Origin of the sequence: Winogradskyella sp. (assembly GCF_003712105.1) — a bacterium.
Taxonomy (GTDB): Bacteria; Bacteroidota; Bacteroidia; order Flavobacteriales; family Flavobacteriaceae; genus Winogradskyella.
Genome location: NZ_RHLG01000002.1, coordinates 461,372 through 519,042 on the forward strand (window position 1 = coordinate 461,372; position 57,671 = coordinate 519,042).

Consider the following 57,671-nt stretch of genomic DNA (forward strand, 5'->3'; position numbering starts at 1 on the left):
AGTATTTACTCGGTGCTTGTGGCGCTACGATGTAATTTTCTTCAGGATTTAAATCTTTAAAATATTTCAAAAAATAACGACTTAAATAACCCATACCATGAAACACTAGCCACACATTTTTGGTCTGCTCAGTTAAGTGGTTTAGAGTAGCGTAAGAATTTTTTGCAACGAAAGTGATTTCTTTTTCTTCCAGATTCATTTTTACTAGTACTTTCAGTATTTTTGTTTTCCGATCTAAAAGTAGTCATTACTATGCAGATATCTAAAGAAGTTTTACTTCAAAAAGCTAATGAAGCTAGCAAAAATACCTTGATGGAAACTCTAGACATAGAGATTGTTGATTTTACTGAAGATACTCTTACTGCGCGCATGCCAGTAACGCCAAGAGTTCATCAGCCAGATGGTGTTTTGCATGGTGGTGCTACTGCTGCTTTAGCAGAAAGTGTTGGTAGTTTTGCATCGCATATTTTTACAGATAGAGATAACTTTTTTGTGCGTGGATTAGAGATTACTGCTAATCATTTAAAGAGTGTAAAAGAAGGTTATATTTTTGCTAGAGCTTCTTTTTTACATCGCGGTCGAACCACACAATTATTAGATATCAGAATTACCGACGACGCGGAGAATTTGATTTCTATTTGTCGATTATCTACAATTACATTACCAAAAACAAAGTAAATGGATGAGGTCTCTTTTTTTGAAGCTCTAGAGCATCAATATGCCTCAAAATTACCTTTTGTGGTATATAGTCGACCAATAAATTCTATTATTAAATGTTGGTTGCAACATGATGATACTTTGCATACCACCAAAGATTTTGAAGATAGCGGTTTTGTATTTGCACCTTTTGATTTAGATGAAGCAGCTATTGTTTTTCCAGAAGCTAAATGCGAAAACCATGCGCTCGAAATTCAAAATTTAGAGATTGAAGATAGTTTTACAAATTCCTCAGTATCTAAGTCTTATGGAAAAGATATTCATATTGATTTAGTCTCAAAAGGTATCGACAGTATAAAAAAAGGTGAGTTAGAGAAAGTGGTGTTATCGCGATCCGAAAACCGTAAGGTAACAAAGCATCCGCTAACTATTTTTAAAACGCTTTTTAATACCTACAAAAATGCGCTGGTGTATTGCTGGTATCATCCTAAAGTAGGTTTGTGGTTAGGTGCTACACCAGAATTATTATTTAAAGTTGAAGGACAACAACTCACATCTATATCACTTGCTGGTACTCAACCTTATAATCCAGAAGGACACCCAAATTGGACAGCTAAAGAATTAGAAGAGCAACAAATTGTAACTGATTTTTTGGTTAAAGAGTTAGAATCGTATACAAATAATACAAAAGTATCCGAAGTAGAAACGATAAGAGCTGGAAATCTTTGGCATTTAAAAAGTAGATTGGTGAGCAGGATTAATAGTCAATCTGAATTAAAATCGATTATTAACATATTACATCCAACGCCTGCGGTTTGTGGATTTCCTAAAGCTAAAGCCAAAGCATTTATTTTGCAACATGAAGACTATAATCGTGAATTCTACACTGGGTTTTTAGGCGAACTGAATCTTAAGGTGCATAAGTCTAGGAATGCCAATCGTAGAAATGTTGAAAACAACGCTTATAATTTTACTACGACGCAATCAAATTTCTATGTTAATCTGCGCTGTATGCAGATAATTGATAATACGGCTAAGATTTATATTGGTGGCGGAATTACTAAAGATTCGGTTGCTGATAACGAATGGAGAGAGACTCAGAATAAGGCCAAAACAATGGGTAATATATTGTAAACTTTCACTCTTAAATTTCGTATTTTTGTGTGCTGATGAAATATTCAAAAATTCCCTTAGCACAGACCGTTGTTACATTATGCAAAGCGCATAATATAAAGCAAATTATAATCTCTCCAGGAAGTAGAAATGCACCACTAACTATTGGGTTTACCCATGATGATTTTTTTAAATGCTATAGTATTGTTGATGAGCGTTGTGCAGCTTTTTTTGCGATGGGAATTGCACAACAAACCCAAGAGCCAACCGCGGTAGTTTGTACATCTGGTAGTGCACTTTTAAATTATTACCCGGCAGTTTCTGAGGCGTTTTATAGTCGTATTCCTTTAGTCGTGTTATCGGCCGATCGCCCAAAACATTTGGTAGACATTGGCGATGGACAAACCATAAAACAGAAGAATGTTTATGGCGAACATGTGGTCTATAGTGCCAATTTGAAACTCGATTTAAGAGCACATAACCAAGTGCAAGGCACTGAAGAGATTCCATTGTTTAAATCAATGGAAAACAAAGTGGAGAAGTTTTTAGGCTTGCAGCAAGATATTCAATCTAGTAATGAGCAAGAAATTCACAATGCTTTATCAAGTGCTGTCGAGAATTCTGGTCCAGTACATATCAATATCCCATTTGATGAACCTCTTTATGAAACTACGGATGAGTTGGCAATTCATCCCAAACCTTATACTACTATAAATTCTAAGTCTCAAGTTGACGAGAATGACATTAATACCTTATCAGAGATTTGGAATGCTTCTTCAAGGAAGATGATTTTAGTTGGTGTTTTACAACCCAATAGTATTGAGCACAAATGGCTTGATGAATTAGCTAAAGATGACAGTGTTATTATTTTAACGGAAACTACATCTAACTTGCATCATGAGAGTAATTTTCCTGAAATAGATAAGCTCATTGCCCCTTTAAATAGAAAAGAATTTGAAAGTCTACAACCGGAAGTGTTATTAACTTTTGGTGGATTAGTAGTCTCTAAAAAAGTAAAACGTTTTTTGAGAGATTACAGACCTAAACATCATTGGCATGTTAATGCGCATATTGCTAACGATACATTTTTCATTTTAGAAAAACATCTCAAGTGTTCTCCAAATTCGTTTTTTGAGGTTTTTTCTGAGAAGATTACACCTGTAGCATCTCACTATCAACCGTATTGGTTAGATGTTAGAACTAGACGTCGCAAACTGCATGACGATTATCTTAAAACCATTCCGTTTTCTGATTTTACAGTTTTCGATGCGCTACTAAAATCAATTCCTGAAAACAGTCGATTACAAATAGGCAATAGTTCAGCAATTAGATACACACAGTTATTTCAACTTAGAGATGATATCAAAGTGTTTTGTAATCGCGGTACAAGTGGTATAGATGGTAGCACAAGTACTGCCATTGGTGCAGCTGTAGCTTCAAAAGAGCGTGTCACTTTTATTACTGGTGATTTGAGTTTCTTCTACGATAGTAATGCACTTTGGAATAATTTTATCCCGAGTAATTTCAGAATTATCATAGTAAATAACAATGGTGGTGGTATTTTTAGAATATTACCTGGACATAAAAATACACCCAATTTTGATGAGTTTTTCGAAACTGAACATCAACTAACAGCTAAACAACTAGCTGAAATGTATGGGTTTGATTATTCTACTGCTAATGATAGTGGTACCTTACGGAACGCGTTAAAGTCATTTTATATAGATGGAAGAGGTCCAAAAATCCTTGAGGTTTTCACTCCGGCAAAACGCAATGATGAGGTGCTTTTAGAGTATTTCAACTTTATTAAGTAATGAGGTGTGACTTTTTCGTTTTTAGGGTGTCAAAAATATGCTTACCTTTAGTAAGTAATTATATTGCTAGAGACTTGTAAGTCAAAGCTTTAAATTTTAATAAAACATCTCGATTATCGAGTAATCTATAACTTTAAAATTCTAATTAAAATGAGTAAAAGAGACGAATTAATTGCAAAATATGCAGCTGATTTAAAAGACAAATGTGGTGTTAATCCTGATATGGATTTATTAACTAAAGTCACTGTTGGTTTAGGGCCATCAATTTATAAAGCTGATGCTTCAACAGTATCTGGTTCGGATGAGAAAGAGTTAGCAACAGTAAAGAATAGCTTTTTAATCAAAAAATTAGGTTTAAGTGAAAGTGATGATTTAGATGGTGCTATTGCATCTGTTATTAATACTTATGGTCAATCTAACCGTAACAAGTATAGAGCGGTAATCTACTACATGTTAACAAAGCATTTTAACAAAGAGTCTGCTTATTAGACTATGATTAACTAATACCCTAAGCGCTAGCATTTGTTTGTTAGCGCTTTTTCTTTTGATTTAATTTAGAATACGGATAATAAGAATACCTTTGCGCCATGATAAAACTTGGAGAATACAATACACTTACGATTTTAAGAGATACAGAACCTGGTTTATTTTTAGGTGATGCTAACGACAATGAAATTTTATTGCCAAATCGATATGTACCAGAGGAATTTGAAATAGGAGACACCTTAAATGTATTTGCTTATTTAGATAATGAAGAACGACCTGTAGCAACAACCGATAAACCGTATATTGAGAAAGGTAATTTTGCATTATTACGTTGTAATCAAGTCAATAAATACGGTGCTTTTTTAGATTGGGGTTTAGTGAAAGAACTTTTTTGCCCTTTTAAAGAACAGGCATTTAAAATGAAGGCTGGCGGCTGGTATTTGGTACATTGTTATCTCGATGAAGAAACAGAACGACTTGTAGCGTCTAGTAAAACAAATCGGTTTTTAGACAATAAAGAATTAACAGTACAGCGTTACGAAGAAGTTGACTTAATTGTGTCTCATCCATCAGACTATGGAATGAATGTTATTGTCAACAATACGCATTTAGGATTAGTTTTTAAAGATGACATCTATAAAGACATAAGTGTAGGTGATAAGCTTAAAGGTGTTGTAAAAAAGATAAGACCTGGAAATAAATTAGATATTTCTCTGAGTCAATTAGGGTATAGAAATATTGAACCAAGTGCAGAGACAGTACTTCAACTGTTAGAAGACAATAGTGGCTTTTTACCGTTTAACGATAAATCTTCACCTGAAGCAATTAAAGAAGAATTTCAGATGAGTAAGAAGAGTTTTAAAAAAGCTATTGGTTCGTTGTATAAATCTCGTCAAATTGAAATAAAAGAAGATGGCATTTACCTTAGGTAATGCTATTTAATATGTCTTTAGTCCAGTTAATAGCTTCATCCAAATCCTTAAAAATCCTTCGGTTAGATTCAAAGAAATGATTTTCTATTTCGAACACACCTTTACCAAATAAAGAGTTACAAACTACCGCATAAGCCTTGAGGTTAGGGAATGCTTCATTAAAGTGATGGGCATCATTAAGATTTATGGAGTATGCATTTTCTCTATTAGCAATGTATCCAAATGGTTGGCCCTTAAAATGAGATTTTATGGCTATTCCAATCTCATAAAAATTGTCGTAACTAATATCAATACCTTCATTAAAATGGGTAATTACATATTGGTCAGAAAGAAAAACACTTCCTAATTTAAAATTAAGAAGTGTATAATCACTATTATTAATCTCTATCTTATTATTCACTTCAAAAAAATGATAAGGCTGCAAATATACTATGCTTGCATAATAAAAACCAAATAAAATTTAGCCTCAAATCATTATTATTTATTCCTTATTTTTGCTCTTAAAATAATGAAGAAAATGAGTCATATAGATTGGAAAATTGCCAAATCTTATGAAGATATAACTTATAGCAAATGCAACGGAGTTGCTAGGATTGCATTTAATAGACCTAATGTACGAAACGCCTTTCGTCCAAAAACTACTTCAGAGCTTTACGATGCATTTTACGATGCAAACGAAGATGTAAATATAGGTGTTGTGCTGCTCAGCGCTGAAGGTCCATCTACTAAAGATGGTATTTGGAGTTTTTGCTCTGGTGGAGATCAATCCGCACGCGGTCATCAAGGCTATGTCGGTGACGATGGTTACCATCGTTTAAATATTCTTGAAGTACAGCGCCTCATTCGTTTTATGCCAAAAGCAGTAATCGCTGTTGTGCCAGGTTGGGCAGTTGGTGGAGGACATAGTTTGCATGTGGTATGCGATTTAACCTTAGCAAGTAAAGAACATGCTATTTTTAAGCAAACAGATGCAGATGTTACAAGTTTTGATGGTGGTTATGGATCTGCTTATTTGGCAAAAATGGTTGGTCAGAAAAAAGCCAGAGAGATTTTCTTCTTAGGACGAAATTATTCTGCTCAAGAAGCCTTTGAAATGGGTATGGTTAATGCTGTTATTCCACATTCTGAATTAGAAGAAACTGCTTACCAATGGGCGCAAGAAATATTAGCAAAATCACCAACATCAATTAAAATGTTGAAGTTTGCTATGAATCTAACTGATGACGGTATGGTAGGGCAGCAAGTATTTGCTGGCGAAGCTACTAGATTGGCATATATGACAGATGAAGCAAAAGAAGGTAGAGATGCGTTTTTAGAAAAGCGCAAGCCCAATTTTCCTAAAAAATGGATTCCGTAATTTCTGATTTAGGTTTATGAAAAAACTAAAACCATGGCTTTCTGCAATGCGATTACGAACATTGCCATTGTCTGTTTCGGGTATTATTATTGGCACTTGTTTATCAGCATATAATGGTAGATTTAATATCTGGGTTTTCATTTTAGCCGTGCTAACAACTGTAAGTTTACAGATCCTTTCAAATTTAGCTAATGATTATGGTGATGGAGTAAAAGGCACGGATAATGAAGATAGAGTAGGACCTACAAGAGCAATACAAAGTGGCGAAATTTCTCCTGAAGAAATGTTCGAAGCTATCAAGAAAAATATACTTATTGTTATTGCCTTAACGATATCTTTAATATACGTTGCTTTCGGACATACTAATTTTCTTTATGCCTTACTGATTATTTTTTTAGGTGGTTTATCAATTTACGCCGCAATAAATTATACTATGGGAGATTCGCCATACGGTTACAGAGCTTTAGGCGATGTTTTTGTATTTATCTTTTTTGGTTTTGTGAGTGTTTTGGGAACGTATTTGCTTAATGTTAAAACTATTGATCATCTGGTATTTTTACCTGCTATTGCTTTAGGTCTATTAAGTGTTGCAGTTCTTAATTTAAATAATATGCGAGATAGAGAAACTGATGCTAAAGTGGGTAAAATAACTGTTGCGGTTAAGCTTGGAAAACAAGGTTCAAAAAATTACCATTATTTTTTGGTCATTGGCGCTATGATTACAGCTTTGGTATTTAGTGTTCTATATTATGTAGAGCCATATAATTTTATGTTCCTAATAAGTTTTATTCCATTAATTAGTCATCTTAAAAAGATAAAAAAAGCAAACTTGCCTGATGATTTTGACAGTCAGCTTAAGGTATTGGCATTAACGACTTTTGTATTTTCTATTTTATTAGGTGTTGGATATTTATTGTATTAATACATTAAAAAGATGAGATATTTTTATTCCATATTGTGTTGTGTTTATATGTTTGGTGTTAATGCTCAAGTAGACCAATCACAAACAGGTGCATGGTACATGTACTTTTATAATTTAGACTTTAAAGAAAGTAGGTTTGGTATTCAAGGCGATTTTCAATATCGTGATTGGCAAGGGCTAGGAGATTTAGAGCAATTATTGTTGCGCTCTGGATTCACCTATAGACCAAAAAACTCAAATGTTAAGTTCACTTTAGGGTATGCTCATATTACTTCTGGTGTTTTTGGTGATAGTGATGATACATCTTCAGAAAGTCGTATATACCAAGAAGCATTGATTCCTCAAAAAATAGGAGGAAGATTCTACCTTACCCATCGCTTTCGTTATGAACAACGTTTCGTGGAAGATCAAGATTTTAGAACACGGTATAGATACAATTTGTTTTTAAATGTGCCATTGAACAAAAAGGAACTAGTTAAGAAAGCTATTTATCTAGCCTTGTATAACGAGCTATTTGTCAATGGGCAAAAAGATATCGGTAATAACCAAACCGTGGAGTTCTTTGATAGAAACCGTACCTATTTAGGTTTGGGTTATGTATTGAACCCTAAAATTAGGTTTCAGTTTGGTTGGATGAACCAAAAGACAGATGCTATAGGCAAAGGGCAATTGCAATTTAGCATGCATCACAACTTGTAGTTAACGCACTTTACTTCGCATTACGAATTTGTGAAGTAACTTCGGAAAAAACCGTTTTAAGTATATACCAAGAACTTCCTTTTTACCTATATAAGCTTCAAACTTTTCTTTTTGTATGGCCTTTAGCATTCGCTCTACAAAAACCGAAGTGTCTAATCCATTTTGTGTGGCCTCATCCATGGCATTTAAATTTGTGCCATCACCAGTAAGCGCATTTATAGATACATCTGTATTTACAAAACCAGGACAAATTAATGTGACCTTGATATTGTCTTTTTCATGTTCCATTCGCAGCACATCAAAAAAGCCATGAAGGGCATGTTTCGCGCCACAGTAACCAGAACGATAAGGTGAACCAAATTTTCCCATCAAACTCGTGATTGTGACATAGTGTCCAGACTTTTGATCGATGAAATAAGGCAATACAGATTTGGATAGAGCTACAGTGCCAAGGTAATCAATATCCATTAGCTTTTTATCGACTGAAATATCTGTATCCTTTATTAATGAACGTTGACTTATGCCGCCATTATTAATTAAAATGTCAATTCTACCAAATAATGAAATTGCTTTTTCTGCAACTGATGCCATGGTGTTATAATCTGCTAAATCAAAAGGTAAAACAGCAATATTTTCAGGAGTTGTACATTGATTTTTAACCTGTTCAAGTTCCTTTTCTCTGCGGGATGATACTATGAGCTTACAATTGTACTTGGAAAAATGCAAAGCTGTAGCTTTGCCAATTCCGCTCGATGCACCAGTTATCCAAATGACTTTATTTTCAAGAGTCATACTTTGTTATTTTTAGTTAGCCATTCTTCTCGTAAATCATCACTTATTTTACCAGTGCCGTCGTGTTTCCAACCTGGCGGTTTTATGAGATATAATAGTCTGTTTTTCAAAGATTTTCTTCCAGATAAAGCATCTCGAAACATATATATCCATTCTAAGAAAGCAATTTTTATGGGGTTAAACGTCTTAATGTTTTTGACTAATCCATAGGTTACTTTTTCGGTTTCTAATTCTGGTTGGAATGTACCGAATAGCTTATCCCAAATGATCAAGATACCAGCATGATTCCTGTCAAGGTAAATAGGATTATTACCATGATGTACGCGATGGTGAGACGGTGTGTTAAAAATTGCTTCGAACCATTTTGGCATTTTGTCAATAGCTTCAGTATGTATCCAAAATTGATACAATAAGCTTATTGACATTTGTAACAATATCATTGCTGGATGAAACCCCAATAAGGGTAACCATAACCAAAATATAAAGGTGTAAAAGCCGCCAGACCAAGTTTGCCTGAGTGCTGTACTTAAATTATAATGCTGTGATGAATGATGAATAACATGTGATGCCCAGAACAAACGACACTCGTGAGATATGCGATGAAACCAGTAGTAAGAGATATCATCTGCAAAAAACAATAAAACAAATGACCACCACACCACTGGGATTTCAAATAACCTATAATTATTATAAAGCCAAAAAAATACTAATAGCACTAAAGCTTTGCTTAAAAAACCGAGAAATACATTGCCTAATCCCATAGCTATTGATGCGAATGCATCTTTAGCTTCATAGCCTTTAATGTGTTTTAGTTTATCACGTGTAGTAACGTACAATTCCAAAAGCATTGCAAGTACAAAAAATGGGATAGCGTATAATATGATGTTGGGGAAATCTGGCATTTTGATAGTTATGTTCAGCCTAAAATTACGAATTTATTTAAGTATTTTTGATGCAATTATGCAAGCCACTTATCAACGTTATATTTTAAACTTTAAAAGACCTAGCGGAACCTCTCGTGGAGTTATGACAACCAAGGAAACTTGGTTTATTCGCTTGGAACAGGATGATAAAGTTGGAATTGGAGAATGTGGCATTTTACGGGGACTTTCTATTGATGATAGACCTGATTATGAAGATAAACTTAAATGGGCTTGTGAAAACATTAATTTAGGTCTAAGAAAACTGGTCAGTGAGCTTGTCGAACTGCCAAGTATTCAATTTGGTTTAGAAATGGCATTCAAGTCTTTAAACTCAACTGATAAGTTTGAGTTATTTCCTTCTGAATTCACCAAAGGTAAATCTGACATAGAGATTAATGGTTTGGTTTGGATGGGGAACGAAGCCTTTATGCGCAAGCAAGTAAAGGAGAAGATAGCGTCAGGATTTTCGTGTATTAAGGTTAAGATTGGCGCAATAGATTTTCAGACCGAATTAGATATCCTAAAATCTATTCGTAAGGAGTTTTCTGTTTCAGATATTGAACTACGTGTTGATGCTAACGGTGCTTTTAGTCCTGATGATGCTTTAGAAAAATTAAAACGACTATCTGAGTACCAGTTACATTCCATAGAACAACCTATTAAACCTAAGCAATTTGAAACTATGGCTTCACTTTGTGAGCTTTCACCTATAGATATTGCTCTAGATGAAGAACTTATTGGTGTATTTAGTGTAACAAATAAGGCGCAAACTATACAAACCATAAAACCACAATATATCATCTTAAAACCAAGTTTAATTGGTGGTTTTAAAGGCAGTAAAGAATGGATAAAAGCTGCTGAAGAACAAGGTGTTAAGTGGTGGATTACGAGTGCTTTAGAAAGTAATGTAGGTCTAAATGCTATTGCGCAATGGACTTATACATTAAATAATACAATGCCGCAAGGATTAGGAACTGGAAGCTTATTTACTAACAATTTTGATTCGCCATTAATTGTAAAAAATGGTACTTTGCGATACGATACTAACTTAAACTGGAATTTTAATTTATAACTATGGACTATATACAACAAGCCTATAAGGGACTCCATGAATGGTGGAGATATTTGTTAGGAAGCATTATTGTTTTTATTGCATGGCAAATTATTGGTGCTATACCATTAATGATATTTTTAGGAATAGAAGTTGCTAAGGGTGCGTCATTAAGTGCTTTATCTAGCATACCTGATATGGTGGCATTATTAGGGAGTAACCTATTTTTATTCTTAATGCTAGTCTCATTTGCTGTTGGATTAATTGGGGTGATTTTTACTTCTAAAGTTCTACATAAGCAATCATTTAAAGATTTAACAACGACGCGTCAAAAAATAGATTGGGGAAGATTTTGGTTTATATTCATATTGTGGGGTGTGTTTTCATCAGGTATGGTCTTAGTAGATTACTATTTATCTCCTGAAGATTACGTATTTAATTTTGACGCTAAAAAGTTTGCCATTCTGGCGACAATTGCCATTTTGCTATTGCCATTACAAACTAGTTTTGAAGAATATTTCTTTAGAGGTTACTTAATGCAAGGTTTTGGTGTAGTATTTAAAAACAGATGGTTGCCATTGATAATTACATCTGTTGGTTTTGGCTTATTACATATTTTTAATCCTGAAGTTGATACATTGGGTTATTCTATTATGATATTTTATATAGGTACCGGATTTGTTTTGGGTATAATGACCTTAATGGATGAAGGCTTAGAATTAGCTTTAGGTTTCCATGCTGCAAACAATTTGTTTACCGCACTTTTGGTGACGGCAGATTGGACGGCATTGCAAACAGATTCTATATTAAGAGATATATCAGACCCAACGCAAACAAGTTTAGCTGAAATTGCTGTCCCTGTACTTGTGATCTACCCGGTTCTATTATTTATTCTATCAAAGAAATATGGTTGGACCAATTGGAAAGATAAATTATTTGGAGACGTAGCTCCACCACCAAAAGAGGACTACAAAATCTTAGACTAAATGGTACCACATTATAGCAAGGTTCATAACCGTTTTAAACTTAACGGACACCATTTTAATAGAGAGGCGCTAAAAGAAGTTGCGTATAGCTTAATTAAAGAAGGCGTACCCTATGAGCAGGTTACCGGAGATTTTATTGCAGATTGGCTAAATGATGATGATACAATAACTGTAAAAACCTCAGGGTCTACTGGTGCGCCAAAATCAATTCAAATATCTAAACAAGCGATGGTAAATTCTGCCATTGCCACTGGAGATTTTTTTATGTTACAACCCGGTAATACTGCTTTAAACTGTTTACCTACTGATTATATAGCAGGTAAAATGATGCTGGTTAGAGCGATGCTACTAGGATTAGAAATTGATTGTGTTGAACCAAGTTCTCAGCCTATATTTGACTACGACAAAGACTATGATTTTTGTGCAATGGTGCCATTGCAGTTGGGCAATACTTTAGATTATACCAGTAAGATTAAAAATATTATTGTTGGTGGTTCTAAAATACCAAGTCAATTAATTAACCGAATAAAAACAGCTTCATCTCAGTTTTATGAAACCTATGGTATGACAGAAACTGTCACTCATGTGGCTTTAAAACGGTTAGAGTCTAAAAAGCAAAAAGGGGATTCTAAATTTAACGCATTACCTAATGTTGAGTTTTCTCAAGACGATAGACAATGTTTAGTTATTAATGCACCTAATGTATCAGATAAGCCTATTGTTACTAATGATATTGTTGAATTAGATGGCAACACTAATTTTGAATGGTTAGGCCGTTTTGATAATGTTATCAATTCTGGTGGTGTAAAATTATTTCCTGAGCAAATCGAAGCAAAATTAGAATCAATCATAGGTCATCGTTTTATATTTGCGTCTCAACCCGATGATGCGTTAGGTGAAAAATTAATTCTTATTGTTGAAGCAAAGTCAATTGATACAAAGGAAATTATCAATAAAATTAAGGCTGTTAAAACACTGTCTAAATACGAAATTCCGAAAGCCATTTATAGCTTAGATAAGTTTGCTGAAACGGTTAATGGAAAAATTCAGCGTCAGAAAACGGTTAATTCTGCTTTGGCTTAGTTAACTCATTTAAACCTTTACTTCACTCATTCTAGATTTCATCTAAGTCGTATTGCATTTAGTTTTATGGAAACTTTAAAATGCAGAAACGATGAAAAAACCAACCCAATTAGTTGTTTTGCTGTTAATTACAATGCAACTGCACAGCCAAAAGGCTGTTGAAACAGAGTCTGTAACACATGAAGATTTAATTCCATTTGTTATAGAGAACTTCGAGGAAGATGGCGAACCACAAAACATCACCTTTCTGCTTAAAACTCACGCCAGTAACTTTTCAGAAGAGGATAAATTTATTCTAAAGCAGACGTTTAAATTTTTGTCTAAGCGATTGTCTAAAGATGATTATATAAGCATTGCTACTTATAATCATTACAACGGTATAGCTCTTAGTAAAGCGTCTCCTGATAATCTAAAGAAGCTACTTCATGTCATTGAATATCCAAAAGCTAGTATTAAAGCATTTGGTGATGATGGTATTGAGTTAGCATATAAACATGCTAAGGAAAATTACGAAGAAGATTATGAGAATAAAGTCATCATGGTCAGGCTTCCGGAGCGTCAAACAACACAACCTGTTGCTTTAGTTGCTCAAAATGTAAATACAAAACAAAATGGGAATGGCGCCGCTGTAGTGCTATCAGCATTAGCATTGCTCCCAGAAATTATTTCAGTAATTAAAAACTAATTTAAAAAATCAGCTCATGAAAAATCTATTTCAAATTTTTACAATTTTGTTTGTTGCTATAGGTCTCAACGCGCAAACTTCACCTAAAGTTAAAATTGGTAAGAACAAAGAATTAAAACTGAGTAAACTTCAAGTTAATGCCGAGCTTTCTGGTCAGTATGCAAAAGTGACGTATGACATGACATTTTATAACGGACTAAACCGAATTTTGGAAGGAGAGTTAGCTTTTCCATTAGGACAAGGACAAACCGTTTCTCATTTATCTATGGATTTAAATGGTCATCTACGTGATGCTGTTGTTGTCGAAAAAGAATTAGGACGAGTGGCCTACGAAAATACGATTGAACAACGCATTGACCCTGCACTTTTAGAACAAACTAAAGGAAACAACTATAAAGTTAGAGTGTATCCGATTCCAGCTAATGGTTACAAACGTATCGTCATAAGCTATGAGCAAAATTTACAATCTGAGAATAATAATTATTTATTAGAGTTACCGTTTGACTTTAAATCTCGTTTGGAAAGTTTTGAGCTAAATGTAGTTCAGAATTCAAAAACTCAAATGCCAATAGTTCATGGTTTTTTAGAAAATAGATTAAATTTTAAAAAATCTAAAGGAAAATTAATTGCCAAATTTAAGCAAGACAATACTAGCGTTAAAAAGAGTTTAAATCTAACTATTCCCATAGAAACAGAAAGTACAGTATTAGTAAAGGATGATTTTTTCTACTTTAATCAATTCATTCCTACTAAACCTAGAATAAAGAAGAAACCAGAGTCTTTAACGCTTCTGTGGGATGCGTCTTATTCGATGCTGTACAAGAACAAAACGAAAGAAATTGAACTTTTAGATGCTTATTTTAAGGAGCTGAATAATGTGTCTATTGATTTTGTTGTATTCAGTAATGCCATTATAAAAAAACAATCTTTTATTGTGAAAAATGGAAATTGGAATGCGCTTAAAAATAGCATAGAAGCTGTTGTTTATGACGGTGGAACATCGTACAGTAATTTGCCAGTTGTAAAAACAGAAGAAGTTATTTTGATTTCTGATGGTATGTTTAATTTGGGTGAACTATCCACTAAAAATATTAAAAGATTATATGCTATTAATTCTGTAAAATCAGCAAATCATCAAATTCTTGAAAAAGAGGCTAATAATCTTGGCGGAAGCTATATTAATTTAGTTATAGAGTCAAAGGATAATGCAATTCACAAACTTCTGCACGAACCATTACAATTTTTAGGCGTAAATGGGAATAACAGAGTTTATGAAGTCTATCCTAAATCTGGAACAATCATTAATGGAAATTTTTCAATTGCTGGGAAACACTTCAATTCTAGTACTATTGAATTGCTATTTGGTTACAATGGAGAAATAACAAATTCTATTTTTATAGATATTGAAAACGGAATTCAATCTAAGATTGCAAAACGACTTTGGTCTAAGCAAAAATTGAAATCTCTTTTAAACAATCAGGAAGAGAACAAAAATTTAATTATTGAGCATTGCCAACAAAATCATTTGATTTCGCCTTACACGTCTATGATTGTCTTAGATAGAGTAGAGGATTATGTTAGATATAAGATTGAACCACCAAAAGAATTATTGACACAATACAATAGATTGGTTAGAAACAGTAAGCAACAAGAAGTAGCTAGAAATAATAGAATTAATCAACGAAAGGAAGATTTAAAAAAAGAATATGAAAATGTCATTGCATGGCATAATAAGGATTTTTCTACAAAACCAAAAGTTGTAAAACACCCAGAGACAAAGCCAATAGAAACTGCGACTAACACGACAAGAAATGCAAGTTCTTCTGCTATAAATACACCTAATTTTGATGCGACTAAACCAAGTATTTCTGGAATTGTAATAGCAGAAAGTGATGGACTTCCTTTGCCTGGAGTTAACATTTATATTAGTGGGACTTCAAGAGGAACTCTAACGGATTTTGATGGTAGATATCAAATTAATGCCAATATTGGTGATACTGTAATTTTTGCTTTTTTGGGTATGGAAACCCAAGAACTTCATCTTTCAAATTTAAATACAACTAACATCACGATGAAAGACGATACGGCTTCTTTAGATGAAGTTGTTATAACAGCTTATGCAACAACTTCTAAGGCAAAATCGACTGTGTCTTCTGTTAGCGTATCATCTGAAAATATAGAGAATAGACCAAATGCAGGTTTTGTCCAAACACTTTCTGGTCAAGTCCCTGGGTTGAATATAACAACTGCTATTGGTCAACCAGCCGGAAATAGCTTGGTACAATTACGCGGTGTAGGTTCAATTAGTGGTAATACTGAACCATTGTTTGTTGTAGATGGTGTTCCTTTATCAGAGAATGATATCAGAAACTTAGAACCGCAGAATATTGAAAAGATTTCAGTCTTAAAAGATGCAGGTGCAACAGCAATTTATGGTAATCGTGGTGCAAATGGTGTTATAGTGATTAGCACAAAAGAAGGCGCTGAAAATAATTTAGAAGCTATTACTGAATTAGAGCAAAAAATTGAAGAACAAACAAAACTAAAATCCTGGCAAAAAAATGCACCTTATTTAGCACTGCTTAATGAGCAAACCAATATTGATATTGCATATGAATTATACCTGGAGTTAAGATTAAAATATCATAATATGCCATCATTTTTTATTGATGTTGCAGAATATTTTGAAACAAAAAACAATAAAGAATATGCTTTGCGAATTGTCTCTAATTTAATAGAAATAGAAATCGATAATCACGAATTAATAAGAGCTTTAGCATATAAGTTAGAAGCTTACAAAGAGTTTAACCTAGCGGTATATGTTTATGAGGAAGTACTTAATTTAAGACCAGAAGAACCACAATCTTATAGAGATTTGGCTTTAGCTTATGAAGCAGTTGGAGATTACAAAAAAGCTTATAAAATGTTTAATACAATTATAGATGGAGATTTACTAGAAAAAGACCAAAGAAGCAGATTTAATGGTATTGAAAAAATTGCATACATAGAATTGAGCAGATTAGTACATACTAAATCTGAATTAAGAGAATATCGAGATGAATTTGCCAAAATTGATACAGATATAAGAGTTGTCATTGATTGGAATCATAATAATACGGACTTAGATTTACATATCAAGAACCCAATTGGAGACGAGTTATATTATGGCAGAAAAACATCAAAATTAGGCGGTATGATATCTGATGATTTTACAGATGGTTACGGACCTGAAACTTTCAAGCTTAAGAAGGCGGCTAAAGGTAAATATGAAATTAGTGTTGTTTACTTCTCGGATGATGTGCAAAAAATTATTGGCCCTACAAGTCTTAAGGTCACTGTTTTTAGAAACTACGGAAAACCTAATGAAATAAAAGAAGTCAAAGTTTACAGACTAACTGATAAAGAAGGGAATATTGAAGCTAAAACATTAATCATTTAAGAGTAATAAAAAAGCCCGAAGCAATTGCTCGGGCTTTTTTATTTATATAAATCTAGACTAGTTTCCGGCCGAAAGATTTTTCATTTCGTCTTCTATCATCTGATAGAATTGGTCTATTTTAGGTAAAACTACAATACGTGTACGTCTATTTTTAGCTCTATTTTCTGCAGTATCATTTTCTACTAGAGGTACATATGAGCTACGACCAGCTGCAATAAGTTGTTGTGAGTTAACACCCAAACTTTCTAAAACTCTAACTACTGATGTGGCGCGCTTTACACTTAAGTCCCAATTATCTAATAATGGAGGCTTACTATAGGATACGTTGTCAGTATGCGATTCTACCATAGCTTCAAAGTCTGGCTTACTGTTAATTACTTTTGCAACTTTTCCTAAAATCTCGTTGGCTCTGTCAGTTACATTATAGCTTCCGCTCTTGAATAATAATTTGTCAGCTATAGAAATAAACACAACACCTTTTTCTACATTAACTTCAATGTCCGGATCATCAATACCAACTTCTTTTTTTAAGCTTGTTACTATGGCTAACGTTACACTGTCTTTTCTGTTTAAAGCATCTTGCAATCGTGTAATTTTTAAATCACGTTCTTTAAGTGATTCTAATGATTTTTCAAGGTTTTCTGCACCTTTGCTTGTAAGTTCAGTTAAATCCTGAGAGCTTTTTATAAGTGCTTCGTTACTACGACGTAAATCTGCTAGTTGCTCTCTAAGACCTTCTAAGCGTGCTGTTGCAGCAGCTTGATCAGACAGACACGCATTAAGCTTAACTGTGGCTGTATTCAGTAAATCTTGAGTTTCTTTTTGTTTTTCTTGTAGTGCTAAATAGTCTTTCTTCGATACACATGCCGTCAGCATTAAAGTAGCACAAATACTAAATAAAATCGTTTTCTTCATCTTTCAAATAGGGTTTTTATTTTAGAATGAGACAAAATTATAGAAAAGCAATTCTAATAGTAGATGGATTAACAAAAATTTTAACAGACTTATAAACAGTCGTACGTTTTATTGTTTTTGATGAAATATTCCCAGACAATAGATTTCTTATCATAATAGGTAGATGCTTGATTAAGCAGCTTACGCTTTTTCAATAATCTAGGTAAAGCTCCATAAAAACTGATGTGTGCTTTAAGTATTGCAAAAAGAAATTTTGGTTTTAGCTGTATTAAAAACCGAAGTGCTGCAATACCATCAAGAATAAGCCTTGAAAACAAAATACCAAATAGATTTTTATCGCAGTTTTTGGTTAGTGTATATAAACTATTTCTGAAGTTGAGATAGGTTTTTTGAGCACTGGTGTTTTTCAAGGTTGCGCCACCTACATGATATACTGTGGATTGCCCAGTATATATAGTTTTGTATCCACTATTGTAAGCTCTCCAGCATAAATCTATTTCTTCCATGTGGGCAAAATAGCTCTCGTCAAATCCATTTAAAACTTTAAAGGTGTCGTTTTTAATAAAGAAACATGCTCCCGAAGCCCAAAAAATTGATTTGGTGTCATTGTATTGGCCTTTGTCTTCTTCTAGGGTTTCAAAAATGCGACCACGGCAATACGGATAACCGTATTTATCTATGAAACCTCCTGCAGCTCCAGCATATTCAAAATGTGATTTTTGCTTGTAGTCTAATAGTTTGGGTTGAATAATATCCGCACCACCATTAAAGGCTTCTACAACAGGATTTAGCCAATCTTTAGTGACTTCAATATCACTATTAAGTAAACATAACAAGGGCTCAGTTACATGTTTTAAGGCATCGTTATATCCTTTTGCATAACCACCATTTTCAGTATTTTGAATAACTTCAATAGAAGGATAATATTCATTTAAAAATACTACCGAGTTATCAGTTGACGCATTATCAGCTACATATATTTTGGCATCTTGAGAATGACCTACTATAGTAGGTAGAAATTGCTCTAGAAGCGATTTTCCATTCCAGTTTAAAATAACAATTGCTATGTCTTTGGTTGAGAAAGCCATTAAGAGTAATTAGGTATATCTTTTAAAAACGAATACTGTTTAGCTTCATAATCCATTTGACAATAATAATGATTAATTCCATTGGTTACCATTAAATATGTAGCATTTAAGCTTATGTTGTAGCGCGCAATCTGGTCAAACGTATCTTGGTTTATAGTGATGTGATGTGCTTTGCATTCAACAATCAAAAAAATAGAACCATCAGGATTAAAAATTACAATATCATAGCGTTTTTTTAAACCATTGACGGTAAGTTCTTTCTCCACATTGATCAATGATTTGGGATATTTTTTGTGGTCAATTAAGTAATGAATACAATGTTGACGAACCCATTCTTCAGGTTGAAGAATCACAAATTTTTTGCGGATAATATCAAAAATAGAAACTTTATTTTCTGTACTTTTGAAACGGTAGTCGAACTTTGGAAAATTAAGGTCTTGCACTACACAAAAGTAATTGTCAATAACTAAATACCAAATTCCAACTTAATTCTTTTTTGGAAGAAGCCAAGCAAATAGTTACAGCCATACAAAATGGTGATATTAAACCCATTTACTTTTTAATGGGTGAAGAAGCCTATTATATTGATAAAATATCTGAATATATAGAGGATAATTTGTTAGATGAAGCTGAAAAAGGTTTTAATCAGATGGTGCTTTATGGTCGAGACATAGCCATAGAAGACATTGTTAGTAATGCCAAACGTTATCCTATGATGGCAGAACGACAGGTTGTTATCATTAAGGAAGCTCAAGATTTAAGCCGTACCATAGAGAAGTTAGTGGATTACGTTAATAATCCTCAGCCAACAACTGTTTTGGTTATTAATTATAAGTACAAAAAGCTTGATAAACGTAAAGCGCTCTATAAAGCCATTAATAAAACAGGTATATTATTTGAGAGCAAAAAACTGTACGATAATCAAGTACCGGATTGGATTAGGCGTGTGCTCTCAGGCCAAGGTTATAAGATTACTCCAAAAGCAGCTCAAATGCTCGTGGAGTTTTTAGGCACTGACTTGTCTAAAATTGAAAATGAACTTAACAAGCTAAAAATAGTATTACCCAAAGGTGCTCAAATTACACCAGAAGCTATTGAAGAAAATATTGGTATTAGTAAGGATTTCAACAATTTTGAACTTCGTAAAGCAGTAGGCGAGCGTAATTTATCTAAGGCATTTAGAATTGCTAAATATTTTGGAGAAAACCCTAAAGATAACCCAATGGTGGTGACAGTATCCTTATTATTTAATTTCTTTTCGCAGTTATTACAGTATCATGGTTTGAGTGATAAATCACCAAGAAGTGTGGCTTCTGCATTAAAAATTAATCCATACTTTGTTAATGAGTACAATGCTGCTGCACGGAATTTCCCGATGAAGAATGTTAGTAGAGTAGTAGCTTTATTGCGTGATTTTGATGTAAAAGGAAAAGGTGTTGGTGCTAATGCAATACCTCAAGGTGACTTATTAAAAGAGTTACTCGTAAAAATTTTTACTCGATAATCGAGATTTAATAGCTTTGAAACTTTTTTGAAATACTACTGACTGAAGTTTATGGCAATTGCTTGGTCTAGCATGTACATTATATTACGGCTCAAACACGTACTTTTCTTTTAAGGTATTGTTGTGATGTTCCGTATGATGAGACGTCCACATCAATAATTCTCTTACCGGCATTTTTCCCATTAATGGATGTGGTAATATCAGATTGTCTAAATTTTTATCAGATAACTTTCGTGTCTTATAGGCTAGTTTTTTTTGCTCTTGTTGCATACGACTTAGTAAGTATGCTTTATCCTTAATACCCGGCACTTTCATATTCTGAGAGCCTTTGTAGGTTTTACCTTGAGCCGCTTTAAGTCGCTCTTCGTAACGCTGAACTACCGTGTCATAATCTCTGACTTCACGATTAGACTTGCCAAATTTGTATCTCAGAAGAAATTTGGGCATGCTTAAAGCTTTATTAATTGCCTTTAAGGTTTGTAATAAGTGTAAGGTGTGTTGACCCGTAGACCATTTAGATTCAGGGGCTATTTCCCAATGCTCATCTGGTTGGTTTTGTACCCATTCTATGTAGTCTGAATGCTTAGAGTCTATTAAATCTGCAATGGTATCTCTTTCCATTTAAAGTCCGATATTTTATAAAAAGATATAAAATATCTGATAAATGGCAACATTGACTAATTATCGGAAGTGTCTTCTTCGATATCTTCAGTATTGTCTTTTACAGGTTTATCTTTTTTGAAGATTGGTATGAGATACGAAATATTGTATCCAAAACCTGCACCAACTCTACCGCTATCGAAAGTTCTGTTAAAACCAGGTATGTATAGATTTTCGTATAAATCAGGACTGGTTTCAGAAACTAAAATTTTGAACTGAACGTTAAGCCCCATAAACAGATTATTAAATACTTCTGCTTTTATACCAAGTATAAGTTCACCCCAAATGGCCGACAAACCATCAAATTCTTGAGGTGTATTAACGGTAACTTGTTCATCGAAATATTGGTTGAAAAAATTGTCAATAGAATAGCTATTCAAGGTCTGAGAAAATGTACTCGCACCAACTCTAAATCCGGCAAATATCATATTTTCCATATCTAGCCAATTGCGATACATATTAAAATCCACACCAGCCTTAAAATAGCTGCCTTTTGCTGTAGAGTTAACAACATCATTATCTAGTGTGCGCTCTTCATTACCTAATTCACCGGCTAAGTATATACGTTGAGTAAGTCTATAATCGGCATTGATTTCAAACCCTTGATAATCGTCATCAATAAATGAACGCACTAGTTTTGATACATCTACACCAAATCGTAATCCATATTTTTGTTTAATAGCTGTAGAATCTTGTTGAGACTCTTGACTTTCTTGCGCCAGTAATGACGACGAACAAGCTAATACTATAATGAAACTTTTAATGAAATATTTGTACATGTGTTGCGTCTTCGTTTTCTACTGTAATTGATCCTTCTGTTGTACCGTTAAATGCAATACTGATGATCCATTCATCCGTATCACTTCCATCTCCATTTGTGGTAACTTGTAATCCATTAAAGATACTTTTAAAACCACATGCTCTTGAAACATATACAAATTCTGGAGTATAAGTTATGTCTATGATGTCGATGTTTGAATCTGTACCTGTATCACCATCTAGCCTTAAGTTGGTATCTCTTTCAAAAAAGTAACGCGTAGAACCTGCTACACCTTCATCTCCAATAATCAATGGTAATTCTATGGAATTTGCGTTTGAATTGAATATAAGTGTAGTACTATCTGCAGCCTCAGGTAAAGTAATTGTACCCATGTCATCTGTAACTAAGTCCGCTGCATACACAGAAAGTCTTGTTACACTTTTCACAGTTTCTGTATCTGTGGCGTCAAAAAATTCTATGAGTAATCTAGGAGTGGTTGGTGTACCTTCTGCACAAATGTCATCGCGCTCACAAGTTTGTAATGTAATAAAACCCAATACAATTAATATTGAAGTGTGGATTCGATATACAATTTTTGATTTATTCATGTGTGATGTTGATGCGTTTATTTGTTAAGTTGATAATTACGTAACGCATTAAGCATGTTAGTTATTTTTTCAATTTTAGTTCTGGCTAATATATAATCATTCTTTGATATGAAACCTAAATTTTCACCAATTATTAATTGATTTAAAACTTCCATTGCCGAACTAAAGGAAATTGTAGTAAAACGCGCCTTGTCTTTATATGTCATTCTTGAAGTTCCTTCTGCTAGATTTGAAGAGATAGAAATTGTTGCTCTTCTAAGTTGACTGGTTAACCCAAATTTTTCTTCTTTAGGAAAAGTATCAGTTAAACTATATATTAATTTGACCAGTTCGAGTGACTCTTGCCAAACCTCTAACTTTTCAAAGGAGTATGTTTTCATCTTCAACAAATCAACAAATCAACGAATTAGCATTTTTCGAATAAAACAACCGTTTCAATATGCGCAGTATGCGGAAATTGGTCAACCAAGCTTAAGTTTTTTATTTCATAACCAGCTTGCATTAATTGCTCCGTGTCTCTGGCTTGTGTTGCTGGGTTACAAGATACGTAAACCAAACGTTCTGCTCCGAGGTTTATTATTTTTTTAAGCGTCTTTGGTGCAATTCCTGCTCTTGCTGGGTCCAGAATAATTGTTCTAATTTGGTTTTTATATTCTGGATGCTCATTTAAAAATTTGCCAACATCAGCTGCGTAGAATTTTAACCCTTCAATATTATTACGTTTTGCATTTGCTTTGGCATCTTCTATTGCTGAAGCTACAATATCTACACCTACAATTTGAGCGTTTTCACTTTTAGAAGCTAAAATCTGTCCTATTGTACCTGTACCGCAAAAAAGGTCTAGGACCACAGTATTATCAATGGCCTTTTTATTTTCTATGGCGTATTCAATAACCTTAGAGTATAATTTTTCTGCAGATTTAGGATTTGTCTGAAAGAAGCTTTTCATGCTTATTTCAAAATTAAGGCCTAAAAGTTCTTCAACAATCTTATCATCGCCATATACAAGGCTGATTTCTCCTGTAGTTGCAATAGTTCGGTCTCCAATCTCATCGTTTGTAGTATGTAATAGGCCAGCTACACGTTCACCAAACAATTCGATTAAATGATTAGAAAATTTTTCTAAATTAAACTTTGGTAAGTCGTAAGATGTGGTTACTAAATTGAATAATAAACGATTGGTTTTATAGGATTTACGTACAACAAAGTACCTGAAAAAACCTTCTTTTCTTGGAGCGTGCCAAGGTAAAAGCCCTGTTTTTTCACAATATTGTCGTATGAGTTTTAAGTTATCTTCAACTTGTTCATCAAATAAACCTGAATCGTTATTCAGATTCTCTCCACACCACCAAGTACCTCTTTTTTTAAACCCAAGGGTAAATTCATCTACATCAGTTTTTAATTCTCTGTTGTATCCAATAGCAGAGAATCCATACTCCATTTTATTTCTGTAATGAAATGTATTTGGTGAAGACACAAATTCATCAAACTTGGTTTCAATATCTTTTACCTTACCGATGCGTTTAAATAATTCAAGCGTACTTTGCTTTTTGTAATTATGCTGAAGTTTTATGGGTAACTTAATGTAAGGTGCGCCTGGAATATCTTGGTAAGGCATATCAACTTCGTCATCAGAAGATTTAAGTACTTCAAACAACTTACATTCAGCATAGGTCTTACTAGATTTTTTTACTTGAGCTTTGACCAATTGCCCTGGCAATGTATTTGGAACAAATACAACAAACTCACCATGCTCATTGCGTATACGAGCAATACCTTTGCCACCAAAAGCATAATCCTCGATTAACAGTTCTAAGATCTGTCCTCGCTTTACAAATTTATTACGCTCTCTTCTTGGCATGGCTTAAAATTAGAGTGCAAATATAATGGCATTTTATAATTCTTAATCCATAATTTTAGTTTCAATTAGATGGTTTTTAATTTTAAAGAAGATAAGATTGAACCTTTTATACACTTTTACGTCATTGTAATAGAAAACAAAACTAAATGCCTAAAAAATCAATTCATCATGATACCTATTTAATTGAAAGATTGCAATCTGGAGATACTAGTGTATTAAATGACTTGGTGAAGACATGGCATAAATTATTTTGTGAAAAATCGTTTTGGATAGTAAAGGATAAAGACGTTGCTAAAGATATTGCACAAGAAAGTTGGATTACCATTATTAATAAAATTAACACCCTAGAAAACCCCAAATACTTTAAGTCTTGGGTTTACAGGATAGTGATTAATAAATCCACAGACTATCTGCGACAAGTATCTAATAAACAACTAATTAATCGTGAATTGGATACTAATATTGAAAAGGAAGATAACTCCAATAGAGAACGATTAAAACAAGATTTATTAAAAGCTATCAAGGATTTGTCTTACGAGCAAACCTTGGTTATACAACTTTATTATTCTCAAGACTACAATTTAAAAGAGATAAGTGAGATCCTTGATGTTTCGCTAGGTACTGTTAAATCAAGGTTGTTTCACGCAAGAGAAAAATTAAAAACAATTTTAAAAGCAAAACATTATGAAGACTAAAATGAGTGAAATAGATGAATTAATTAAAGAAACTTTGAGTGAAGAAGAAGCAAAGTTTTATGACGAATTAGAAGAGCAAAACCTTATTAATATGATATTTGGCATTTTTAAAGGGAAAAATAGCTGGATAAATATCGTTACAAGTATTGTACAAGTACTTTGGTTTGCGCTATTTATATACTGTGCTATTCAATTCTTTAATGCGGAAGAAACTAATGAATTAATTAGATGGGGACTATACGGGGTTTTAAGTATTATGGCTTCAAGCTTATTAAAATTATTCTCATGGATGCAAATGGATAAGAAAGCGCTTATTAGAGAAATTAAGAGGTTAGAAATACAAGTGTCTTCATTATCAAACAAAATTTCAGAATAGTTTTTTAACCCATAGAATATTTAGTAATTTGCAAACTCTTAGGGATGATTTCTTTCCCACGCTGAATTTTCGAATCTCACAATACTTCAGTGAGAGCACTATCGAAAGGATAAAGGTAGAACAGGAACTCGCTAAGCGAGATTTAGCATGTCAAAATTCTCAGCTTAGCATAAATGTTTAATTTTTAAAATATTTTTTAAAATGGCTGTTTTAGACCAATTAACATCGCAAGATGCGATACATTTAGAAGACAAGTACGGTGCACACAACTATCATCCACTTCCAGTGGTTTTAAGTAGAGGAGAAGGTGTGCATGTTTGGGATGTAGAGGGAAAACAATATTATGATTTTCTTTCAGCTTATTCTGCTGTAAATCAAGGGCATTGTCACCCTAAAATTGTTGGCGCTATGGTAAACCAAGCCCAAACACTAACGTTAACCTCAAGAGCATTTTATAATGACATGCTTGGACGTTTCGAAAAATTTGCAACAGAAACCTTTAAATTCGATAAGCTTTTGCCTATGAATACTGGAGCTGAAGCCGTTGAAACTGCTTTAAAACTATGTAGAAAATGGGCCTATGAAGTTAAAGGAATTGATGAAAATGAAGCACAACTAATTGTTTGCGAAAATAATTTTCATGGGCGTACAACAACGATTATATCATTTTCAAATGATCCTGTTGCACGCAAAAATTTTGGACCATATACAGATGGTTTTATTAAAATTGAATACGATAATCTTAATGCTCTAGAAGCCGCTTTAAAGAACAATGCTAATGTTGCTGGTTTTTTAGTAGAACCAATCCAAGGAGAGGCTGGTGTTTATGTACCAAGCGAAGGTTATTTAAAAGCAGCTAAGGCACTGTGTGAAGCGCATAATGTTTTGTTTATAGCTGACGAAGTACAAACTGGTATAGCGCGCACTGGCCGTTTATTGGCTACTTGTGGAAATTGCTCATGTGAAGACAAACATTGTTCTGGCACTCCAGATGTAAAACCAGATATATTAATTCTTGGGAAAGCACTATCAGGTGGCGCATACCCTGTATCTGCTGTGTTGGCAAATGACAATATTATGAATGTTATTAAGCCTGGTAATCATGGTAGTACATTTGGTGGAAATCCTGTTGCTGCTGCTATTGGTATTGCTGCACTCGAGGTCATAAAAGATGAAGAACTTGCAAAAAATGCTGAAGAACTTGGTAAGGTGTTCCGAAAAGAGTTATCAAAATATATTGAAAGTAGTACAATCGTAAATGCTGTACGTGGTAAAGGACTTTTGAATGCTATTTTAATTAATGATACTGAAGATAGTGACACGGCTTGGAATATATGTTTGCGACTAAGAGATAATGGTCTTTTAGCAAAACCAACGCATGGTAATATTATCAGGTTTGCACCACCATTAGTAATGAATAAGGAGCAATTACTAGATTGTATCTCTATTATTATTAATACGCTAAAGGAATTTGAAAATTAAGGTGCTAACTCCGTAAATGGGTAAGCAGGTATATTTCTTAGAATCCAATATAAAAATACTACTACAACAATAGCATAGGTAAAATAAGGCTTATGACTAAGATTGTAGTAGTATTTTTGATTATACCTTTTTGTTATATAGGCATATAGTTTAGACAGCAAAAGAATCGCAATTATAACAATAACTATATTATGCATTAATGCTTCTCCAATTCTTAGATGAAGTAAATCGTGAGTGGCACGTTGGCTACCACATCCTGGGCAATGCAAACCTGTAATACTGTGAAAAGGACAGCGTGGAAATAGGCCTTCACCTTTAGCTACTTCAGGATCGTTTAAGTAGTAATACTTGACTAAAAAAAATATGGGTATCGCAAGTAGGAGATACCCATATTTTAGATATTTATATTTAATAAAATTCTTAATATCCGCCAGAATTCATAGCGGCAATAATAGCTGCTCCATAAAATAACATCATTAGAGCTATAAGTACAAAACCACCGATGAGTCCAATAAGCCCCCAAAGTTTTGCATTTTTAGAATCACTAATTGCACCTTGATAATTGCCACCTTCCCATTTAGCATTTACTTGAGCAGCATATATTATACTCACTACTCCCGTAACATTACAACAAAGAAAAGTTGTAATAATCGCTAGAACTAAATAATTATTTGGTCTTGGCGGTAAATCCTTAGGCGGAAATGATTGTTGATCTTGATTTTCGTACATATTTTAGTAATATAAGTTAGTGTATCTTAAGTATGAGATTATTGTCCCATCATTTCTTGCATGCGACGTTGCATTTCTTGTTGGTCTTGTAACGTTTCCCATCCAAAGTAAGATATAATCCAAATTATGTAGATTACCATTAAAATACTTAAAACAACTCCAATTATGCCCATAATTTTTCCAGCCTTAACATTGCCAAAGCCAGTATAATTTTCTGGTGCAGCTTGATATACTTTGGTAGCTTTATTACCAAGTACTATTGCTACTATTCCAAAAATTAATCCAGGTACGCCGTAGCAGCAGCATCCAATGATTGATAAAATCCCCATTACTAGTACAAGGGTTCCGTTAGGTAGTTGTTGTTGTTCCATATTATAGTTGATTAAAAAGTTTTAATTAAAAAGCTTATTACAATAATACTAATATTTAAGATAAAAAGCCCTAATAAAATTTTATGACCTTTTGCAAACTTAAACTTTAAATGCAAACCAAGGAATCCAAACATAAAGATTAGAGTGTAAATCGCAGGATACATATAAAAAGCTGCAACAAACTCACCTTGAAGGATTAAGTTTAATGAGCGTTGTATACCACAACCCATACAGTCTACACCAAAAGATTGTTTCCACATGCATGGTAACATATAATCTTCTAATTGTAATAAGAATAGTCTCACAGCTCAAAAATATATAATGTTTACAGAAAAGACTAAATTTCTTATGCCAAAAACAAAATTTTGCTTTGCTTCAGTAACCACTATGTTATTCCATAAAATTTATTTTATTCAGTTGAGAAGAAATTCTGAATGAAAAAATTCATGTAATTTTGAAAGATGAATTTACCCCGAATTTTTACTTCGACAAGGCTCAGTAACCGGCTTTAGAAGTTAAACCAATAATTATTATTGTTTAATGAGAAATTTATCAAGACTAATAAATATTATTTGCATTGTAATTGGAGGTATAATAGCCATATACGCCAATGCTGAAGAGCAACAAAACACCTATGTTTTAATTGTAGGTATTGTACTCTTAATGTTTGGTATATATCGTACTTCGCGAAACGTGCCAAGTAAATTTGAAAACCAAAAAGAAGAGTCTTTTATTCAATCTGACACTTCGACACCGCTCAGTGACCAATCTTCTACATCACAACACAATGATATAGACCATGAAGATTAAAATTGGTGATAAGGTAGAAACTATTGATGACGCCATCACTGGCATAGTTGTTTCTATTAAATTACCTTTAATTACAGTAGAGACTGAAGATGGTTTTTCGTTTGATTTTAATGAGAATGAACTCATTGTGCTGAATTCTACTGATTCAATCGAACTTGAAAATATTTCTAGAAAAAGTATTGCAGAGAACATTAAATCTAAAGAAGAATCAAAATCAAAGAGATCTTTAAAAGTCTCCTCCAAGAAAAGACATCAAGCCACATTTGTAATCGATTTACATATCCATCAATTAACAGATTCTACAAAAGGCATGTCTAACTATGATATGCTGAATCTTCAGCTTGATACTGCTCGTAGACAGCTAGAGTTTGCAATTAAAAAACGAATACCAAAGCTAGTTTTTATTCATGGTATTGGTGAAGGTGTATTAAAACAAGAATTATATACCGTTTTAAGACGATATAATAATGTTACCTTTTACGATGCTGATTATAAAGATTATGGTTTAGGTGCCACCGAAGTCAAAATATTTCAGAATGTTGATCCGTAATTATTGTTGAATAATAATCGTAGTTATAAGGGTGCCTAAATTAATTTCATCACCACTTAAAATATCCAAGTCAAAGTTTTTGATAATGAAAACCGAATTTACAGTTCTTGTATATTGGTTGTTTTGCGTATTCCCAGGATTACCGTAATCTATAGTTTCGATAGTATTAAGGTAATGCGGAACAAGATCTCCTAAAGCGTTATTAGCCAAGTCATTTGCCGGACTCATATCACCATTTTCATCTTCATTAATAGTTAATATGCCATCTTCGTCATCATCAGTATCTAGGTAATCAGGTATCGTGTCACCATCAGTATCTAATGGGTTTGTAGTTGGGTCATCATCACCATCTGTATCCTCTGAATCAATTTCATCGATAGTAAGGACATTGTCATTGTCATCGTCTTGGTCCAAGTAATCAAAAATGCCGTCTAAATCACTGTCTAAGGAATCTGAGAAATCACCATCACCGTTAGGATCTGCTCCTTCTAACGCACTTGGAATACCATCATTATCATCATCGTCAACAGTTACCGTAACTTCTGCGGTACCGGATGTAGATTCGTAATTTTCAATAATTACCAAATCTGCCGGGATTACTGTACTACATAGTTCTTGGTTTGTTGATGTATCTGAAATATCTCTGTTATACGTTCTATATATAAATCTATTTGTATTGCCATCTATTGTTAGTGTAGTTGGTGTATCAACAGGTGTAGGCTCAGAAAATAGCAAATCGTTTGCTGTATTACGCTGAATTAGTAGTGATAACGATTCACTAGGATCATTTCTAAGGTCATAGATTAAATATGTATCGATATCATTGTCACACAGACTTAAATCTTGATCAAAATCTAAATCAACAGTAATAATATCTCCATCATCACAACTCGACATAAAAAATAGTGTAATAAGCACCACTAAGACTTTTCGCATAAGCTTCATAGATTTTTAACAAAAGTAAATTATTTACCAAATTATAACGTTGCATCCATAAAATAATTTTATGTGTTATTTTTGCCTGAGCAAAATCAATCACAAGCAAATTAAAAAATGAACAATATTTATTTAGACAATGCAGCTACAACAGCTTTACGCCCCGAAGTTGTTGATAAAATGACAGAAGTCCTTAAGGACAATTTTGGCAATGCGTCTTCTACTCATAGCTTTGGTCGTTCGTCCAAATCTATAATGGAACAATGTCGAAAAAATATTGCAGCTCATTTTAATGTATCTGCAGGCGAGATCATATTCACTTCTGGTGGCACAGAAGCCGATAATTTAGCACTAAGAAGTGCAGTTAGAGATTTAGGTGTAACAGAAATTATAACATCAAAGATTGAACATCACGCGGTATTGCACACTGCTGAGCAACTCCGTGACGAATACGACATTACATTATCTTTTGTAGACTTAGACGATAAGGGAAGTATTGATTATAACCATCTTGAAAACTTGCTTAAAAGCGATACTGAAAAGCTAGTTAGCTTAATGCATGTTAATAATGAAATTGGAAATATCTTAGATATCAAAAGAGTTGCAGATTTATGCAAAGACAATAATGCTTTATTTCACTCTGATACGGTACAATCAGTAGGGCATTACCCACTTGACTTGCAAGATATAAAAGTTGATTTTATTGCTGGAGCAGCGCACAAGTTTCATGGTCCAAAAGGTGCTGGGTTTTGTTTTGTAAGAAAAGAATCAGGTCTTAAACCACTTATTTTTGGAGGCCAACAAGAACGAGGTTATAGGGCTGGTACAGAGTGTTTACACAATATTGTAGGCATGGACGAGGCTTTGCGCATGTCTTATCAAAATTTAGAAACTGAAAGTGCTTACATTAAAGACTTAAAACAATACTTTATTGATGTTTTGAATACCAAACTTCCTGGTTGCCATTTTAATGGGCAATCAGCTAACTTTAATGAAAGTACGTATACGCTTATTAATGTGTGTTTACCGTTGCCACCAGAAAAAGCATTGATGTTGCAATTTCAATTAGATTTAAAAGGAATAGCGTGTTCTAAAGGAAGTGCTTGCCAGAGTGGAAGTGGAACGGCTTCTCATGTACTAACCGAAATTTTATGTAAGGAGAACATTAAGCGTCCTTCAGTACGTTTTTCGCTTAGTAAGTATAATACTATGAATGAAATAGATTATGTGGTTGATACACTTTGTGAATTTGCGAATTCTTAAAGCCTAGCAGACAACCTTACATTAAACACTCTAGGTGTTAAAAAGTTTGGTATCGCAAACTGTCTTTGACTATTAACATCTCTTACCCAAGTATTAGTAATAGCATTTTGGTTATTGAACATATTGTAGATCTCAATACCTAAAGATAAACTTTTAAATCCCTGTTTCCATTGAGAGCTATACGTCTTTTTTGGATTTACTATTTCGTAAGACATACCTAGATCTGCACGCCTATAATCTCTTAACCTAAACTGAAAATCGTATGGATCTGCATAACTTGGAGAACCACCAGGCAATCCTGTATTGTAAACCAAATTAAGATACATCTTTAAGTCTGGCATATTTGGTACATAATCTTGAAAAAGAATACCAAACTTTAAACGCTGATCGGTTGGTCTAGATATGTATCCGCGGTTATCGATATTTTCTTCGGTTTTGAGATAGCCAAAGCTAAACCAAGATTCAGTTCCTGGAACAAATTCACCGTTAAGCCTCATATCTAATCCATAAGCATAAGCTGTGGCATTATTTCTTGCACGGTATCGAATACGAACATTCTCTAAAGTATAAGGATTAACATCGGTTAAGCCTTTGTAATATACTTCAGAGACAAGTTTAAAAGGCCTATCCCACATTTCAAAGCTATATTCATTTCCTAATACTACATGAAATGATTTCTGTGCTTTTACATTAGGTCTTACAATTCCAGAAGAATCACGCAGCTCTCTGTAAAAAGGAGGTTGGTAATATAATCCACCTGCTGCTCTAAACAACATGTCACTATTCCAATCAGGTTTAATTGCAAATTGAGCACGAGGACTAAATACAGTTTGTGTATTACGCTCTATGCCTTCGCCTTCAATTGTCCAACTATGTGCTCTTACACCAATATTGTAATAGGCGTCATGCCTACCAATTTTAGTGTTCTTTTTATACTGAGCAAAAGCTTGTAGTCTATTTATCTGAACTTCATTAAATGCACGAATATTTTGAAACGCTGTCAATGGTCCATCAAACGGAATGTCTGGCTGAAAATTAGGCTCTGTTAATGATGGCGGACGAATTGAAAACCCAGCTGAATCTATAACTTCAGATTCTACCAATCGGTCACGGATATCTTCGCGAGTGTATTTAACAGACCATTCAAAATTACTATCAGCATCAATATTATAATCACCTCTGTGTTCTAGGTTAAAAATCAATGCATCTAAATCATTACGTGCACGTGTAAACTGTGAACCAATACCTTCGCTAAATTCTACTTCACCTAAATCATCATCACCAATATTTGTATTAACTTCTCCAAGTCTATATTGCGCTAAAATGTCGAAATACTCTTGCTCTGTAGCATGATATGCTGAACCGATAAGCTTTAATGTAGTTTTGTCATTTAAAAAATAATTGGCCTTAAAAGCTCCAAAATAAGTTTGGTATTCGGTTTGTTCCTGACCCTCATATACAACCAGTAATGCCACAGGTTCATCAATAGTTCCGAAATTTGTTTGTCTATTTTCTGGAGTGAAATTGTATTGATTTAGTGATATATTACCTAAGAAATTAAGATGAAACTTATCTGAAAAACGATAGGTAAGATACGTTTGTACATCTGCAAATACAGGTTCAACATTACCATTGGTTTCAAGGTTATTCAGAATAAGGCTATTATCTCTATATCGTACACCTGCTATTCCTGAAAATTTACCATCTTTAGATACGGTCTCCGCAGAGATACTTCCACCAAGCAAACTTAAGTCTGCACTTGCTCCAAATCTATTAGGATTTTTGTAGGTAATATCTAGTACCGAGGATAATTTGTCGCCATATCGTGCTTGAAAACCACCGGCGGAGAAATCTACATTAGAGACCAAATCCGTGTTCACAAAGCTCAAACCTTCTTGATTTCCCGAACGGATTAAAAAAGGACGATAAACTTCAATTTCATTGACATATACCAAGTTTTCATCAAAATTACCACCTCTTACAGAATACTGTGTACTTAATTCATTAGATATATTAACACCTGGAAGTGTTTTCAAAATATTCTCAACACCTGGTTGAGCGCCTTTTATAGTTCGGATTACTCGAGGTGAAATGGTGGTTACACCTGTTCTGCTTTGTCTGGTATTTCGGTTAATAACAACTTCGGCAATTTGCTCAACATTTATTTTTAAAACCGGATTATACTCAATTTCACTGCCATTTTTAAGATTAAACTTTTGTTCAACCCGCTTGTGAGATACATGGGTAAAAATGATTGTTATTTCGGTGTTTGCCGGGATTTTTATCTCGTAGAATCCATTTCTATTAGTTGTAGCACCTTCTCCAGTATTGGCAGTGATATTAACACCTTCTATTGGGTTTTCATTTTCATCAAGAATGACACCTCTTATTGTTGCAGTTTGCCCTAACACTGTTAAGGTAATTAATAATAGAATAGCGGTTAATAAAAATTTAGTGTTTTTCAAATAAATAAGGTTTTATTTCCTGTAAAATGTTGTTTCAAATGTAGAACTATTTCCAACATTATCAGTTACAATTACTTTCAAATTATTTTCTGTGTCTGTAATTACACTATCATTAAAATCGTGAACAAGCATATTTGTCTTATAATCATACTCCATTAAAATCCATTTTCCGTTGACAGTGGCTCTGTATTTTGAAACTCCAGAGAGTTCATCACTTATTTTTAATTTTAGATATCGGTATTTACTCATCCATTTTTTATCAGTAAAATTTACTGCTTTAATTTTTGGACTAACGGTATCAGTTGCTAGAATATATTGGCCAAAGGTTTTGGTCCTAGCTACTAAGGTATCACCTTTTCGTTTTGTACCGACATAACTTGGCTTTTTGTAATACCCATAAAGCCTAGCTATAAACAGTTTGCTTTTATCTATTTCCTTGTACTTGCTTATATCATAATTTATAACAAAATTTTTCTGTACGGGCACTTCATCTTTATGAAGGTTTAGAGTGTCACAACTAACATTAAAATCAATTAAAATATCTTCATACACAGTATTAGGATAGAAGGTAACACTAGCAATGTGATCTTTTAAAACTGTAGTTTCAGTAGTTTTAATTAGGCGTTGTTCAGGGTTTCCTATATCTTCAACTTTTTTAGCTTCTTGAAGCTTGCCTTTAATCGGAATATTCAAAGTTGTCGTATTAGATTTAAAATCTTTTATCTCCACTTTATAGATTGAAGATGTGCTATCTTCAACTTTGATGTAACCTCTATCAACTACATTTTTAATCATACTAAGCGGATTGTTCTCTTCAACAAATAGTTTTTGACTTCGTGTTTTTTTGGTTTTCCATAGCTGAAAATCAATATATCGGTTAAGGTGTTTAGTTTCTGTAAAACTGAAACGCTTAAAGTCCATTTCAAATACTTTGTTACCGTTAAGATATGACGAAATGTTACTAACACCATTGTTATTTGGAGCCAAGTCTTGTTTGTCATAACTCACAACACCAAATCCTATTTCACCATAGGCAGTTATCTTTTCAACGTCATAATTGCCATTTTTATTTGGAATTAGCCTTAAAGGAATTCTTTTGTTTTTTCCGTTTATGAGGGAATTCTCATTTTTTGGATATGCGTAAACAGCTGATATGTAAGGCTTTTTACTATCTTTTACATTTATTCCAAATAGCATAGGGTTAATAGGACGTTCAGCATTATCTCTAATCTCGAAATGCAAATGTGGTCCACCAGAGCCACCAGTATTTCCCGAATAAGCTACAACTTCGTCAGTTTCAATTTGTAGCTCAGTTGTATTTGGGAAAACTTCAACTTCAAAGCTTTCTTTTTCGTATTGACAATCTTTAATATACGCCTCAATTTTTGGAGAGAATTTTTTTAGATGCCCGTAAACCGAAGTATATCCATTTGGGTGAGTGATATACAAAGCTTTTCCATAGCCAAAATGAGATACCTTAATTCTGCTCACATACCCTTTTGCAGATGCATAAACTTTTAGACCTGTTTTGCGTTGCGTTTTAATATCTAACCCAGAATGAAAATGATTAGAACGCAACTCGGCAAAAGTACCAGATAGGATTGGTGTAATATCTAACGGATTTCTAAAATAGTCCTGTGGATACTCAGATTGTGAGTATAATGCGGACGATAATAAAAAAAAGATAAGATATGTTTTCATTGGCATTTGTAAACGAGCTAAAATATTAATTTGATTGTGAATTGCAAGTACCTAAGCTGTATTATTTTTCTTAACGATTTAATACTCCAGATGTTATCTAAACTAAAAATAATTGTAAAACAATTTAGTGTATTTAAAATCGAATTCTTAAATTTGTGAGGTAGTGTTGTATTACTTATATGAGTAAAATTGAAGACATTGTAGATACGTTAGAGAATAGAATTTCAAAGGTTTTGCATAAGCAAGAAGTACTAAAGCAAACTAACGAGAAGCTCTCAGAACAAATAGATATCTACCAGAAACAAATACTTGAATACCAGGAGCAAATAAGTGAATGGTCTGATAAATTTGAAACGCTCAAAGCCGCTAATGCAATACTAGGTAGTGACGAAAATAAACGAGAAACAAAGCTCAAAATAAATTCGCTAATAAGAGATATAGACCATTGCATAGCGCAATTGTCAGAATAGCGTTAAAACACAATGGATGTCGGAGCAGCTTAAAATAAAAATATCGATTGCTAATCGAGTATATCCATTAACAATAAGTCCGAGTCAAGAAGAAGGATTGCGTAAAGCAGCTAAGAAGATTGAGGCAATGATTGGACAGTTTGAGCAGAATTACTCTGTTAGAGATAAGCAAGATGTATTAGCCATGTGTGCTTTACAATTTGCCGCTCAAGTGGAGCAAAAAACAATAGATAAAGAGTATGTTAATGAAGAAGTTCAGGAAAAGCTAGAAACCTTAAACGAACTTTTACAACAACATATGTAATACTCGTACGTTCTTTAAAATAAAAGGTTACTGCCTACATTAGTTATATTTTTTGATAAACTCAACGTTAATTCTTTAAAAAGGGTGAGTTTAAGTTGTAAAACCGTGCTGCTAGTACTTTGTACTTGGGCAGATTTTTGAGCAGCTTGTTAGCCCTAAACTTGTTTTTAAGGAGTTTATACAGAATCCAAAACTGATGTAGGCTTTTTTTATATATCAACTTAACTAAACTAATGGACACTAACACAATACTATACATTGCTGTTGCGGTAATTGTAGGATTAATTCTTGGCGTTGTGATTTCTAAATCCCTAGGAAAGAGCAAAGCTTCAAAAATAATTTCCGAAGCGCAATCTGAGTCGAAAACGATTTTAAAGCAAGCAAAATCTGATGCTGAATCTTTAAAAAAGGATAAAATACTTCAAGCAAAAGAAAAATTTATAGAGCTTAAGGCAGAGCATGAAAAGGTCATTTTATCTCGCGATAAAAAAATGGCCGAAGCTGAGAAACGTATACGAGATAAAGAATCTCAAATATCAAATGAGCTTTCAAAAGCAAAAAAATCAAACCAATCTTTAGAAGATAAAATCAAGGATTACGATTTTAGACTTGAATTTGTTGAAAAGAAAAAAGATGAACTTGAAAAAGCTCATAGAAGTCAAATAAAGCAGCTAGAAGTTATTTCTGGGTTGTCTGCAGAAGAAGCAAAAGAACAACTCGTTGAATCTCTTAAAGAAGAAGCTAAGACTGATGCAATGGCATTTGTTCAGGATAGAGTAGAAGAAGCTAAGTTAACGGCGCAGCAAGAAGCCAAAAAGATCATTATAAATACCATACAGCGAATTGGTACTGAAGAAGCTATTGATAACTGCGTCTCTGTATTTAATATAGAATCTGATGATGTTAAAGGAAGAATTATCGGTAGAGAAGGACGAAACATTAGAGCTATAGAAGCAGCTACAGGTGTAGAGATTATTGTTGATGATACGCCTGAAGCGATAATACTATCGTGTTTTGACTCTGTTAGACGTGAAATAGCACGCCTATCTTTACATAAATTAGTTACAGATGGACGTATTCACCCAGCTAGAATTGAGGAGATTGTAAGAAAAACTAGAAAGCAAATAGAGCAAGAGATAATTGAAGTTGGTAAGCGCACGGTAATAGATTTAGGTATTCATGGTCTTCATCCAGAACTCATTAAAATGGTTGGCCGTATGAAGTACCGCTCGTCTTATGGTCAAAATTTATTGCAACACTCTCGAGAGGTTGCAAAGTTATGTGGTGTTATGGCCGCAGAATTAGGGCTTAATCCTAAACTTGCTAAACGAGCTGGGTTGTTACACGATATAGGAAAAGTACCAGACGCAGAAGCAGATGTAGAAACACCACATGCAATTTTGGGTATGAAATGGGCAGAAAAGCACGGCGAAAAACCTGAAGTTTGTAATGCTATTGGCGCTCACCATGATGAAATAGAAATGACAACATTACTGTCTCCAATAATTCAAGTCTGTGATGCTATTTCTGGTGCTAGGCCAGGAGCACGTCGTCAAGTTTTGGATTCTTACATACAGCGATTAAAAGACTTAGAAGCTGTTGCTTTTGGATTTAATGGCGTTAAGAAAGCCTATGCCATTCAGGCTGGAAGAGAGCTAAGAGTTATCGTAGAAAGCGAGAAAGTTAGCGATGACAAAGCGGCTAGTTTGTCTTTCGAGATTTCTCAAAAGATACAAACAGATATGACCTATCCTGGGCAAGTTAAAGTAACAGTGATTAGAGAAACAAGAGCAGTAAATATTGCCAAGTAAGTTTTAAGAATATATGCAATAAGCTCTCAATTAGAGGGCTTTTTTGTTTTATCAAAGGTCACAGTAAAAGTGGTTCCTATAGCGAGCTTACTTTCAACTTCGATACTTCCATTTAGAGCTTCGACTTGAGTTTTAGTAATGTAAAGTCCAACACCTCTAGAGTCTTCACGTTGTGTACCATGAAAAGTTCGATACATTTTAAAGAGCTGGTCTTTAAATTTTTCTAAATCAATACCAATACCATTATCAGAAACGATAATCTTGATGTCTTTTTCAGTCTCTTTTGAGGTAATTATAACTTGTGAGTTTGAAACCTGTTTAGAATACTTAATACCATTAGAAATAAGATTATGAAAAATACTCTCTATGTAAGATGAATTTGTGAAAAGCATCGTGTTTTTGTCAATCCGATTTTCTAGACTTACCTGTGATTTAAACCGATCTAGTTTTAGACTTTCTGTAATGGCCTCAACACATTGGAATAAGTTTACATTTTTAAAGAGCTCTTCAAAGTTAGATTTAGATCTAATGCTTATAATGTTGTCTAAATCTGCCATAGTGCCATTTAATGACTTAGATATACTCTTAAGATGACTAAAAAGCTCTTTTTTTTCATTGACATCTGTTGATTCTTCATAGAAGTTCAATAAATCCTCAAGATTAAACACATGATTCTTTAAGTTATGAGATACAATATGTGTGAAGTTATGTAAGCGTTTATTTTGGTTGGCTATAATGTGAAGGTTGTTTTTTAATAAATTTTCGGTATGTTTTTGCTTTGTGATGTCAATGTGTGTACCAACTATTCTTAATGGTTTAGAGTTTTTATCTCTTTCAATTACTTTCCCTTTGTCTAACACCCATTTATATTGGCCGTCTTTGCATAAAATGCGGTACACACTTTCATAGCTTTCTAGCTCTCCATTAATGTGCCTGTCGAATGTTTCAAAATAGATGTTCTGATCATCAGGATGCACATGCTTATCCCATTCTTCAGGTTTATTATCAAATTCATGACCTTTATAACCAAGAATTTTAATAGAATTTTCAGAATAGAAGACCTTATTTGTAATTGTATTCCAATCCCAGAGACCTATTTTCGATATTTGTAGGCCGATTTGCTGAATTTGATTATAGTAGTTTTTATCGGTGTAATTTTCGAAATTATTATTTTCAAAAGACATGGTTCATGGTAGATTTTAGTTTAAGACACATTTCTAATCAAAATGTCACTAAAATCTCACAATTATTTTCTTGGATGATACCTGTTTATTACCTTATTGAGTTGCGATTTGTCTATATGAGTGTAAATCTCAGTAGTGGTAATGCTCTCATGACCTAGCATCATTTGTATAGATCTTAAATCAGCACCATTCTCTAATAGGTGAGTAGCAAAAGAGTGTCTAAAAGTATGTGGAGAAACTGTTTTTTTTAGACCTATTTTATTTACCAAATTCTTAATTATAGTAAATACCATTGCTCTGGTTAATCGTTTTCCTTTATAATTGAGATAAAGAATGTCTTTTTCAGAAGGTTCAATGGCAATATGTTTTCTGACATCTAACCAAATATTAATTAGCTTTTGGGTGTTTTTTCCAATAGGTACAAAACGTTCCTTATTTCCTTTCCCTTGAACTTTGATAAAGCCTTCATCAAAAAACAAATCAGATATTTTCAAATTAATAGCTTCACTTACTCTAAGCCCACAGCTATATAGACTTTCTATTATAGCTTTGTTTCTATGTCCTAGATTTACACCTCTAAATTGATAATTGAGATCTATGGCATGGATAATAGTGTCTATATCTTCAATAGATAATGTGTCTGGTAGTTTACGGCCAAGTCTTGGAGATTCAATTTGGTCAAGAGGATTTGTTTCTCGGTAGTTCTCGAATATGAGATAATTAAAAAAATTACGGAGACCGGAGATGATTCTGGCTTGACTTCTTGGGCTTAATTCTTTAGAAATACGGTATATAAAATCTTTTATAACATGATCTGAAATTGTTACAGGTGAAGTATTTGAGTCGGTTTCGTCAATAAAATCAATTAAGCGTTTAATATCAAACTCATAATTATTTATAGTATTGACAGAAAGACTTCGTTCTAACCTTAAATACGTTTTGTAATCTGCTATTGCTGAGTTCCAGTTCATGTAAAAAAAATCACCTTCCATAATTGAAAGGTGATTAAAGTTATTATATTTTCTGTCTTTCTAAAAGAAAGATCCTTTGAAATTTGCATTTGGATAATTCTCGGTAAAAATATCTATTAAATCAATAATTGCCCAGATTCCAATTCCTCCTAAAGTTAAGATGAATAAAATGTTCCATCCAACAGGGCTCTTAAGGTACCATCTGTGAGCAGCTAAACCTCCTAAAAAGAACCAAAGGATTATTGCAATACCTTGACTTTGTTGACTAGCCATTGCTGCAGGAGTAGACATTTCTACTGCATCCTCAGTTTGAGTCGTTGTTACATTTTCGGTGTTTGCTGTAGCTCTCTTTACAGGAAAAGATGCATACGCTGAACTGATAGTTAACATAAGTGCTAACGCAGATAAGAATAATTTAATTTTCATGATTAATTGTTTAAGTTTTTCCGAATTTAAAAAAAATAAATTAAACGCCTACTATTTTTCCTACAGAATCTTTTTAGCATTAAAATAAATTCCTAATATTTACGGAATGATAATTAACAATTTCTTTTTTATGTTGAAAAAACATTTTTCCTTTCTATTAATTTTAGTTGCATTTAGCCTAACTGCACAGGACGCTAATAAGTTTATGGGCTTCGTAAAATTAAACGATACCTTACTTATTACCTATAAGTTAGAATTTGATATTAATAAAGGAAAAGTTTCTGGTTATAGTCTTACTGATTTTGGAGGTGATCACGAAACAAAATCTAGAATCGAAGGCGAGTATTCAGCAGAAAAGAAGCTCATTTCTTTTAAAGAGGTAGAACTTATTTACACGAAATCTCCTGTATCATTAGATGAGTACGATTTTTGCCAGGTACACGTTTCTCCAACTCGTTACAGGCAAGGTTCTGATAAATTTATGGCAAAATTTGATGGTAAGTTTAGCGATGGCGTAAAATGTCTTAGCGGTGAATTGGCCATGAATTCTGTTTCGAAAATCAACAAACGTGTAGATAAGTTTTCGAAAAAGATTCAAAAATCAAAACGTGTTGCTGACTCCTTGAAAGAAAAGTTTAAAAACAGCAGACTTATTGATACGCTTAACTTAAATGTCTTAAAAAAGAACCAAACCACTTCTATATTAACATCATCAAAAAGTTTAGAGTTCTTTATTTATGATGGAGGCCAATTAGATGATGATATAATCTCTATTAAGAAAAATGGAAAGCTGATTCTCTCAAACTATAAAATTACGCACGAGAAAAAATTGATTAGAATTCCTACAGAAGACAAAAAGATTCAATTAGAAATAATATCTAACTCTGTTGGATCTATAGGAAGCAATACAGCCATTATCGAAATCCTTGATGGGAAAAACGATATAAAGGCAATGACAAATCTCGAAAAAGGAGAGACCACTAAAATAGATATTATTAAACGAAATTAGAGGGCCATTTTTTAATAAATTATGTCATAATTTTCTTTCATAATTAAATAGAATCTTTTTAATTGCGAGTTCAATTAATTTAACTTTCTTTTTTATGAAAAAAATATTATTTATTGCCGTTTTTGTTGCAATTACAATTAATATCAGTGCTCAATCTGATAAAGGGGATTTTACTATAGCGCCTCAAATAGGATTAAATCTTTCGAACTACTCAAGTTCGGAAAATCTTAGTAATAAAATTCGTGTTGCTTTTAATGCTGGGGTTATTGGCGAGTATTATTTTAGTGATAGATGGAGCTTAAGAACTGGTGTTTTATACGATTCAAAAGGAACAAAAGTTGAGGTTAATGGGCAAGATTTTATTGATAAACTTAATTATATAGCTGTACCATTGCATGCCAATTGGCATTTTGGTAGTAACAGAAACTGGTTTCTTAATTTTGGCCCTACTTTAGGCTTCCTAGCATCTGCAAAAGGTGATACACCAACAGGTGAAATTGATATAAAAGATGTTACTAATTCCTTCGATATAGGATTAGGTTTTGGAATTGGATATAAGTTTAATATAGATGAAAACACTGAATTCTATGTTCATTACCAAGGATATAATGGTTTTATAAGTGTTAATGATAGTTTTCCATTTAATATAAACAATGCAACTTCTGCGTTGAATATTGGAGCAATTTTTAGCCTTTAGTATATGCGTATAAAAATTTATAAACCGAAGCAAAGTCTTCGGTTTTTTTATGCGCTTATTTTATCTATTTTTACCATATGAAGAAGATCATCATCATTAATGGACCTAATTTAAACCTGCTTGGTAAACGTGAACCAGAGATTTATGGAAGCCAAACATTTGAAGATTATTTAAATGTTTTAAAGTCTAAATATGCTCAATTAGATATATCCTATTTTCAATCTAATATCGAAGGTGAGCTTATAGACAAACTTCAAGACGTGGGTTTCTCATATGACGGTATAATTTTAAATGCAGCAGCTTACACACATACTTCTGTAGGTATTGGTGATGCTATTAAAGCCATCCAAACACCAGTAATTGAAGTACACATATCTAATACATTCTCACGAGAAGAGTTTAGACATCAATCTTATATTTCTCCAAATGCCAAAGGTGTAATTCTAGGTTTTGGGTTGCAGAGCTATGACTTGGCTTTGCAAAGTTTAATCTAGTTAATGTAGTATGAAATACTTTGCTCTTCTTTTAATAGTTCTTTTTTATACAGAGGAGCATTTAAATGCGCAGAATCAGTTTGGAATTAAAGGTGGAACAAGTGTTACATTTTTTAATCAAGATCAAGGTATTTTTGGTGAGAACCCAGATATAGAATTGGGGTATTTTGCAGGTGTTTTTGTCGACTTTAATATTGAAAAAGGGTTTCATATACAGCCTGAGTTGTTGTATAAAGGCATTGGAGATTTTGAATTTTTAAATCTGCCTATTTATCTTAAATATGATATCGACTATAATCTCCACATATTAGCAGGTCCTAGTATGAATTATTTTTTCAATTTTTTCAGTAATAAATTTAAAGTTAGAGGTGATATTAGCTTAGCTTACGACATTAATGAAAAATTAGATTTAAACTTAAAATACACAATTGGGTTTGAAGAAATTTCCCCTGATATTATCTTTTTAGGCTTAGGGTATAGACTATAAAAAAACCGCCATTCCAAAAGAAAGGCGGTTTGGTATATTTCTAATTGTAGTTTTACAAGTGTATCACTTCATCATAAGCATCTGCAACTGCTTCCATTACAGCTTCACTCATCGTAGGATGTGGATGTACTGCTTTTAACACTTCATGTCCTGTAGTCTCTAATTTGCGACCTAATACAGCTTCTGCAATCATATCAGTTACACCAGCACCTATCATATGGCAACCAAGCCATTCGCCATATTTAGCATCAAAAATTACTTTTACAAAACCTTCTTTATTTCCTCCAGCACTTGCTTTTCCTGATGCAGAGAATGGGAATTTTCCAATTTTCACATCGAGTCCTTGTTCTTTAGCCTGAGCTTCAGTTAAACCAACACTAGCAATTTCAGGAGAGCAATACGTACAACCAGGAATGTTACCATAATCTAGTGCTTCAACATGATGCCCTGCAATTTTCTCTACACACAAGATACCTTCAGCAGATGCAACATGAGCTAAAGCTTGACCAGGAGTTACATCTCCAATGGCGTAGTATCCTGGAATATTAGTTTGGTAATAATCATTTACTAAAATTTTATCTCTATCTACAGCTATACCAACATCTTCTAAACCAATATTTTCAATGTTAGATTTAATTCCAACAGCAGATAATACGATATCAGCTTCTAAAACGTCTTCACCTTTTTTAGTTTTTACTGTAGCCTTAACACCTTTACCTGAAGTATCAACAGATGTTACCTCTGAAGATGTCATAATTTTAATTCCTGATTTCTTGAAGCTACGCTCTAATTGTTTAGAAACTTCATCATCCTCAACAGGAACTATTTTAGGCATGTATTCTACAATAGTAACTTCAGTTCCCATTGAATTATAGAAATAAGCGAACTCAACACCTATAGCACCAGAACCAACTACTATCAACTTTTTAGGTTGCTTTTCTAAAGTCATCGCTTGTCTGTAACCAATTACTTTTTTACCGTCTTGTGGTAGACTAGGTAATTCTCTAGAGCGAGCACCTGTAGCAATAATTATATGATCGGCTGAATATTCTGTACCATCAACATCAACTTTTTTACCAGGCTTTACTTTTCCGAAGCCTTCAATGACATCAATTTTATTCTTTTTCATCAAGAACTTAACACCATTACTCATGCCATCAGCAACACCGCGACTTCTTTTTACTACAGCATCAAAATCGTGTTCAGCATCTTTTACTTTTAAACCATAATCTTCGGCATGCTTTAAATATTCGAAAACTTGAGCAGACTTTAATAATGCCTTTGTAGGAATACAACCCCAATTTAAACAGACACCACCTAAACTTTCCTTCTCTATAATTGCAGTTTTAAATCCTAACTGTGAAGCTCTAATGGCAGTAACATAACCACCTGGGCCGCTTCCTAAAACGATAACGTCGTATTTACTCATCAGTATTTTTTTAGTTGAAATTTAGGCTACGAATTTACGAAACCAAAATGTAATATTAAAGATCTTCGGTAAAATGTCTTCGCGTTTTATTTTTCGAAAATTTATCTGCATTATAGTCTTTAGATTTTCCTTTAGGGATAGATAAAGATTGCCATTTATCACCTTTAAGTAATTTTCCTAAAAAGACTATTTGCCCAACATGATAAGCATAATGCATGAGTTGCCTATTTATAGCTTCGGTAACAGTGTGTCCATGATTACGGATATAGATGATTTTTTCTAGGTCTTCTGAGCTTAATTGCTCAATTGCATTAAACAAAGTACTCCATCCTTCATTCCAAGTAGCTTCGAGCTCTTTCTTAGAAGTAAAGTTATCTACAAATTCCTCATCTCTTTGTCTCCAAGTCTTCTCGCCATCTTCAGTTAAGAAGTTGGTCCATCGGCTTAACATATTCCCATGAAGATGCTTAACCATTATAGCAATAGAATTCAAATCTTGAGTAAATTCTTTTGAAAGCTCATTAAAAGAAAGCTGTACTATAGTTTTATCACCAAGACTCTTGTAGTATTGAAACTGTTTTAGAACACTTGTGAGATAGGTACTCATCTATTTTTCTTCTGGAACAAATTTTAAAGCTACACCATTAATACAATGACGTTTTCCAGTCGTTTCTCTAGGGCCATCATTAAAAACGTGTCCTAAATGCCCACCGCATGTAGCGCAGTGTTCTTCGGTACGAGCATAACCAATTTTATAATCTGTTGAAAATGCAACATTACCTTTAATTTCCTTATCGAAGCTTGGCCATCCTGTACCAGAATCAAACTTATTGTCGCTTTCAAACAATGGCGTATCACAAGCCGCACAGTGGTATACTCCTTTTTTATAGTTCTTGTTTAAAGGACTTGTAAAAGGTCTTTCGGTACCGGCTTTACGCAAAACATAGTACTGCTGATTGGTAAGTTGAGCCTTCCATTCGGCATCAGTTTTTGTAACTGGATAATTTTTGTCTTTGGTCTGTTTTTGAGCTGAAGAATTGCAACTGAACACGAGACTTAATACTAATAATAAAACTAACTTTTTCATAAAAATAAAAATACAAAATTTATGACATCTTTGTCGAAATTAGTTAACAGAAATTACTCATGTTTGGAAACTTTTTTCATCGATAATTCTACTTTATAATTGTAAAATAGGAGCTGCATATTAAATAGTTATCAACCTTCAAACGTTATAGTTCCTGTTTGTAAAAGTTAAGTTTTTATATGTAAAAAATGAATCTTAGCTTAGTGTTTAATAAACAATCAGCTAAGGTGATGCAAAACCAAAAAAGAGTAATTATAGACTATGTTTCTCCTCAAATTAACGGTGGAAATTTTTTCATTAAACGGGTAATAAATGAGGTAATTAGTGTTAAAGCTCATGTACTTGTAGATGGGCATGATGTAATAGCCTCTTCTGTACTTTTTAAGCATGAAAATATGCGAAAATGGAATGAGGTACGAATGCAGCATATTGAAAATGATGAATGGAGTACGTCTTTTACTGTTGAAAAGCAAGGGTTCTACACATATAAAGTTGAAGGCTGGGTTGATTATGCACTAAACTGGCAACATGGTATAGAGCGAAAAATTGATGATAATCAATATGTAAAATCTGAATTACTTGAAGGTAGAGAATATTTAAAACCTTTATTGAAAAAAGCTACCGCTTCAGAGAAAAAATATATCCAAAATTGCATCGACATATTTGCAGATGAGTCTAAGTATGACCAAGCAATAGCTGAAGCAAAAAGCATTGCGCTTCATGATATATTTTTCAAGTATCCACAAAAGCATTTGGCCAATACAACAAGAGATTTCAAAATTTATGTTGACCGTAAGAAGGCTTTGTTTAGTACCTGGTATGAATTTTTTCCACGATCATCTTCAGAAGTTGAAGGACAGCACGGTACCTTTAAGGACTGTGAACGTCTTTTACCTCGAATTTCGGAGATGGGTTTTGATACGTTGTATTTTCCTCCGGTGCATCCAATTGGAGAAGTCAACAGAAAAGGCCGTAACAATACTACTGAAGCCAATGATGATGATGCTGGTTCTGCATGGGGCATTGGTTCTAAATATGGCGGACATAAAGATATACATCCACAATTGGGAACAGTTGAGGATTTTAAGGCATTAGTGCAGAAAGCTAAAGATCTTAATATTGAGGTGGCCATGGATTATGCATTACAAGCAGCGCCAGACCATCCATGGGTAAAAGCGCATCCAGATTGGTTTAAGTGGCGACCAGACGGTACTGTGCAATATGCTGAAAACCCACCTAAAAAGTATCAAGATATTTTACCTATTTATTGGGAAAGCGAGGATTATAAAAACCTCTGGCAAGAGTGTTTAGATATTCTCTTGTATTGGATTGATTGCGGGATAAACGTTTTTAGAGTAGATAACCCACATACTAAACCTTATTATTTTTGGAATTGGATAATTGATGAGGTTAAGAAACAGTATCCAGATGTCATATTTTTGGCGGAAGCATTTACAAAACCAAAGGTAATGCAGCAATTGGCAAAGCAAGGATATACACAATCTTACACCTATTTCACTTGGAGAAATAATAAGCATGAACTCATTTCGTATATGACGGAACTGACCCAAACAGATCAACGTGAGTATATGAGACCAAATTTTTGGCCTAATACGCCAGATATTAATCCATATCATTTACAAGGTGCAAATGAGTCTAAATATATACAACGTTATGTTTTAGCAGCTACATTAAGTTCTAATATTGGGATTTATGGACCTGTTTTTGAGCAACAAATAGATGAAGCTATTCCTGGTAAAGAAGAATACTTTATGTCTGAAAAGTTTGAAGTGAAATTTTATGATTGGACAATACAAAATAAGCTTACCGCAATAATCTCTAAGGTCAATGCTATTCGTCATAACCATGACGCTTTACAGCAAACAAATAATATTAAGTTTTGTCATATAGAAAATGACAATTTGATTGCTTTTTATAAATGGAATGAAGCCAAAACAGACGAGTTGCTGATAATAGTAAGTTTAGACCAATATTATTTGCAACAAGGTACGGTTCAATTGCCTTTGGCAGATTTAGGTATCAATGCAGGTCATCAGGTTACTGTGAGTGATCTTATCACTGGAAGCAGCTATAATTGGCATGACGAGTGGAATTTTGTAGAGCTACATCCAACATTACCATTTCATATATTTAAAATAAACAAGTAGAATGTCTAAGAAGAAATCAAATACTGTTAGCTTAAAAACACCTTACAATTTTGATGTTAGGTGGGAAGAAATAATGGAAAATGAAGATTTCGTCAAGATATTTTTATCCGATGTTTTAGAGAAATATATTATAAAACAACGATGGTATGGCGGTAAATCTAGTAAACTCAAATACATTGAACTATCAGAATATTTCAGAATTCAACAAAATGAAGAAGTCTATTACGGGCTAATCTTAGAGGTTAATTTCTACGAAGCATTCTATCAACACTACTTTTTACCAATAGCATTTGTTTCAGACGAAAGTTTTGCAAATGACGATCGCATCTTACCATTAAGTATTCAAAATCAAGAAGGATTTATTATTGATGCAATAAATCTAGAAGCGTTTAGGCGTGTTGTTTTTCAGCGCATACTTACTGCAGTTCCTAAAGATAGAACAAGAGTACAATACAAAAAAAGCTCATTATTTGATGGCGCTGAGTATGAGTCTTCAAAATTTATGGGTTTAGAACAGAGCAACACATCCATTATTTATAATGGCAAATATGTTTTAAAGTTCTTTAGGCGCATCTATGCCGACCGCAATCCAGATTATGAGATGAGTCGTTTCTTGTCCGAAAAGAAAGATTTTAAAAATACACCTGCATATCTTGGTAGCATGCAGATTAAAGACCAAGAGAATACCAATATTACCATTGCTTTAATGAATGAGCTAGTGCCTAATCAAGGTGATGCATGGGACTATATGCTTAAAGAGTTTGATAAGGTTTTCAGTAATCTAGAATTTAAAACTATAGATATAAGAGCTTTACCTATTGCGGCAAGGTTTGAAAGAATGCATATTACTGATATTCCGCCACAAATTATAGATTGGGTAGGTTTAAATGTGTTTTTAAAAATTCAAACACTAGCTAAGAGAACCGCAGAGATGCATATTGCATTAGGTTCAGAGTTTGAAGACACTTCGTTTACACCCACAAGATTTAATGGAGATTATACGGTTTGGCTAAAAAATAGACTGTTATACCAATTTCAAAATAGATTAAATGCAGTTGAAAATAACTTGCATAAATTAGAAGGATTAGCATTAGAATTAGCTAATGAATTTTTAGAAAAGAAAAATGAAATTAGAAAGCGTTTTGTAAATTTTGATTGGACCAAATTAAAAGGCGAAAGACTAAGAGTACATGGTGATTATCATTTAGGACAAATCTTAGTTAGAGATGACGATTTTTACATTTTAGATTTTGAAGGCGAACCAGAGAGTACTATTAGAGATCGAAAAGTAAAGCAACCACCTTTAAAAGATGTTGCTGGTCTTTTTAGATCTTTTCATTATGCTATTTATGCGACCATTTTTAATAACATGAAAAGCTACAAGCATACTCAAGACCAGTTGTTCGAAGCTGGTGAGGTGTTGTATCGTTATCTTAAAAATGTATTCTTAGGAACTTATGTTGTAGAGATTCAAAACGCAAATATTAATATTGGCTATAACCAGGAGCGCATATTTTTATTAAAATACGCCATGTTAGAAAAGGCAGTTTACGAATTAGGATACGAATTAAATTCACGTCCGCTTTGGGCAGTAATTCCTTTAAAAGGCATATCAAATATTATCAACCACTAATTTTATGGCAGAAGTAATTGCACATAGTTTATTTACAGAATTTGATATTAATCTGTTTAAGTCAGGCAAACATTACCGATTGTATGAAAAATTCGGTTCGCATTTAATAACTGTTGATGGTGTTGAAGGTGTCTACTTTGCTGTTTGGGCACCAAGTGCTAAGTCAGTTTCAGTTGTCGGCGATTTTAATTTCTGGTTAGAAGGTGACCATTCGTTAAACGTAAGATGGGACGAAAGTGGCATTTGGGAAGGCTTTATCCCTGGAGTTAAAAAAGGTAATGCATATAAATACAAAATACATAGCCATCATAATGATATTAAAACTGAAAAGGCCGATCCTTATGCAAGGCGATGCGAACATCCTCCAAAAACAGCTTCTATAGTTTGGGATGATGATTATAGTTGGGATGATGCTAAATGGTTGAAAAAAAGAAAAGCAAATAATGCCTTAGACGCCCCATTTTCTGTATATGAAGTTCATTTAGGTTCATGGAAAAAACAAGTTGAAGAGAATCGATTTTTGAGTTATAATGAGCTTGCAGAAGATTTGGTAGACTATGTTAAAGAAATGAATTTTACTCATGTGGAGCTTATGCCTATCATGGAGTATCCATTTGACCCATCTTGGGGTTATCAACTTACGGGGTATTTTGCACCAACATCGCGCTTTGGACTGCCTGAAGAGTTTAAATTCTTAGTAGATAAATTACACCAGAATGATATCGGAATTATCTTGGACTGGGTACCGTCGCATTTTCCGGAAGACGCTCATGGACTTGGTTTTTTTGATGGTTCAGCCTTATACGAGCATCCAGATAGAAGAAAAGGCTATCATCCTGATTGGAAAAGCTTAATTTTTAATTATGGACGTAATGAGGTTAAATCGTTTTTAATAAGCAATGCGATTTTTTGGTTAGACAAATATCATGCAGATGGGCTAAGAGTTGATGCGGTTGCTTCAATGTTATTCTTAGACTATAGCCGTGAAGATGGTGAATGGGAACCAAACATATATGGTGGTAGAGAGAATTTAGAAGCTATAGCTTTTATGAGAGACATGAACGAAGCTGTATATAGTGCGTTTCCAGATGTTCAAACCATCGCAGAAGAATCTACCTCATTTCCTATGGTATCAAAGCCAACTTACATAGGAGGTTTAGGTTTTGGTATGAAGTGGATGATGGGTTGGATGCACGATACATTGCAGTATTTCGCTAAAGAACCTATTTACAGACAGCACCATCAAAACGACTTAACCTTTAGCATGACCTATGCGTTTACAGAGAATTTTATGTTACCGTTAAGCCACGATGAGGTCGTTTATGGAAAGCATTCTATTTTAGGTCGTATGCCAGGAGATGAATGGCAGCGCTTTGCTAATCTTAGGTTATTGTATTCGTACATGTTTACCCATCCAGGTACCAATTTGCTTTTTCAAGGCGCTGAATTTGGACAAAGTGAAGAATGGAATTTTCAACAAAGCTTAGATTGGCATTTGCTTCAATATAAACCACATAAAGGTGTTCAAGCATTAATTAAAGATTTAAATTCATTATACAAAACGCAACCAGCGTTGCATCAAAAGCAATTTTCTGCCGAAGGATTCGAGTGGATAGATTATAATGATTCTGAAAACTCCGTACTTGTTTACATTAGAAAAGGAAATAAAAAAACTGACGACTTAGTAATTGCCTGCAATATGACTCCAATTCCACGCGAGAATTATAAAATTGGGGTTCCATATAAAGGAAGTTTAAAGGAAATCTTCAATAGTGATTTAAAAAAATACTTTGGTTCAGGTCGCTACAAGAATAAAGTTCAAGCTACAAAACCTGAAGCTTGGCAGTTTAGAGACCAGTCCATAGACATAAATATTCCTCCTTTAGGTATGGTAGCTTTTAAATACGCATAAAGTAGTTGAAATAGAAATCATCACCCGTTTAGATTAATTCGAAATCGTTATAGTTAACAAATCTGCATAAATACAAGATGTTAGTCTTTCTAAAGTTCTAATTTTTCCTTTTTTTTACACTGTTTTTGACACAAATGAAGTTATGATTATTAATACTGAACTAGAAAATAAAGGAAATCAATATCCTTCAAAAATAGTTGCTTATAAAAAAGATGTAGACAAATTATATTTTACAACAGATAATGATGTAATTCTACAGTTAACTGTGGTAAGAGATAGTCTTCTTAGATTTAGATACACTACAGTTGGCAATTTTGATAGTGATTTTTCTTATGCAATAACTAAGTATGCTAGTACTGGTTATAATAGATTAGAAATTGAGGAGAAGAAAGATAAATTCATTATTACAACCTCTAAACTTAGCTGCGAAATCTCTAAAGAATCCTTAAGAGTAAGTATATATGATACAAAGGATAACACTTTGATTAATGAAGATGAATTAGGGTTTCACTGGGAAGAAAATTATCAGTATGGTGGTAACATTGTAAAGATGAGCAAGGTATCTAATGATGGCGAAAGCTATTATGGACTAGGAGATAAGCCTAATCATCTAAATTTAAAAGGAAAGCGCTATAACAATTGGGTAACAGATTCTTATGCTTATGGTAAGGATACAGATCCAATATACAAGGCAATTCCTTTTTATACGGGTTTACATCATGGAAAAGCTTACGGAATATTCTTTGACAATTCTTTCAAGGCATCTTTTGATTTTGCTCACGAAAGACGCAATGTAACAAGCTTTTGGGCTCAAGGTGGAGAAATGAATTATTATTTCTTTTACGGACCTAAAATGAGTGACGTTGTTGAGAGTTATACAGATTTAACAGGTAAGCCTCACCAATTACCACCTATGTGGTCCTTAGGGTTTCATCAATGTAAATGGAGTTATTATCCAGAGAAAAAAGTAAAAGAGGTTGCTTCAACATTTAGAAAGCTAAAAATCCCTTGTGATGCCATATATCTAGATATCGATTATATGGATGGGTTTAGATGTTTTACATGGAATAAAGACTATTTTCCTAATCCAAAGAAAATGGTTCAAGATTTAGAGAAGAAAGGCTTTAAAACAGTAGCTATAATTGATCCTGGTATTAAAATTGACAAAGACTATTTTGTGTTTAATGAAGCTTTAGAAAAAGACTATTTCTGTAAACGGGCCGATGGTGCACATATGAAAGGAAAAGTTTGGCCAGGAGAATGCTATTTCCCTGATTTTACAAAACCTGAAGTTCGTGATTGGTGGTCAGGACTTTTTAAAGAGCTTATTGAAGATATTGGAATTAAAGGTGTTTGGAATGATATGAACGAGCCTGCCGTAATGGAGGTGCCAAACAAAACATTCCCTGATGATGTTCGCCATAATTATGATGGAAACCCTTGTAGCCATAGAAAAGCTCATAATGTGTACGGCATGCAAATGGCAAGAGCCACTTACCATGGACTTAAAAAGTTTAGATATCCAAAACGTCCGTTTGTAATTACTAGAGCTGCTTATTCTGGTACGCAACGATATACATCAACATGGACGGGCGATAATGTTGCCACATGGGAACATCTATGGATTGCCAACATTCAAGCGCAAAGAATGTCAATGTCTGGCTTTGGTTTTGTAGGTAGTGATATTGGTGGTTTTGCAGAGCAACCACAAGGTGAGCTATTCACACGTTGGGTACAATTAGGCGTTTTTCATCCGTTCTTTAGAGTACATTCTTCAGGAGATCATGGAGACCAAGAACCTTGGGCTTTTGACGAAGGTGTAACTGATGTAGTAAGAAAATTTATAGAGATTAGATATCAACTATTACCTTATTTGTATACTGCTTTCTGGAATTATATTGACCACGGTACACCATTACTTAAATCTCTTGTTTTATTTGATCAAGAAGATGCGCAAACACATTATAGAACAGACGAATTTGTTTTTGGAGAGCACATACTCGCTTGTCCGGTTTTAGAGCCAAATGCTAGAGGGAGACGGATGTATATACCACATGGCAATTGGTATAATATGTGGACCGATGAGATCGTAAAAGGAGGAAAAGAAATGTGGGTTGATGCAGATATAGATAGTATGCCAATCTTTATAAAAGAAGGTGCAATTATCCCAAAATTCCCTGTGCAGCAATATGTTGGTGAAAAGAAAATTAAGCAGATTACTTTAGATGCTTATTATAAAGACGGTAAAGAAGAAAGTGAACTATTTAGTGATGCAAATGATGGTTACGATTACACAAAAGGTCGCTATAGTCTTAGAAATTTCAACTTTACAGGTAGAAAGAAAGATGTTTTCATCAGTCAGTATAAAGAAGGAAAATATATCACAGAATACAATACCTTTAAGATAAACATCCATGGTTTACCTTTTGAGGTCAAAGAAGTTCAGCTTGATAACGAAACCATTCCTTTAAAAAAGTTAAAGGTTGGCGATATACATTCTATCGTGGTTGATAAAAACTTTTCTGAGTTGCACTTAATAGGAAAGTAGATTGTGACTTTTCTTTTTTTGCTGCGTCTAAATAGTGTATATATTTCGTATCTTGGTAAAACACTAAATTCAATTATTATGAACGCCAAAAAATCAATTGCTTTAGTAGGTTTAATTGTTGCATTTATATCATGTGCAACAAATCCTTTCACAGGAAAGAAAACAATGGCATTTGTTTCTAATGCTCAGTTGTTTCCGCAATCATTTGCTCAATATAATCAAGTATTAGGAGAAAATAAAGTTGTCACCGGCACTAAGGATGCCGAAATGATAACTCGTGTTGGTCAACGTATAGCAGTAGCTGCCGAGCGTTGGTTAAATGCTAATGGACATGCGGGATATTTAAAAGATTATAAATGGGAATACTCTTTGATTAACTCAGAGCAGGTTAATGCATGGTGTATGCCAGGAGGAAAAATAGCATTTTACACAGGTATTTTGCCAATTGCACAAAATGAAACTGGAATAGCCGCAATTATGGGTCATGAAGTGGCACATGCACTCGCTAATCATGGACAGCAACGCATGAGTGCTGCATACTTGCAACAAGGTCTTGCTTTAGCAGGAAATATAGCATTGTCAAAAGATCAGCAAGCACTAGGTATTTTTAATCAATCTTTCGGAATAGTAAGTAATGTTGGTGGGATGTTACCCTTTAGTCGTTCTCACGAAACTCAGGCAGATGAGATTGGATTACGGTTAATGGCGATGGCAGGTTATAATCCAGATGAAGCTTCAGAATTATGGAAGCGCATGAAAGCCAATAGTGGCGGACAAGCACCACCAGAATTTTTAAGTACGCACCCAAGTAATGACACACGTATTGCTAACCTACAAAAATGGTCTCCTGAAGCTAAAGCAGAAGCTGCAAAGTTTGGTGTCACAGAATTTAGACCCATTAATTAATCCTTAGGTAAAAAGATATTGTTATTTTAGAAGCCGTTCTTAAAAAGAACGGCTTTTATATGTATAATATTTATGAAATGAGCATAAATAAATTTAATTCTTTGCTTCATTTTAATGAAATAAAACTTTGTACGTAAATGAAAACATTTGAAAAAGGCAGTAAGAAGCTCATTAATGCATGGGCATTTTACGACTGGGCAAATTCAGTGTATACACTAACAATTGCCTCTTCAATATTTCCGATATTTTATTCTACACTATTTAAAACTAAAGATGAATTAGTCAGTGCTTTTGGTTTTGAGATGAAACAGACCGTTTTAATTTCGATTATAACAGCATTTACATTTTTGGTGGTGGCGATATCTTCACCGATTTTGTCCGGTATCGCAGATTATATAGGAAACAAGAAAAATTTCATGAAGTTTTTCTGTTACATGGGTGGATTAGGCTGCATGGGCCTGTACTTTTTTAGTCGAGATTACATCCATGCTAGTTTGTCGTTTTATTTTATGGGGCTTCTTGGATATTGGGGAAGCTTGGTGTTTTATAACTCTTACTTGCCAGATATAGCATTTGAAGAACAGCAAGATGCCGCCAGTGCAAAAGGATTTTCATTAGGATACATAGGAAGTGTATTACTACTCATATTGAATTTGGCAATGGTAATGATGCCAGAATTATTTGGTTTTGATATTAGTATTTCTGAAGAGGTGCGCAACTCAGGCAATGAAGCTGCAATTGCCGAAGCATTAGAAAGTGCAAAAAATGCTGCGTCAATTAGTGCAATGAAAATTTCATTTATTACAGTTGGATTATGGTGGATTGGATTTAGTCAGTACACATTTTATGTGCTACCTAAAGGTGTATCATCTGGACATAAAGTCACTAAAGAAGTGCTGTTTAATGGATTTAATGAACTTAAAAATGTATGGAAAGAACTAAAAGGTAATTTTAGATTAAAACGTTACTTAAATGCCTTTTTTGTATTTAGCATGGCTGTGCAAACCATAATGTTAATGGCGGTTTATTTTGGTGAAAAAGAAATCGAATGGGCATCAGATAGTGAAAAAACTGTTGGCTTAATTGTAAGTATATTAGTAATACAACTCGTAGCAATTGTAGGTGCGGTTTTAACATCAAGAGCATCATCAAAATTTGGGAACATTAAAACATTGATTGTAGTTAACGCCATTTGGATGCTAGTTTGTATTTATGCATATTTCATGAAAACACCCGTTCAATTTTATATAGCGGCAGGAGTTGTAGGTCTTGTAATGGGTGGCGTGCAATCACTTGGTCGATCAACATATTCTAAATTTTTACCTGATACAGAAGACACAACATCGTATTTTAGTTTTTATGATGTTGCCGAAAAGATAGGTATTGTCATTGGAATGCTCATTTTTGCAATTGTTGATCAAGTAACATCTATGCGTTATGCTACACTATTTATGTTCTTGTTCTTTTTAATAGGAATAATTTTACTTTTTAGAGTGCCTGAAAACAATTCCACTGAATAATTGTTATGTTTGTGGTAATAAATCCAAATCGGTTATGAAAAGAATTCTTGCTTTATGCTGTATGTTTGTATTATGTACGGCTTTTCAATGCGATAATGAACCCTTAGAAGGTGAGTTTGTAGTTGAAGACCCTAACAATCCTGATAACCCAATTGATCCGACAGCAGGAGATTTTAGAGTTGATTTTGATGGTGCCACTTATGTCGCTGATACGAAAAGTGCTACAATTGTTGGTGGATTAATAAATATTAATGGTCTTCGAGGTTCACAAGGAGAAATAATTACTATTACACTTCAAGGTGATACTGAAGGAACATATGAACTTGGAGTTCCTCTAAATTCAGGGGTAGAGGTTAATTCTGCCGCTTATGTCGAGGCCAATAATACTGGACAAGGAGTTTGGGTTGCTCTGGCTGATGATAATACATCACAAGGACAAGTTATTGTTTCAGAAATAGACATGACCAATAATACGATATCTGGAACGTTTAATTTTACTGGAAATAATGCGACAACTACGCCAGTTCAGATTAAAGAATTTACAAATGGTGTGTTTACTGATTTGCAGTTTACAACAGAACTTTCCCCTGGTGGTAATGGAGAAAACGCATTTTTTGCTGTAATTGACGGCGATGATTACCAACCAGATATGATATCTGGAGTTTTAATAGATATAGCTGGAACCTCTCAACTATCTATTGTTGGTACAAAAAACAACTTGGAAAGTATAGGATTAACTTTTCCGGGCGATATTACGCCTGGTGATTATACGTTCTCTTCTTTTGGTTCCATACCAATTGGGCAATATAATATAGGCACATCTTCTAGTTTTCCAAGCGAAACAGGAAGTCCTTTCTCCATTGAGCTTCATGACACTGTTAATAAAAGGATAAAGGGTACAT

At 33.7% G+C, this 57,671-nt stretch carries 59 protein-coding genes and 1 other RNA gene (2 of these 60 running past the window's edge); 35 read left to right on the forward strand and 25 right to left on the reverse strand.

The window, feature by feature from the left end; genetic code table 11:
- Window positions 1-199: the 5' portion of an esterase gene (locus ED556_RS06615; protein WP_296321027.1), read on the reverse strand. 440 nt of this gene lie to the left of the window's left edge; only the first 199 of its 639 coding nucleotides appear in the window; it begins with the start codon at window positions 197-199; its stop codon lies off the left edge, out of view.
- Window positions 200-252: 53 nt separating this feature from the next.
- Between ED556_RS06615 and ED556_RS06620 the strand changes: the two genes are divergently transcribed.
- The 5 genes from ED556_RS06620 to ED556_RS06640 all read left to right on the forward strand — a co-directional run bounded on the left by ED556_RS06620 (window position 253) and on the right by ED556_RS06640 (window position 5,002).
- The gene (locus tag ED556_RS06620; RefSeq protein WP_296321029.1) at window positions 253-678 is read left to right on the forward strand and encodes a hotdog fold thioesterase; all 426 of its coding nucleotides are present in this window, start codon (window positions 253-255) and stop codon (window positions 676-678) included.
- Window positions 679-1,791, forward strand: coding sequence for a chorismate-binding protein (locus ED556_RS06625; protein WP_296321032.1), 1,113 nt, complete (start codon window positions 679-681; stop codon window positions 1,789-1,791).
- Window positions 1,792-1,826: 35 nt separating this feature from the next.
- On the forward strand, window positions 1,827-3,584 hold the full coding sequence (locus ED556_RS06630; protein ID WP_296321035.1) for a thiamine pyrophosphate-binding protein: 1,758 nt from the start codon (window positions 1,827-1,829) through the stop codon (window positions 3,582-3,584).
- A 150-nt stretch (window positions 3,585-3,734) separates the two neighbouring features.
- Complete coding sequence (locus ED556_RS06635) at window positions 3,735-4,073, forward strand: DUF2853 family protein (protein ID WP_296321038.1); 339 nt, start codon at window positions 3,735-3,737, stop codon at window positions 4,071-4,073.
- A 98-nt stretch (window positions 4,074-4,171) separates the two neighbouring features.
- The gene (locus ED556_RS06640) at window positions 4,172-5,002 is read left to right on the forward strand and encodes a S1-like domain-containing RNA-binding protein (RefSeq protein WP_296321040.1); all 831 of its coding nucleotides are present in this window, start codon (window positions 4,172-4,174) and stop codon (window positions 5,000-5,002) included.
- Here ED556_RS06640 and ED556_RS06645 read toward each other — a convergent pair.
- Window positions 4,995-5,402, reverse strand: a complete 408-nt coding sequence (locus ED556_RS06645; protein ID WP_296321043.1) for a hypothetical protein — start codon at window positions 5,400-5,402, stop codon at window positions 4,995-4,997. The genes ED556_RS06640 and ED556_RS06645 overlap by 8 nt on opposite strands.
- Before the next feature lie 117 nt (window positions 5,403-5,519).
- Between ED556_RS06645 and ED556_RS06650 the strand changes: the two genes are divergently transcribed.
- From ED556_RS06650 to ED556_RS06660, 3 genes are read left to right on the forward strand one after another with little or no spacing between them, the layout of a single operon-like run.
- Entirely contained in the window at window positions 5,520-6,359 is an 840-nt protein-coding gene (locus ED556_RS06650; protein ID WP_296321045.1) for a 1,4-dihydroxy-2-naphthoyl-CoA synthase, read from the forward strand.
- 16 nt (window positions 6,360-6,375) lie between these two features.
- On the forward strand, window positions 6,376-7,281 hold the full coding sequence (gene menA, locus ED556_RS06655; protein ID WP_296321049.1) for a 1,4-dihydroxy-2-naphthoate octaprenyltransferase: 906 nt from the start codon (window positions 6,376-6,378) through the stop codon (window positions 7,279-7,281).
- 12 nt (window positions 7,282-7,293) lie between these two features.
- Window positions 7,294-7,980 (forward strand): DUF2490 domain-containing protein, encoded by a 687-nt coding sequence (locus ED556_RS06660; RefSeq protein WP_296321052.1) that lies wholly within the window; start codon window positions 7,294-7,296, stop codon window positions 7,978-7,980.
- Here the strand turns inward: ED556_RS06660 and ED556_RS06665 are convergent, their stop codons facing one another.
- On the reverse strand, window positions 7,981-8,772 hold the full coding sequence (locus tag ED556_RS06665; RefSeq protein WP_296321056.1) for an SDR family oxidoreductase: 792 nt from the start codon (window positions 8,770-8,772) through the stop codon (window positions 7,981-7,983).
- Window positions 8,769-9,674: a sterol desaturase family protein gene (locus ED556_RS06670; RefSeq protein WP_296321058.1), complete on the reverse strand. Its 906-nt coding sequence runs from the start codon at window positions 9,672-9,674 to the stop codon at window positions 8,769-8,771. The genes ED556_RS06665 and ED556_RS06670 overlap by 4 nt, the downstream gene beginning before the upstream one ends.
- A 58-nt stretch (window positions 9,675-9,732) precedes the next feature.
- On the opposite strand from ED556_RS06670, the gene ED556_RS06675 reads away from it, so the two are divergent.
- The 5 genes from ED556_RS06675 to ED556_RS06695 all read left to right on the forward strand — a co-directional run bounded on the left by ED556_RS06675 (window position 9,733) and on the right by ED556_RS06695 (window position 16,939).
- The gene (locus ED556_RS06675; RefSeq protein ID WP_296321766.1) at window positions 9,733-10,767 is read left to right on the forward strand and encodes an o-succinylbenzoate synthase; all 1,035 of its coding nucleotides are present in this window, start codon (window positions 9,733-9,735) and stop codon (window positions 10,765-10,767) included.
- Between the two features lie 2 nt (window positions 10,768-10,769).
- Window positions 10,770-11,732, forward strand: a complete 963-nt coding sequence (locus tag ED556_RS06680) for a type II CAAX endopeptidase family protein (protein ID WP_296321062.1) — start codon at window positions 10,770-10,772, stop codon at window positions 11,730-11,732.
- Complete coding sequence (locus tag ED556_RS06685; protein WP_296321067.1) at window positions 11,733-12,815, forward strand: AMP-binding protein; 1,083 nt, start codon at window positions 11,733-11,735, stop codon at window positions 12,813-12,815.
- A 91-nt stretch (window positions 12,816-12,906) separates the two neighbouring features.
- Window positions 12,907-13,500, forward strand: a complete 594-nt coding sequence (locus tag ED556_RS06690) for a hypothetical protein (protein WP_296321070.1) — start codon at window positions 12,907-12,909, stop codon at window positions 13,498-13,500.
- 16 nt (window positions 13,501-13,516) lie between these two features.
- On the forward strand, window positions 13,517-16,939 hold the full coding sequence (locus tag ED556_RS06695; protein ID WP_296321073.1) for a VIT domain-containing protein: 3,423 nt from the start codon (window positions 13,517-13,519) through the stop codon (window positions 16,937-16,939).
- A gap of 57 nt (window positions 16,940-16,996) precedes the next feature.
- Here the strand turns inward: ED556_RS06695 and ED556_RS06700 are convergent, their stop codons facing one another.
- The 3 genes from ED556_RS06700 to ED556_RS06710 all read right to left on the reverse strand — a co-directional run bounded on the left by ED556_RS06700 (window position 16,997) and on the right by ED556_RS06710 (window position 19,385).
- Window positions 16,997-17,854, reverse strand: a complete 858-nt coding sequence (locus tag ED556_RS06700) for an OmpA family protein (protein WP_296321076.1) — start codon at window positions 17,852-17,854, stop codon at window positions 16,997-16,999.
- Between the two features lie 89 nt (window positions 17,855-17,943).
- Entirely contained in the window at window positions 17,944-18,942 is a 999-nt protein-coding gene (locus ED556_RS06705; RefSeq protein WP_296321078.1) for a glycosyltransferase family 2 protein, read from the reverse strand.
- Entirely contained in the window at window positions 18,942-19,385 is a 444-nt protein-coding gene (locus ED556_RS06710) for a type I restriction enzyme HsdR N-terminal domain-containing protein (RefSeq protein WP_296321081.1), read from the reverse strand. Before ED556_RS06710 ends, ED556_RS06705 begins: the two co-directional genes overlap by 1 nt.
- A gap of 53 nt (window positions 19,386-19,438) precedes the next feature.
- Between ED556_RS06710 and holA the strand changes: the two genes are divergently transcribed.
- Entirely contained in the window at window positions 19,439-20,446 is a 1,008-nt protein-coding gene (gene holA, locus ED556_RS06715; protein WP_296321082.1) for a DNA polymerase III subunit delta, read from the forward strand.
- 84 nt (window positions 20,447-20,530) lie between these two features.
- On the opposite strand, the gene ED556_RS06720 is transcribed toward holA, so the two are convergent.
- From ED556_RS06720 to rlmD, 5 genes are read right to left on the reverse strand one after another with little or no spacing between them, the layout of a single operon-like run.
- Complete coding sequence (locus ED556_RS06720) at window positions 20,531-21,067, reverse strand: DinB family protein (RefSeq protein WP_296321084.1); 537 nt, start codon at window positions 21,065-21,067, stop codon at window positions 20,531-20,533.
- Between the two features lie 56 nt (window positions 21,068-21,123).
- Window positions 21,124-21,885, reverse strand: a complete 762-nt coding sequence (locus ED556_RS06725) for a DUF6048 family protein (RefSeq protein WP_296321085.1) — start codon at window positions 21,883-21,885, stop codon at window positions 21,124-21,126.
- Window positions 21,866-22,474, reverse strand: coding sequence for a DUF6452 family protein (locus ED556_RS06730; protein ID WP_296321089.1), 609 nt, complete (start codon window positions 22,472-22,474; stop codon window positions 21,866-21,868). Before ED556_RS06730 ends, ED556_RS06725 begins: the two co-directional genes overlap by 20 nt.
- 17 nt (window positions 22,475-22,491) lie before the next feature.
- Window positions 22,492-22,854: a four helix bundle protein gene (locus ED556_RS06735; RefSeq protein ID WP_296321092.1), complete on the reverse strand. Its 363-nt coding sequence runs from the start codon at window positions 22,852-22,854 to the stop codon at window positions 22,492-22,494.
- 26 nt (window positions 22,855-22,880) lie between these two features.
- Window positions 22,881-24,335 (reverse strand): 23S rRNA (uracil(1939)-C(5))-methyltransferase RlmD, encoded by a 1,455-nt coding sequence (rlmD, locus tag ED556_RS06740; RefSeq protein WP_296321095.1) that lies wholly within the window; start codon window positions 24,333-24,335, stop codon window positions 22,881-22,883.
- Window positions 24,336-24,481: 146 nt separating this feature from the next.
- On the opposite strand from rlmD, the gene ED556_RS06745 reads away from it, so the two are divergent.
- The 3 genes from ED556_RS06745 to rocD all read left to right on the forward strand — a co-directional run bounded on the left by ED556_RS06745 (window position 24,482) and on the right by rocD (window position 26,888).
- Window positions 24,482-25,030 carry an RNA polymerase sigma factor gene (locus tag ED556_RS06745; RefSeq protein WP_296321097.1) on the forward strand — a complete coding sequence of 183 codons (549 nt, stop codon included), beginning with the start codon at window positions 24,482-24,484 and terminating at the stop codon, window positions 25,028-25,030.
- On the forward strand, window positions 25,020-25,406 hold the full coding sequence (locus ED556_RS06750; RefSeq protein ID WP_296321101.1) for a DUF6768 family protein: 387 nt from the start codon (window positions 25,020-25,022) through the stop codon (window positions 25,404-25,406). The genes ED556_RS06745 and ED556_RS06750 overlap by 11 nt, the downstream gene beginning before the upstream one ends.
- A 201-nt stretch (window positions 25,407-25,607) precedes the next feature.
- Entirely contained in the window at window positions 25,608-26,888 is a 1,281-nt protein-coding gene (gene rocD, locus ED556_RS06755) for an ornithine--oxo-acid transaminase (protein ID WP_296321103.1), read from the forward strand.
- Here the strand turns inward: rocD and ED556_RS14630 are convergent.
- The 4 genes from ED556_RS14630 to ED556_RS06770 are packed head-to-tail and all read right to left on the reverse strand — an operon-like array spanning window position 26,885 to window position 28,293.
- Window positions 26,885-27,325: a DUF2752 domain-containing protein gene (locus tag ED556_RS14630; RefSeq protein WP_366663745.1), complete on the reverse strand. Its 441-nt coding sequence runs from the start codon at window positions 27,323-27,325 to the stop codon at window positions 26,885-26,887. The two genes, rocD and ED556_RS14630, sit on opposite strands and share 4 nt — an antisense overlap.
- Window positions 27,309-27,617, reverse strand: coding sequence for a CD225/dispanin family protein (locus ED556_RS06760; protein ID WP_296321106.1), 309 nt, complete (start codon window positions 27,615-27,617; stop codon window positions 27,309-27,311). Before ED556_RS06760 ends, ED556_RS14630 begins: the two co-directional genes overlap by 17 nt.
- Before the next feature lie 38 nt (window positions 27,618-27,655).
- On the reverse strand, window positions 27,656-27,988 hold the full coding sequence (locus ED556_RS06765; protein WP_296321109.1) for a CCC motif membrane protein: 333 nt from the start codon (window positions 27,986-27,988) through the stop codon (window positions 27,656-27,658).
- An 11-nt stretch (window positions 27,989-27,999) separates the two neighbouring features.
- The gene (locus tag ED556_RS06770; protein WP_296321112.1) at window positions 28,000-28,293 is read right to left on the reverse strand and encodes a DUF2752 domain-containing protein; all 294 of its coding nucleotides are present in this window, start codon (window positions 28,291-28,293) and stop codon (window positions 28,000-28,002) included.
- Between the two features lie 235 nt (window positions 28,294-28,528).
- On the opposite strand from ED556_RS06770, the gene ED556_RS06775 reads away from it, so the two are divergent.
- Together ED556_RS06775 and ED556_RS06780 are read left to right on the forward strand one after the other, a co-directional pair.
- Window positions 28,529-28,798: a hypothetical protein gene (locus ED556_RS06775; protein ID WP_296321115.1), complete on the forward strand. Its 270-nt coding sequence runs from the start codon at window positions 28,529-28,531 to the stop codon at window positions 28,796-28,798.
- Entirely contained in the window at window positions 28,788-29,348 is a 561-nt protein-coding gene (locus ED556_RS06780) for a Smr/MutS family protein (protein WP_296321118.1), read from the forward strand. Before ED556_RS06775 ends, ED556_RS06780 begins: the two co-directional genes overlap by 11 nt.
- On the opposite strand, the gene ED556_RS06785 is transcribed toward ED556_RS06780, so the two are convergent.
- On the reverse strand, window positions 29,349-30,284 hold the full coding sequence (locus tag ED556_RS06785) for a hypothetical protein (RefSeq protein WP_296321121.1): 936 nt from the start codon (window positions 30,282-30,284) through the stop codon (window positions 29,349-29,351).
- Between the two features lie 117 nt (window positions 30,285-30,401).
- Here ED556_RS06785 and ED556_RS06790 point away from each other — a divergent pair, with 117 nt between their 5' ends.
- Window positions 30,402-31,547 (forward strand): cysteine desulfurase family protein, encoded by a 1,146-nt coding sequence (locus tag ED556_RS06790; RefSeq protein ID WP_296321125.1) that lies wholly within the window; start codon window positions 30,402-30,404, stop codon window positions 31,545-31,547.
- On the opposite strand, the gene ED556_RS06795 is transcribed toward ED556_RS06790, so the two are convergent.
- Together ED556_RS06795 and ED556_RS06800 are read right to left on the reverse strand one after the other, a co-directional pair.
- Window positions 31,544-34,012 carry a TonB-dependent receptor gene (locus tag ED556_RS06795; RefSeq protein ID WP_296321128.1) on the reverse strand — a complete coding sequence of 823 codons (2,469 nt, stop codon included), beginning with the start codon at window positions 34,010-34,012 and terminating at the stop codon, window positions 31,544-31,546. The two genes, ED556_RS06790 and ED556_RS06795, sit on opposite strands and share 4 nt — an antisense overlap.
- Before the next feature lie 12 nt (window positions 34,013-34,024).
- Window positions 34,025-35,713, reverse strand: a complete 1,689-nt coding sequence (locus tag ED556_RS06800; protein WP_296321129.1) for a M23 family metallopeptidase — start codon at window positions 35,711-35,713, stop codon at window positions 34,025-34,027.
- A gap of 179 nt (window positions 35,714-35,892) precedes the next feature.
- On the opposite strand from ED556_RS06800, the gene ED556_RS06805 reads away from it, so the two are divergent.
- The 4 genes from ED556_RS06805 to rny all read left to right on the forward strand — a co-directional run bounded on the left by ED556_RS06805 (window position 35,893) and on the right by rny (window position 38,298).
- Window positions 35,893-36,183 (forward strand): hypothetical protein, encoded by a 291-nt coding sequence (locus ED556_RS06805; protein WP_296321132.1) that lies wholly within the window; start codon window positions 35,893-35,895, stop codon window positions 36,181-36,183.
- Between the two features lie 16 nt (window positions 36,184-36,199).
- The gene (locus tag ED556_RS06810) at window positions 36,200-36,487 is read left to right on the forward strand and encodes a cell division protein ZapA (protein WP_296321135.1); all 288 of its coding nucleotides are present in this window, start codon (window positions 36,200-36,202) and stop codon (window positions 36,485-36,487) included.
- A gap of 59 nt (window positions 36,488-36,546) precedes the next feature.
- A non-coding RNA gene (gene ssrS / locus ED556_RS06815) (6S RNA) lies at window positions 36,547-36,665 on the forward strand.
- A 55-nt stretch (window positions 36,666-36,720) separates the two neighbouring features.
- Window positions 36,721-38,298, forward strand: coding sequence for a ribonuclease Y (rny, locus tag ED556_RS06820; RefSeq protein WP_296321139.1), 1,578 nt, complete (start codon window positions 36,721-36,723; stop codon window positions 38,296-38,298).
- A 26-nt stretch (window positions 38,299-38,324) separates the two neighbouring features.
- Here the strand turns inward: rny and ED556_RS06825 are convergent, their stop codons facing one another.
- The 3 genes from ED556_RS06825 to ED556_RS06835 form a co-directional block, all read right to left on the reverse strand.
- The gene (locus tag ED556_RS06825; RefSeq protein ID WP_296321142.1) at window positions 38,325-39,482 is read right to left on the reverse strand and encodes a PAS domain-containing sensor histidine kinase; all 1,158 of its coding nucleotides are present in this window, start codon (window positions 39,480-39,482) and stop codon (window positions 38,325-38,327) included.
- 62 nt (window positions 39,483-39,544) lie between these two features.
- On the reverse strand, window positions 39,545-40,453 hold the full coding sequence (gene xerA, locus ED556_RS06830; protein ID WP_296321769.1) for a site-specific tyrosine recombinase/integron integrase: 909 nt from the start codon (window positions 40,451-40,453) through the stop codon (window positions 39,545-39,547).
- Window positions 40,454-40,513: 60 nt separating this feature from the next.
- Entirely contained in the window at window positions 40,514-40,879 is a 366-nt protein-coding gene (locus tag ED556_RS06835; protein ID WP_296321146.1) for a TM2 domain-containing protein, read from the reverse strand.
- Window positions 40,880-41,009: 130 nt separating this feature from the next.
- Between ED556_RS06835 and ED556_RS06840 the strand changes: the two genes are divergently transcribed.
- From ED556_RS06840 to ED556_RS06855, 4 genes are all read left to right on the forward strand, one after another.
- Window positions 41,010-41,888 (forward strand): hypothetical protein, encoded by an 879-nt coding sequence (locus tag ED556_RS06840; protein ID WP_296321148.1) that lies wholly within the window; start codon window positions 41,010-41,012, stop codon window positions 41,886-41,888.
- A gap of 94 nt (window positions 41,889-41,982) precedes the next feature.
- The gene (locus ED556_RS06845) at window positions 41,983-42,585 is read left to right on the forward strand and encodes a porin family protein (protein ID WP_296321150.1); all 603 of its coding nucleotides are present in this window, start codon (window positions 41,983-41,985) and stop codon (window positions 42,583-42,585) included.
- A 77-nt stretch (window positions 42,586-42,662) separates the two neighbouring features.
- Window positions 42,663-43,079 (forward strand): type II 3-dehydroquinate dehydratase, encoded by a 417-nt coding sequence (aroQ, locus tag ED556_RS06850; protein ID WP_296321153.1) that lies wholly within the window; start codon window positions 42,663-42,665, stop codon window positions 43,077-43,079.
- Between the two features lie 10 nt (window positions 43,080-43,089).
- The gene (locus ED556_RS06855) at window positions 43,090-43,566 is read left to right on the forward strand and encodes an outer membrane beta-barrel protein (protein WP_296321156.1); all 477 of its coding nucleotides are present in this window, start codon (window positions 43,090-43,092) and stop codon (window positions 43,564-43,566) included.
- 52 nt (window positions 43,567-43,618) lie between these two features.
- On the opposite strand, the gene lpdA is transcribed toward ED556_RS06855, so the two are convergent.
- The 3 genes from lpdA to msrB are packed head-to-tail and all read right to left on the reverse strand — an operon-like array spanning window position 43,619 to window position 46,082.
- Window positions 43,619-44,995, reverse strand: coding sequence for a dihydrolipoyl dehydrogenase (gene lpdA / locus ED556_RS06860; protein WP_296321159.1), 1,377 nt, complete (start codon window positions 44,993-44,995; stop codon window positions 43,619-43,621).
- A 55-nt stretch (window positions 44,996-45,050) separates the two neighbouring features.
- Window positions 45,051-45,602: a DUF1572 family protein gene (locus tag ED556_RS06865; protein WP_296321161.1), complete on the reverse strand. Its 552-nt coding sequence runs from the start codon at window positions 45,600-45,602 to the stop codon at window positions 45,051-45,053.
- Window positions 45,603-46,082 (reverse strand): peptide-methionine (R)-S-oxide reductase MsrB, encoded by a 480-nt coding sequence (gene msrB / locus ED556_RS06870; protein ID WP_296321164.1) that lies wholly within the window; start codon window positions 46,080-46,082, stop codon window positions 45,603-45,605.
- 230 nt (window positions 46,083-46,312) lie between these two features.
- Here msrB and ED556_RS06875 point away from each other — a divergent pair, with 230 nt between their 5' ends.
- From ED556_RS06875 to ED556_RS06905, 7 genes are all read left to right on the forward strand, one after another.
- The gene (locus ED556_RS06875; protein WP_296321772.1) at window positions 46,313-48,250 is read left to right on the forward strand and encodes an alpha-1,4-glucan--maltose-1-phosphate maltosyltransferase; all 1,938 of its coding nucleotides are present in this window, start codon (window positions 46,313-46,315) and stop codon (window positions 48,248-48,250) included.
- A 1-nt stretch (window position 48,251) separates the two neighbouring features.
- On the forward strand, window positions 48,252-49,883 hold the full coding sequence (locus ED556_RS06880; RefSeq protein WP_296321166.1) for a trehalose synthase: 1,632 nt from the start codon (window positions 48,252-48,254) through the stop codon (window positions 49,881-49,883).
- 4 nt (window positions 49,884-49,887) lie between these two features.
- Complete coding sequence (glgB, locus tag ED556_RS06885) at window positions 49,888-51,795, forward strand: 1,4-alpha-glucan branching protein GlgB (protein WP_296321170.1); 1,908 nt, start codon at window positions 49,888-49,890, stop codon at window positions 51,793-51,795.
- Window positions 51,796-51,937: 142 nt separating this feature from the next.
- Window positions 51,938-54,343, forward strand: a complete 2,406-nt coding sequence (locus tag ED556_RS06890; RefSeq protein ID WP_296321172.1) for a glycoside hydrolase family 31 protein — start codon at window positions 51,938-51,940, stop codon at window positions 54,341-54,343.
- A 78-nt stretch (window positions 54,344-54,421) separates the two neighbouring features.
- A complete protein-coding gene (locus ED556_RS06895) occupies window positions 54,422-55,249 on the forward strand; it encodes a M48 family metallopeptidase (RefSeq protein ID WP_296321174.1) in 828 nt (275 codons plus the stop codon).
- Window positions 55,250-55,386: 137 nt separating this feature from the next.
- On the forward strand, window positions 55,387-56,769 hold the full coding sequence (locus tag ED556_RS06900; protein ID WP_296321178.1) for an MFS transporter: 1,383 nt from the start codon (window positions 55,387-55,389) through the stop codon (window positions 56,767-56,769).
- 34 nt (window positions 56,770-56,803) lie between these two features.
- Window positions 56,804-57,671, forward strand: the 5' portion of a protein-coding gene (locus ED556_RS06905; protein WP_296321180.1) for a DUF6252 family protein. The gene runs 83 nt beyond the window's last position; only the first 868 of its 951 coding nucleotides appear in the window; it begins with the start codon at window positions 56,804-56,806; its stop codon lies off the right edge, out of view.

Coding starts and splice junctions, on each gene's coding strand:
- ED556_RS06650 (WP_296321045.1), top strand. CDS start 5,520: ATGAGTCATATAGATTGGAAAATTGCCAAATCTTATGAAGATATAACT.
- ED556_RS06790 (WP_296321125.1), top strand. CDS start 30,402: ATGAACAATATTTATTTAGACAATGCAGCTACAACAGCTTTACGCCCC.
- aroQ (WP_296321153.1), top strand. CDS start 42,663: ATGAAGAAGATCATCATCATTAATGGACCTAATTTAAACCTGCTTGGT.
- ED556_RS06760 (WP_296321106.1), bottom strand. CDS start 27,617: ATGTACGAAAATCAAGATCAACAATCATTTCCGCCTAAGGATTTACCG.
- ED556_RS06880 (WP_296321166.1), top strand. CDS start 48,252: ATGTCTAAGAAGAAATCAAATACTGTTAGCTTAAAAACACCTTACAAT.
- ED556_RS06785 (WP_296321121.1), bottom strand. CDS start 30,284: ATGCGAAAAGTCTTAGTGGTGCTTATTACACTATTTTTTATGTCGAGT.
- ED556_RS06810 (WP_296321135.1), top strand. CDS start 36,200: ATGTCGGAGCAGCTTAAAATAAAAATATCGATTGCTAATCGAGTATAT.
- ED556_RS06745 (WP_296321097.1), top strand. CDS start 24,482: ATGCCTAAAAAATCAATTCATCATGATACCTATTTAATTGAAAGATTG.
- ED556_RS06775 (WP_296321115.1), top strand. CDS start 28,529: ATGAGAAATTTATCAAGACTAATAAATATTATTTGCATTGTAATTGGA.
- xerA (WP_296321769.1), bottom strand. CDS start 40,453: ATGAACTGGAACTCAGCAATAGCAGATTACAAAACGTATTTAAGGTTA.
- rocD (WP_296321103.1), top strand. CDS start 25,608: ATGGCTGTTTTAGACCAATTAACATCGCAAGATGCGATACATTTAGAA.
- ED556_RS06690 (WP_296321070.1), top strand. CDS start 12,907: ATGAAAAAACCAACCCAATTAGTTGTTTTGCTGTTAATTACAATGCAA.
- ED556_RS06750 (WP_296321101.1), top strand. CDS start 25,020: ATGAAGACTAAAATGAGTGAAATAGATGAATTAATTAAAGAAACTTTG.
- menA (WP_296321049.1), top strand. CDS start 6,376: ATGAAAAAACTAAAACCATGGCTTTCTGCAATGCGATTACGAACATTG.
- ED556_RS06725 (WP_296321085.1), bottom strand. CDS start 21,885: ATGTACAAATATTTCATTAAAAGTTTCATTATAGTATTAGCTTGTTCG.
- ED556_RS06630 (WP_296321035.1), top strand. CDS start 1,827: ATGAAATATTCAAAAATTCCCTTAGCACAGACCGTTGTTACATTATGC.
- glgB (WP_296321170.1), top strand. CDS start 49,888: ATGGCAGAAGTAATTGCACATAGTTTATTTACAGAATTTGATATTAAT.
- ED556_RS06700 (WP_296321076.1), bottom strand. CDS start 17,854: ATGAAGAAAACGATTTTATTTAGTATTTGTGCTACTTTAATGCTGACG.
- ED556_RS06635 (WP_296321038.1), top strand. CDS start 3,735: ATGAGTAAAAGAGACGAATTAATTGCAAAATATGCAGCTGATTTAAAA.
- lpdA (WP_296321159.1), bottom strand. CDS start 44,995: ATGAGTAAATACGACGTTATCGTTTTAGGAAGCGGCCCAGGTGGTTAT.
- ED556_RS06680 (WP_296321062.1), top strand. CDS start 10,770: ATGGACTATATACAACAAGCCTATAAGGGACTCCATGAATGGTGGAGA.
- rny (WP_296321139.1), top strand. CDS start 36,721: ATGGACACTAACACAATACTATACATTGCTGTTGCGGTAATTGTAGGA.
- ED556_RS06835 (WP_296321146.1), bottom strand. CDS start 40,879: ATGAAAATTAAATTATTCTTATCTGCGTTAGCACTTATGTTAACTATC.
- ED556_RS06805 (WP_296321132.1), top strand. CDS start 35,893: ATGAGTAAAATTGAAGACATTGTAGATACGTTAGAGAATAGAATTTCA.
- ED556_RS06730 (WP_296321089.1), bottom strand. CDS start 22,474: ATGAATAAATCAAAAATTGTATATCGAATCCACACTTCAATATTAATT.
- ED556_RS06840 (WP_296321148.1), top strand. CDS start 41,010: ATGTTGAAAAAACATTTTTCCTTTCTATTAATTTTAGTTGCATTTAGC.
- ED556_RS06640 (WP_296321040.1), top strand. CDS start 4,172: ATGATAAAACTTGGAGAATACAATACACTTACGATTTTAAGAGATACA.
- ED556_RS06865 (WP_296321161.1), bottom strand. CDS start 45,602: ATGAGTACCTATCTCACAAGTGTTCTAAAACAGTTTCAATACTACAAG.
- ED556_RS06685 (WP_296321067.1), top strand. CDS start 11,733: ATGGTACCACATTATAGCAAGGTTCATAACCGTTTTAAACTTAACGGA.
- ED556_RS06670 (WP_296321058.1), bottom strand. CDS start 9,674: ATGCCAGATTTCCCCAACATCATATTATACGCTATCCCATTTTTTGTA.
- ED556_RS06765 (WP_296321109.1), bottom strand. CDS start 27,988: ATGGAACAACAACAACTACCTAACGGAACCCTTGTACTAGTAATGGGG.
- ED556_RS06845 (WP_296321150.1), top strand. CDS start 41,983: ATGAAAAAAATATTATTTATTGCCGTTTTTGTTGCAATTACAATTAAT.
- ED556_RS06890 (WP_296321172.1), top strand. CDS start 51,938: ATGATTATTAATACTGAACTAGAAAATAAAGGAAATCAATATCCTTCA.
- ED556_RS06720 (WP_296321084.1), bottom strand. CDS start 21,067: ATGGAAAGAGATACCATTGCAGATTTAATAGACTCTAAGCATTCAGAC.
- ED556_RS06780 (WP_296321118.1), top strand. CDS start 28,788: ATGAAGATTAAAATTGGTGATAAGGTAGAAACTATTGATGACGCCATC.
- rlmD (WP_296321095.1), bottom strand. CDS start 24,335: ATGCCAAGAAGAGAGCGTAATAAATTTGTAAAGCGAGGACAGATCTTA.
- ED556_RS06800 (WP_296321129.1), bottom strand. CDS start 35,713: ATGAAAACATATCTTATCTTTTTTTTATTATCGTCCGCATTATACTCA.
- ED556_RS06900 (WP_296321178.1), top strand. CDS start 55,387: ATGAAAACATTTGAAAAAGGCAGTAAGAAGCTCATTAATGCATGGGCA.
- ED556_RS06695 (WP_296321073.1), top strand. CDS start 13,517: ATGAAAAATCTATTTCAAATTTTTACAATTTTGTTTGTTGCTATAGGT.
- ED556_RS06660 (WP_296321052.1), top strand. CDS start 7,294: ATGAGATATTTTTATTCCATATTGTGTTGTGTTTATATGTTTGGTGTT.
- ED556_RS06705 (WP_296321078.1), bottom strand. CDS start 18,942: ATGGCTTTCTCAACCAAAGACATAGCAATTGTTATTTTAAACTGGAAT.
- ED556_RS06625 (WP_296321032.1), top strand. CDS start 679: ATGGATGAGGTCTCTTTTTTTGAAGCTCTAGAGCATCAATATGCCTCA.
- ED556_RS06875 (WP_296321772.1), top strand. CDS start 46,313: ATGCAAAACCAAAAAAGAGTAATTATAGACTATGTTTCTCCTCAAATT.
- msrB (WP_296321164.1), bottom strand. CDS start 46,082: ATGAAAAAGTTAGTTTTATTATTAGTATTAAGTCTCGTGTTCAGTTGC.
- ED556_RS06665 (WP_296321056.1), bottom strand. CDS start 8,772: ATGACTCTTGAAAATAAAGTCATTTGGATAACTGGTGCATCGAGCGGA.
- ED556_RS06735 (WP_296321092.1), bottom strand. CDS start 22,854: ATGAAAACATACTCCTTTGAAAAGTTAGAGGTTTGGCAAGAGTCACTC.
- ED556_RS06620 (WP_296321029.1), top strand. CDS start 253: ATGCAGATATCTAAAGAAGTTTTACTTCAAAAAGCTAATGAAGCTAGC.
- ED556_RS06895 (WP_296321174.1), top strand. CDS start 54,422: ATGAACGCCAAAAAATCAATTGCTTTAGTAGGTTTAATTGTTGCATTT.
- ED556_RS06825 (WP_296321142.1), bottom strand. CDS start 39,482: ATGTCTTTTGAAAATAATAATTTCGAAAATTACACCGATAAAAACTAC.
- ED556_RS06855 (WP_296321156.1), top strand. CDS start 43,090: ATGAAATACTTTGCTCTTCTTTTAATAGTTCTTTTTTATACAGAGGAG.
- ED556_RS06675 (WP_296321766.1), top strand. CDS start 9,733: ATGCAAGCCACTTATCAACGTTATATTTTAAACTTTAAAAGACCTAGC.